Below are 57671 nucleotides of genomic sequence, written 5' to 3'. Positions count from 1 at the left end.
GGACGCCGAGCTTGGTGACTGCCGCGTCCAGTCGTTTACGCAGGCGGGGCGAGAGGTTCTCCACCAGCGTGGCCGTGACTTCCGGCGCGACGGGTGGCAACCGGTCGGCACTCATGCGGTCTTCTCCCCTATCCAGCGGGCCAGTTCGAGTGGGCTGAGGGCGGCAACGGGCATACCGGCGGCAACAAGCTGCCCGGCGACGCCCGTCGAGTAGCGGGGCCGGCCTGCGTCATCGAGGCTCGCGCACCCGAGAACGTGACAGCCGGTGGCCACCAGAGCCCGCACCTCGGACAGCAGTCCGCCGAGCGGAGCCCCCTCCTCGAAGTCGCTGATGACGACGACGAGAGTGCGGGTGGGCACCGCGATCAGGCTGCGGGCGTGCCGCAGCCCGGCGGCGATGTGCGTGCCCCCGCCCACGCTCACCTCCAGCAGGAGGGAGAGGGGATCGTGCACATGGCCGGTGAGGTCGACGACCTCCGTGGAGAAGGCCAGGAAATGGGTGCTCAGCGTCGGCACCCCGGCGAGTACGGAGGCGGTCAGCGCGGACCAGATCGTGGACGCCTCCATGGATCCGGACACGTCGGTGACCAGGATCAGGCGCCAGTCGGCCGACCGGCGGCCGCGACTGCGGAACACCGGCTTCTCCGGGATCACCTGGACCGTTCCGTCGGCCGACCGGCGGGCGGTGGCCAGGTTGGCGCGCAGTGTGCGCGGCAGGTCCAGCCGGCCGCCGGGGCGGCGGGTGGGCCGGGCCAGCATCGTGCCGGTGAGGGCGGGCCGCAGCCGGGTGGCGAGCTGCCGGGTCAGTTCGTCGACCAGGCGGCGGACCAGGGGCCGGAGCGCCGCGAGGCGGGCTTCGGGGAGACCGCCGGCGTACCGCAGGATCGTCCGGAGCAGTTCCACGGAGGGGGTGACGGTGGCCGGGTCCAGTTCGGCGAGAACGTCCTGACGGCCTGTCGCGGCTGCGACGGCGAGAACCTCCTCGCGGATGCCGGGGCCGAACAGCGCGGCGAGTTCCTCGGACCAGTCGCGGACACCGGGGAACGACGGTTCGCGGCCGCCGCGTGATCCGGAGCCGGGGCCGGGACCGGGGAGGCCGCTGCGGGATCCCTCGCCGTGTCCCGCGCCGTAGAGCTCGTCCAGAGCGGTCGCCAGGCGGGCGGCGCCGGCCGGTAGTTGGTCCGGGCGCCTGCCGAGCACGAGCCGCCACCGGTCGGCGGGCGCGAGGGTCCGCGCGGGGGTGGCTTCGGTCGAGGGTTCGGCCGATGCGGCGGGTGCGGTCTCGGTGGAAGGTCCGGCGGGGCGGTCGGACAGGGGTGGGAACCGGTGGTCCTGCTCGGGCGGGGGCACCGGCAGACCGAGGCCGGTCAGGAGCTCCCGGGCCGCGAGGTCGGCAGCCGTACGGCGGGCCAGTTCGGCAGGATCGTCCGCGTCGAGGGTGCCCACCCGCTCGCCCAGCCGCTCCTCGACGGTGTCCAGCAACCGTTCCCGGGCGGCAGGGCTCAGGGTGTCGAAGCCACCGCGCAGGGCCGGAAGCCGGGACAGGAACGCGGTGTCGTCCAGCTCGACGACCCGGTGCAGCAACGGGTCCAGGGCCCCGACGCCGACGGTCAGGAGTGGGCCCGCCACCGTCAGGACACCGGTGAGGCGGGCAGTGAGCGCGGCCCGCGAGGTGCTGTCCACGGCCCCGTCCACCCAGGAGGCGACGCGCCCCCCGAAGGCCCCGGCCTCTTCGTGCCCCGTGAGCACCCTGACGGCTCCGGCGGCGGCGGCGATCAACGGGGTGCCGTCAGCGGCCAGCCGCGCGAGGGCCGCGGTGAGCCGGATGCCGCCCATCCGGTTGGCCCGCTGGGCCAGTTCGAGCAGCGCCCGGGCGTCCTCGGGCTCCTCGGATCCGGTCAGGCCGTCGACCTGGCGGACCGCTGCCGAGGTCAGGAGTTCGGCCGCGCGTGCGGTGCGGGTGGCACGGGCGGAGACGGTGGAGTCCGGGGCCGAGGCAGCGTCGGGCGCGGCCAGGCCCGGAAGGTGGCCGGCGTCCAGGCGATCCAGCAGGTCGAGCCCGGAGAGGAGTTCGGGCAGGGTACCGCTCGCCGGGAGTACGGCCGCCAGTTCGGTCAGCCGTTCGTCGGCCAGGGCGGGAAGCCCGCAGCCTGCGGCCTCCGTGAGGCCGCGGACGACCTGGGCGGCCGTCGGGCCGCCCTCCGCGCGCTCAGCCGCGTGCCGTTGCCGCAGCACACCCTCGGCCGCCTGGGCCGGGGTGACGCCGCGCGCCCCCGCTGCGGTGAGCATCGCAGCCGTCGCCGGGGTCCACCGCACCTGCCAGCGCGTCGTGATGCCTTCCGCGCCCGCTGCGCCGGTCACCTCCTGCTCCTGCGCGTAAGGGATGCCGCACACCGCGAGCCTGCGCAGCAGCAGCTCGCGGCGCCGGTCCAGGGTGGAGCGCGCCGGGTCGAGCCGGAGGTCGCGCGGTGTCTTCTCGTGCGCGTCCTCGGGGCCGGGAAGGGAGACCGCGGCGGTCTCGGCCTCGACTGCGGGGGCCAGTCCGCTGCGCGGTGCGGCGGGCGCGGGCCGTCCGGTGCGGGCCCCGACGAGTACGCCTTCGAGGGCCCGGGCCACGGCGCGGCCCGTGCCGTAGGTCTCGCCGCGCCCCAGCACCGTCTGCACGGCTTCCAGGAGTTCACCGCGGCCGGGGGCGGGCAGGTCGCGCAGGCGGGCCAGGTCACCGGCCACCCGGACGATCTCCCGGCCGTCCGCCGGACCGTAGGGGTGGCCCTGTGCGCGCAGTGCCGCGCAGATACGGACCGCGGTGCGGATCAGCGCCTCGTGCAGCGCGGCCGGGTCCCCGGCGGCGTCGAGGACGGTGTGCTGCCACTCCGGATCCCGGATGCCGGCCGGGTAGCCGGACCGTGAATCGAGCAGCGGATACGTGTACGGGACCAGGGAGACCGTGCAATCCGCCGCACCGGCCGCCCCGTTCACGCGGCTGTCCGCGCGGCTGTCCAGGAGGCTGTCCGTGCTGGGGTCGGACGCGGCGACGGGCGTGTCCCGGCTGTCCGGTGCGGAACCTGCGACTGCGGACGGCAGCAGTGCCGGGGTGTGGAAAGCTCCGACCACCACGGCCGGCCGCCGCCCGCTCGCCAGGGCCTCGGCGACATGCCCGCGCATCCATGCCTCGCGCACCAGGTCCGTGCGGTCCACCTCGCTCCGCGCCTCGGCCTCATGGCGCAGCGCCCAGCCGGTGAGCAGGGCGGCACGGCGGAGTGCCTCGGGTGTCGAACCGGGCGCGAGGGCCTCCACCAGCCGGTCCCACAGGTCGTCGCCGTCCCGGCCGGTGAGCCGGGACCGGAGCGCGGCGGACAGCCCGGACCCCGCCCCCGGCACGGGCGCGGGCGCGGAATCGGCGCCCGGGGCGGGGGCAGGGGTCCCAGGGACGGGGGAAAGGGTCGCCGGGGCGGGCGAAGGAGTCCCCGGACGGCCGCCCGCCCACGCCCGGTCGGCCAGCGGCAGATCGCAGGCCACGGCCGGGACCCCGTTGCGCGCAGCCCAGCGCAGAGCGACCAGCTCGGGCGAGAAGTCCGCGAACGGGTAGAAGGCCGGACCCCGTTCGCCTGTCGAGCCGGACCCCGGCCCGTCGGCGGGCACGGCGGCCAGCGCCACCGGGGCCTCTGTCTCCTCGTGAGCGAGCCAGCCCAGCCAGGGCTGGAACTCGGCGGGCAGTTCGACGAGGAGGACGTCGGGGGCCGCCGCGTCCAGCAGCGCCGGGAGTGCTGCCGCCAGCGAGGGCGCGTGGTGGCGCACCCCGATGAGGAACGGCAACCCGGGTCCGGTCGCCGCAAGAGCGGCCACCGCGGCTTCCGGCGTGGCCGGGCCGGCCGCCGAGCCCTGCGCCGGAAGGACGGCCTGCCCACCGGCCGTGGGCGGCACCTCCGCGATGGACCGCGTCCCGACGGGGGGCGGCACCTCGGCGGAGGACCCCGCATCAGCAGTGGCCGACACCTCGGCGGTGGCACCCGTCCCCACAGTGAACGGCGTCCCGGCAGTGGACCGTGACCCAGCGGTGAACAGCGTCCCGGCAGTGGACGGCACCTCCCCGACGGCCCCCGCCTCAGCAGTGGCCGGCACCTCGGCGGTGGCACCCGTCCCCGCAGTGAACGGCGTCCCGGCAGTGGACCGCGTCTCCGCGGTGGTCGACTCGCTCATCGGTCAGTTCTCCAGCACCGCGCGCAGGTCCCACAGGGCGCGCCAGGTGGCCGATCCCTGCTCCGCGCGCCGGCGGACCGGACCGTCCCAGTACCCCAGCAGCCGTGCCGCGTCGGCGGGGTCGTCCTTCCGGACGACGCCGAGCAGATGGCCGGGCAGGAGGGAGAGCACGTCCCGGTCGCCAGGGAAGTAGGCGGCGGCAAGCCCCAGGGCGCCCGCGACGGAGACCGCCTCCGCCGTGCTCATCACCGTGGAGGGGCGCTCGACCTCCCAGCCCTCCGCGGACCGGCCTTCACGGAGGTCCCGGAACGCGGTGACCAGGGTTTCGAGGACCGCGTCGTCCACCTGGTACGCGGCGCCGACGCGTTCGACGGCCGCCCGCGACTGGCTCCTCACGAGCGCCGTCTCGGCGTCCACGTCCCCGATGGGGCCCACGGTCTCGAAGTTGAAGCGCCGCTTCAGCGCGGCGGACATCTCCGAGACGCCCTTGTCCCGGAGGTTGGCGGTGGCGATGAGCGTGAACCCGGGGGCCGCGTGCATCTGGGCGCTCTCGCCGCCCGCGAGTTCGGGGACCGAGATCCGCCGCTCGGAGAGCAGTGACACGAGGGCGTCCTGGACCTCCGGCAGGCAGCGGGTGACCTCCTCGACGCGGGCGACGGCCCCCCGGGTCATGGCGGTGAGCACCGGGGAGGGCACCAGGGCCTGTTCGGTGGGGCCCTGGGCGAGCAGCAGCGCGTAGTTCCAGCCGTACTTGAGCTGGTCCTCGGTGGTGCCCGCGGTGCCCTGCACGGTCAGCGCGCTGGTTCCGCAGACGGCAGCCGACAGCAGCTCGGAGAGCATGGACTTCGCGGTGCCGGGTTCGCCCACGAGGAGGAGGCCGCGCTCTCCCGCGAGAGTGACCACACACCGTTCGACCAGGGCGCGCTCGCCGACGAACTTCTGCTCGATCACCAGGCGGGGCGGCACCCCGGCCGGGGGCAGGGCACTCTTCGGGAGGCTCAGTGCCTCGCCCGCGCTGCCCATCACGAAGGTGACGACAGCCCGCGGGGTGAGCAGCCAGCCGGGCGGGCGGGGTCCGGAGTCATGGGCGGCCAGGAAGGCCAGCTCGGTGGCGTACCGGTCCTCGGGCGGCGTGACCTGGCGGTGCTGCTCCCGTCCGGACGAGGTCGCCCGGTCCGGGGCACCGCCCGCGGACGTGCCGTCCATGGTGGTCGTGGTGTCGTTCGTCATCGGCGGCGGCCCTTCCGGGGTGCGCGGGTGTCCAGTTCCTCGAAGCCGGGGGCGTCGCCGCCGCGGACCCGTCCCCAGGCGGCTGCGAACAGCGCGGGAACGGGGAGGTAGGGCAGGGTCCGGGTGGTCCCTGCCACGGGGTACAGGTCTTCCTTCCACGTCTCCAGCGGGAGTCCGGGGGTACCGCGTTCGAGCCAGCCGCAGGGGAGGAACAGGGTGCGGCCGGCGCGGGAGCGCTTCGCCTCCACGACGAGGTCGGTGGCCGCGAGTTCCGCCCGGGCCTTCTTGACCCGCGCCGGCTTCCATCCGGTCCAGCGGACGCAGTTGCGGTCCGTCGGATCGGGAAGGGCCAGCAGCATCAGGTAGAGAGCGGCGGCGTCCGCGCTGAGGCCGAGGACATCGACGGCCTCGGCCACCAGGTCCGGCACCGTGCGCGTCGGGTCCTGGGCCGGGTGGTCCGCGGAGCCGTCGGGGGCGCCCGCCGAGGCCAACGCGTCCGTCTCCTCGCCCAGCAGTGCGCGCAGGGCGAGCACATCACCGGTGCGGTAGGGACCTGCGGTTCCCTCGACGAGGCCGAACGCCGGGTCGTCGGGGCCTGCCAGGCCGGCCGGGCGCAGCAGCACCTTCTCGCTGGTGCCGTGGCCGGGGGCGAGGAGCAGCGCCGTGCCGGCCCGGACCAGACCGTCGGCGTCGGCACCGCCGGACTCGGGGAGCCCGTGGGCGGCGCGGACCACGGGGCCCATCGACTCCCCCGACTCGGTCCAGTCCAGACCGAGGTCAAGCACCAGGCGCGGGTCGGTGAGACGGTCGCGCAGGGCCGCGAGCCCGACGGGGAGGTGCGCCCGGAGCGGGTGCCCGTGCGGGAGTGTGTAGGCAAGGGTGCGCAACGCGGTCAGGGCCGAGGAGACCGCACCGCGTGCGCTCACCCGGCGCAGGCCGGGGCGGCCTGTGCCGTCCTCGACATCGGTTCCGTGGCCGAGCCAGGTGCGGGAGCCCGCGTTGAGGATCAGGTCGACAGCGCCCGCGGTGGTGCCCGACAGGTCGAGGTCCAGTTCCTCGGGTACACGGACGAGGGAGGCCAGGCGCTCCTGCCAGACCTCGGCGGCGGCCCGGACATCGGGGCCCGTCGACCAGAGCTCGGCCGGGTCCTCGGGCAGCAGTGCCCGGAGCAGGGCGTGCCGGTCGTCGTGGGGAAGTGCGTCGAGCCTCGCCTGAGCCGCCTCGAAGGTACGTGTCTTCACCCCGAGCAGCGTGAGCGCGTCGGCGCCGGGCTCCTCGACGGCTGCGGACAGCAGGGCGGTGGACTGGAGGGGACCGATTCCGGTGGCCGTGTGGAACGCTTCGGCGGCCTCCGGGCGCCAGGGCGCCGGGCCCTGCTCCCGTACCAGCGTGGTGAGCCGGGTGAGCCGGTCGCGGGCGATGCCGTGCCGGTGCACGTGCTCGTGGTCCAGGGTGAATCCGGGGACGGGGCCGAAGGCGCCGGTCGGATCGTGGTCCAGGGCGAGCCAGCGTGCCGCGTCGTTCAGGGAGTTCCGGCCCCGGCCGGCGAGGATCACGACGGTGCGGTCCCCCCTGCGGAGCACCTGGCCGAGGCGGTGCACGGCCTCGGGGCGTCCCGGCCCGGTCGCCCCTGCGGGGATCGGTTCGACGAGCTCCACCTCCCGGACCGTTCCCGCCGGGTCGGCCAGCGGGCCCGCGGCGAGGGTCTCCAGGAACACGAGGAGCCCGGTGCGGTGCTCGGGGGAGGTGGCCGCCGAGGCAGCCCGGTAGGCCAGTTCGGGCAGATTGTCGAGGAGGGAGGTCCAGGTCAAGGAGTCGCCGGGCACGGTGTACTCGTCCCGCTGCCAGCCGTCCACGGAGGTGAACGGGACCTTGGACATGAGGGGCGGGCCGAATGCGGGCTCGCCGCCGAGCACGTGGTTGACGGCGAGGATCTGCCGGACCACGGTCCACCGGCGCCCGGCTCCCCACCAGCCGCCGCGCATCCGCGCGGAGTTCCAGGCAGAGGCGGTCTGCAGCGTCGTGTCGTCGCCGTGCTCGGGCTCGTGATCGAAGAACATGCCCTGGGTGCGCGCGGTGTTGCGGGGCGTGGCCGGCTCCGCGGGCTTGGGCGGTTCCAGGTACTGGGCGGCTGCGACGGCCCGGTCCACCGCGCTCCGGACGAGCGCGGTGACGCCCGTGAGGAGCCGTGTGTCGGACACCTCGGGCAGCACCCGGGCGAGGGCCTCCTCGCTCATCTCCCGCGATGAGGGGCCGGTGTACTCCTTGACGGCGCGGAACGCCTCCAGGTGCTGGGCGACCGCGGCAGCTACCTCCTTGAACAGCTCTCCCGCCCGGGAGTCCGTCAGGTTCCGCAGGGCGTTCGAGCCCCGCTCGTCCCTCGGGCGCAGGGCGTGCCAGTAGGAGACGGGAGGCACGTAGGGGGTGCCCGCCGCGCCGTTCCCTCCGGAGTTGCCGGGGGTGACGGACCACAGGCTGCCACCGGTGCCGTCCGTGTCGGCCGGGTGTGCTTCGACGGAGCGGTAGTGCAGGGCCGCGACCGGCCGTGAACCGCCGGGCAGCGTGAGGGCGCCGAGCAGCAACGGTGTGTCGCCCCCGGGCAGCGGGTACGGCAGGCTGACCGTGTGGCCGTCGGGAGTGCCGGCGACGATCCGGTGCCCTTCGGCGGGGTCGGCCGTGCCGGGCTCGGTGACCGTGCGGCGGACCCAGCGGCCGAGGACCGTGCCGTCCGTGCCGAACGGGGTGGTCTCCAGGCCGGGCTGGAGCGGCAGCACCTGGCAGTGCTCGGTGAGCAGCCGGGTGCCGTCCCGCACCCCGGAACGGAGGAAGGCGGGGAGGGACGCGCGGCCGTGCGTACCGCTTGCCGGGTCGTACTCCAGCCACACCCGCTGTGTGCCCTGGTGGCCCTCCCGCCAGAGAACGGTTCCGTCGGAGACGACGGCACGCTGGGGCGGGAGGGAGGTGTCGCCCGCGTGGAGGGTCTTGCCACCGGTGGCGCGGCCGCCGCCGGGCAGCGGCAGGGAGACCTCGTCGGAGGGGCCGGAGCCGCCCCAGCGGGGAATCTGCTCGCCGCCGACGGTGAACACCTCGGCGGGGCGGTGGGACCAGTAGCCGCGCACCTTGCCGTCCTCCCACCAGATGACCATCAACTCACCGTCGACGTAACGGAAAGCGAGCTGGCGCCAGTGGTCGACGGTGGCGGGCAGCCGCAGGGTGTGCTGCAGCAGAACGCCTTCCGGGCCGACGACGACGGCCCGTTCGGACGTGCTCAGGATGAGCGCGGGCCAGGCATCGGTGACACCGACGTCGTTCGAGCGGTGGCGCTGCTGACTCGTGGCGGCCGCGGCCTCGGCGGCCAGTTCGGCGTAGGTCTCGTCGAGGGCGGGCCAGCCCAGCTCGTCGAGAACGCCCGTACGCAGAGTGGAGGCGAGCAGCGGTACGACGTCGTGGCTCCTGAGGAGTCGCACGGCTTCCGGGGCGACGTCCGCAACCACGGCGCGGAACGCCGAAAGTTGGTGGAGAGCGCGCTGCAGCCCGGGGAGTCCTCGTGCGGCCGCGTACTCCTCGGCGCGTTCGGTCAGCCACTCCCCCAGGATCACGGAGAGCACCGGGTGCGCCGCCAGCTTCGCCATGCCGGCGTCGCTCAGCCGCTGACCGTGTCCGGAGCCGAGGCCGCCGACGTTCCGGCTCAGGAGGGCGCGGAAGAAAGGCCGTTCGGCGACGGCGGTGAGGTCCCGCGCGCCGGGTACGACGTCGATGAGCCAGGGGCCGACCGGAAGGCCGGGGGCGTGCGCGGTGCCCGTGTCCTCCTCGGCCGGCTCGGCGACGGGGACGCCGGAGGCCAGGCAGAGGTCGAGAAGGTCCAGATCGGCGTTGCGCTGCCACCGGCCCTGGAACAGTTCGACGGGGTGCCCGTCGGCGCGCAGCCGGTCCGCCATCCGGGCGGCCAGGTCAAGGGTCTGCGGGCTGCGGCCCGCGGTGGCCCGGTGACGCCGTCGGTGCGCCTCCCAGCGGGCGAGCCAGTCCGCCGGGGAGACGGAGGCGACGGAGGGAACGGTCATGTCGGCGGGAGCGTCGTCCGACGGGTCCGGGAGTACGGTCAGCAGGTCCTCGGCTCCGGATTCGGCCAGCAGCGCGAGCCAGCCGCGTTCGCCGTCGGTGTCCCGGCCGCCCTCGCTGAAGGTCTCCGGGAAGAAGCCCAGGAGCCGGGCCCGCACGGTCGCGTCACGTCGCGCGAGGGCGACGAGCCCGGAGCGGTAGGCCGCCCAGAACGAGGCGGGGGCACGGACGACCCCCGGGGAGCCGATCAGATCGGCCACCAGCTCGCGTTCGGCGGCTTCGCGGTCCAGCCCGGCGGCCTTGACCAGGGCGCGGACATCCTGCGGCAGCGCCGCGTACGGCGGCATTCCGGCCGCGCAGCGCTCGACCAGCAGACGGCGGAACTGCGCCCAGGCGTCCGCCGGTGCGAGCCGGGCCACCAGGTCCCGCACGTACTGCCGCAGTGCCTTGACGGTCAGCGCGCCGGCGAAGGCGAACTCCAGGAAGACGGCCCGCTGCCGGTCCTCGTCGACGACCAGCCCGTGCACCCGCTCGGCCTCGCGGGCCTTGCCGAAGAAGGAGGCGGCGTAGGTGGTGTTCTCGGCCTGGAGGAAGAGGCGTGCCACCTGCTCGTAGTAGGTGGGGAGGAAGTGGGGCACGGCCCGGCCGAGCCGGGTGCCGAGTTCGTCGAAGCCCTCCTTGGCCGCTCCGGCGCGGGTCACGGCCTGTCGGCCCAGCCGCTCGATGTCCTTGACCAGGGCCAGGGCGTGGTGCCCGTTGGCCGGGTCGTTGACCAGTGCCCAGGCCGGGAAGCCCAGCGTCTCGCGGCGCACCTGGCCCACCACGGGGGCCTCGGCGGTCCGGGCCAGTCCGAGGAACTCCAGGGCCAGGTCCTCGGCTTCGCCGAGGGTGCCGGGCACGAGCCGGACCACCCGGCGGTCTCCGAGGGCGTGGTGCGTGTAGGTGCGAGCGGTCAGCGCGTCGACGTCGTCCCGGCCGGTGGTGCCGGCCGGAAGGATCGCGCCCGCGTCCAGCAGGGCTGCCGCGCGGGACTCGGCGGCAGAGGCGGGAGTGCGCTCGGCGCGGGCCTGGGCGGGGAGAAACGCCTCGCCCGCTGCCGTCGTGTCCGCTCCGGTGTCCGTCGTCGTGGTGCTCATGCCGCCCGCTCCTCGTCCGCCACGTCGCGGCCGGCGTAGAGCGCCGCCGCCATGCGCATGCCCTCGGACCACGCGACGGGGCCGACCTCGGCGGCCGTCAGCGCGCGCCCCGAAGGGTCGGTCCAGCCCAGGGGGCCGGTTTCGGTGTCGTACGCGTCGTATCCGTCGTGCTCACCGATCCAGATGCGCGCCTCGACGGTGGCGCCGTCCTCGACGACCGGACAGACCGCGTATCCGCCGCGCGACCGGTACCCGAGCTGGGTGACGCGGCCGTGCAGGAAGCGCAGTTCCTTGAAGACGCCGCCGGCGTAGGTGTCCACGGAGGTGGTGTCCGGACCGAGGCCCGGCGGGCGGCGCCACACCTCGCGGAACAGCTGCTCGACGTTCTGGCTCACTCCCAGTTCGACCGCGAACTCCCGCAGTTCGTCGAGATCGTCGAGGAGGACGGGGTGGGGGACGCTGACGACGTCCGGGGTGATGCGGACCGTATCGCCGTCCAGGTCGACGAGACCGAGACCGCGTTCGGGATCGACGTCGCGCAGGAACCCGGCGACACCACCGTCCGCGCCGGTGACCACCACGTCCCGCAGGGCTGCCTGCCACGCCGGGTCGGGCCAGACCCGGGCGAGCACGGCCGTGGGGACGGGCAGCGAACGCACCATCCACTGCTCGACGTCAGTCAGGCACTGGTGTTCGTGGCGCTCCAGCCACTCGGTCAACTGCCGGAGCCCGACGACCGCCGGGTCGTCCTTCACCTTGGCCGGAACGGACTTCAGCCGCCGGCCCTTCCCGTTGCGGCAGACCACCTTGCCCGCCTCCAGGGCGACTTCGTAGTCGCCCGCCGGAACCCACCCCATGCGCTGTTCTCCCCGATGTTCCGGACGGCCGCCGAGCCGGCGGCACGCTGATGAAACCCGCCCACGGCAACGCACCGTAACGAGTGGAAGAGACTCTAGGCGGCCCCACTGACAATGAGTTCCGGCCCCCTGTGCTCCGTCGTACGGGCCCGCGCCCCACAAGGGAGCGCCCGGCCGTGCCCCCTCTCGCCGAGGTCTGCGGGGCCGGGGAACACTCGCCGACGCAGTCGGCGAAAGACCGGCGCGCCCCGCCGGTTCCTCCTCTGCGGCGGGACCTTCACTCGTGCCGCCGCTGAGCGTGGTACTTCATCCGGCCCGGGCGACCCCAGCCGTCCGCCCCAGCCCGACCTGCCGACCCGAGCCGCCCGGCCGGCTCCACCCGTCGCATCGACGCCCTCTCGGGCAGTACGCCGGATTCCGTGATGCCGTAGCTTCTCGCGTGCGCGCTTCCGGATCGGTGGCGTGGTCGATGAAGGGAGTGACCGATGGCGTCCGACGGAGCCGCCCTCGACGGAGTGCTGACCCGGCTCGTCCCGGTGACCGAGGACGATCTGGACCTGCTGGCCCAATGGTTCGCCTCCCCGGACTTCGTCGAGCACTGGGACGGCGTACCGAAATCCCGTGACGAGGTGGCCGAGAAGTACATCGGGCGGCGCCGGCCGCGAGTGGAGTCTTTCCTCGTACTCGCGCAGGGCACACCGGTGGGGTACGCGCAGTACTGGCACGCCGGGGTGGACGAAGGCGGCATCGACATGGTGCTGGGGCCGGACGCGCGAGGCCGGGGCCTGGGGCCGGATGCCGCTCGCGCGCTCCTTGCGCACCTGGGCGGAAGTCTCGGCTGGCGGCGCGTCACCGTCGATCCCGTGCGGGAGAACCTGCGGGCGGTGCGCGCCTGGGAGAAGGCCGGCTTCCGGCCGGTGTCGAGCGAGGACGAACACCTCATCATGGAGTTCGGATTTCCCGAGGGCCGCCAGGGCTGACCGCAGATTCCGGGGGTACGGTCCCGCGCCCGCCCGCCTTCACACCGTCAGCCAGCCCCGCAGCGCCGCCTGCACCCCGGCCTGGAATCGGGTCTCCGCGTTCAGGGCCTGCATCAGGCGGGTGATGCGGCGGCGGACCGTGTGCACGTGGATGTCGAGGCGCCGGGCCATCGCCTCGTCCTTGAGGCCGGAGGCGAGCATGGTCAGCAGTTCCCGGTCCTCGTCCGTGATCCGGTCGTGCGTGACGGACCCGATGGGGACGGCCCGCTCCCAGACCGACTCGAACAGCGGCACCAGCGCGTTGCTGAGGAGTGCGTCGCTCACCACCAGGGCCGAGGCCGTCGGGTCCGCCGCGTCGGTCGGCGGCAGCAGGGTCACCCGCCGGTCCACCGTGATCAGTTTCGTCGGCAGGTCCGTTCCCACCCGTATCTGTACGCCGTCAACGGCCAGATCACCCAGGCCCCGGGCGCGCCCCGGAAAGCTCAGCCCCTCGCGGTCCACGGCGACGCGCACCCGCACCCCGCGACGGACGGGTTCGGCCACGTCGAGGGGCGCGGGCATCCCGTCGGGCTGACTCGCCGCGTAGGGGGGCCGGTCCAGGAGTGCCACCTCCTCGCTCGCCGACACCAGCAGCGAGGCCACGCGCGCGGCGATCGCCGCCCCGCCGCGGACCGTCTCGATTCCGGTGGCGCGGGGGGTGTTCACGGAGTTCAGCAGCTGGGCTGCGATCCGGTCGACGGAGCCGGTCAGCTCCTCCAGCTCCGCGGATCTGTGCAGAACCTCGGCCTGCCGCAGATGAATCAGGTTACGCAGCGCGGTGGACGGAGCTACGGCAGTGGGCAACCCGGCCGTGCCTCGGGCCGGGTGAGTGAAGTGGTGGTCGGCCAGACGGTCGAGCGCGTTCGTCACCCGGCGGACGGTCAGCCCCAGAGCCTGCGCGAGAGCGGTGCGGGAGGCGTGCTCGGATGCGTCGAGCAGCGCTTCGTACACCCGGAGTTCGTCCGCTCCGAGCCCGAGCGCCTGCCATTGCGTGTCCCACCCAGTCAGCCCCACTGGCTGGATTCTCGCCTGTCAATGCAGGCCACACAAGTGTGGACGTCCACAAGTGCACACCCGGAACGCATTGTTCACACCCCTGTTCCGGTACTTGCATGTCCGCATCCGATATCCGTTCATGCAGCAGTGGCACCGGAGGGGCACCGTGCGGAGTTCAGCACGCAAGAGATCAGCCAGAGCAGGACAGGGGTCCGGCAGCAAGCTCGTCGGCCAGGGCATAGCCGCAGTGCTGGCCGCCGCAGGTCTGTTGGTGAGCGCGATACCGGCCGCTCACGCGGACACTGCCACCGCGTCCGCCGCGTCCGAGGTGACGCCGGGCGCCGAGACCGAGACTCCGTCGCTCGTCACCGATCTGCACGAGTCGGTGACCGCCACCGGCAGCGCCGCCGACGCCGCGCGCAGCCACCTGAAGGCGAAGAAGAGCCGGTACCACATCGCCGACCCGGCGGGGGACCTGAAGGTCGTCGACACCCAGGTCGAGGGCGGGCGCGAGACCGTGCGCCTCCAGCAGAAGTACAAGGGTGTCACGGTCATGGGCGGCGAGTACGTCGTCCGGATGGAGAAGAAGTCCGGCAAGCGAGCCGTCACCGGCACCTCCGGCAAGTTCTTCACCGAGCTCAAGCTCGACTCGGTCGCCCCGAAGATCTCCGAGAAGACCGCCATCGAGCGGGCGGTCAGTGCCGTCTCCACCCAGCTGAGCGGCGGCCTGCTCCGTGCCCCCGCCAAGGGCGAGAAGCCGGGTGAGCACAAGCTCACCGGCACCGCCTCGGGCGTCACGATCCTCCCGCAGGGCGCCGGCGTCCTCACCCGGCAGATCACCGTCACCGGCATCAGCCCGGTCGACGGGCAGCCGGTGAAGCAGCAGGTCTACATCGACGCGCACTCCGGCTTCGCGGTCATGCAGTACAGCGACATCAAGACGTTCGGCGCGACGGGCACCACGACCCCGGCCGACGCCGGCGCGACGGGTGCGGCGCCCCAGGAAACCCTCCCCTCCGGCGACGAACTCGTCGTCAAGGGCACCGGCACTCGCTACAACGGCGAGAAGACGGAGGTGAACCTGTACAGGAACACCAAGGGCATCTACGAGATGATCGACTACAGCAAGCGGGCCGCGGACTCGCCGTTCGAGGGCCCCATGCTGCAGACCTACGACGCCCGCGGGCGCGAGGCCGCGGCCGCCTCCGGCCCCACCCACTGGCCCACCGGCATCAAGACCTTCCAGTCGGACACCACCGACCTCGGTGAGGACTTCACCAACTCCGGCGCGATCGACGCCCACTGGGCGGCCGGCAAGGTCTACGACTACTACAAGAACCACTTCGACCGGAACAGCCTCGACGACAAGGACGGGTTCATCTACTCCCTGGTCGGCGTCGTTTCCCAAGGCCAGCCGTACAACAACGCCTTCTGGGACGGTTCCAAGATGGTGTACGGCCAGGGCGGCGGTGACTACCGCACCTTCTCCGCGGACACCGACGTCGTCGGCCACGAGATGACGCACGGCGTCGTCGAGCACACCGCGAACCTGGTCTACGCGGGCCAGTCCGGCGCCATGAACGAGGCGCTCGCCGACTACTTCGGCAACGCGATCGACCTCGAGGCCAACCACGTCTCGATGGACGACCCGGACGCCGGTCTGCTCGGTGAGGACCTCTGCACCACGCTCAGCCCGCGCGACTGTGCCCTGCGCGACCTCAACGACGGTGCCACCACGTCGAAGAACTTCATCGGCGCCACCTACGGCGGCGACAACGGCGGGGTGCACCTCAACTCCACCATCTTCTCCGGCGCGCTGTGGGACATGCGTCAGGACCTCGGCGGCGAGCTCGCCGACCAGATCGTCTACCGCGCCCTGTCCGCGTACATGACCCCCCTCGACGGCTTCACCGAGGGCCGCGCCGCGGTCATCGCCGCCGCGAAGGAGCTGGGCGTCACCAAGGCCCAGCTGAACACCGTGAAGAAGTCGTTCGATGCACACGGCATCGTCCCGGGCTGGGAAAAGGCTCTCGGCGTCGACACCGACACGATCCTGAACAAGGTCAACATCGCCGGCACCGGCGTGGGCGCGGCCGGCGGCAAGTACGCCGTCTCCCGCTCCAACGAGGACGGCAGCGAGCCGTACTCGGTGTGGCTGGGCAACACGACCGGCAAGGGTCAGCCGCAGCTGATGAGCGCCAACAACGGCGACTACAACGTCTACGCGAACACCGACGGCAAGACGGTGGTGTGGGCCGACTACAGCAGCAGCGGCATCTACATCATGGCGCGCCCGGTCAAGGGCGGCCCCGCCAAGGTGGTCGACGGCATCGGCAGCGACATCAGCGGCCTCGTCGTGGACGGCGACTGGATCGCGTACACCGCCGTCAACCCGCAGTTCGGGGTCACGAACGTCCGGTACGCCAACATGAAGACCGGTGAGACCGGTCTGGTCGACGGCGGCCGTCCCTACAACGTCTCGGGCCTGCCCTCCATCAAGGACGGCAAGATCGCCTACGTCAAGCTGGCCCCTGACGCCAGCGGCAACTTCCAGCTCGGCGCCGAGGTATTCGACGCGGCGACCGGCACCAAGACGCAGATGCCCGTCCCCGACAGCGTCATGGGCGTCGGCCAGACCGCGATCACCGACGACGGTGTCTTCTGGATCGAGGACAACGACGCCACCGACTCCGGCAAGGCCGCGGTGCGCCGCGCGAACCTCGACGGCTCTAACCCGGTCACCGTCACCCCGGAGGCGGGCGAAGGCTCCCTCTACGCCTACACGCTGACGGCCTCGAACGACGCGGTCAGCATCACGGCCACCCCGCCGGCCACGTGGTGGGCCAACGACACGATGGCGAAGCTGTACCAGGTCGCACCCGACGGCAAGGGCGGTGCGCAGCGTATGTCCTGCAACCGCGGCGAGCAGGCGTTCGGTGTGGCCGACGAGGGCCAGCGCGTCCTGTGGCTGGACGGCACGACCGGCTACACGAACCTGGTGAAGCGCGACCGCCCGGCCGGCAGGTGCTGATCGGGACCTGAAACCAGCGGGAGAGGCGGCCGGGCTTTGGGGAGCCCGGCCGCCTCTCCTGATGTGCTCTGCCGGTAGCGTGCCGCCCCCGGCCGGCCGCCGCCCCGTCTGCGCCTGATCCGTTCGGAGTAGCTCTGCTGGCAGGGGAATGACGCTGCGGCAAGGCTGGCGGACAGGGCCGCCGACGGGCTGCCCCGTCTGCCGCGAGGGAGCGCACCATGACCGGGAACACGCAGTCCAAGCCTGCCCAGTCCTCGATCAGCCGGGCCAACGAGGAGATCCTGGCCCGATTCCCGTTCGATGACACCCAGGACATGGACGACGCCCGGCGCGGGTTCATGGGAACGGCGGAGAGCAGCGAGATCAGTACGGCCGACGGCACGTCCGTCTGGAACCTCGATGCTTACGGATTCCTGGCGCAGGACTGCCCGCCCACCGCCAATCCGAGCCTGTGGCGGCAGAGCCGGCTGGTCGCCGACCATGGACTGTTCGAGGTCGTGGAGGGCATCTACCAGATCCGCGGATTCGACCTGTCGAACATGACGGTCGTCGAGGGCGAGCGCGGCGTCCTGGTGATCGACCCGCTGATCTCCTCGGAGACCGCCGCCGCGGCCCTGGCGCTCTACCGCAGCCATCGTGGCGACCGTCCGGTCACCGCCGTGCTGTACACGCACAGTCATGTCGACCACTTCGGTGGAGTGAAGGGCGTGCTCACCGAGGAGGAGGTCGCCGGGGGCGTGCCCGTGATCGCGCCGGAGGGCTTCCTGGAGCACGCGGTCAGCGAGAACGTGTACGCGGGCACGGCGATGGCCCGGCGCGCCGCCTACATGTACGGGGCCGCCCTGCCCAAGGGCCCGCAGGGACAGATCGGTGCGGGACTGGGGCAGACGACCTCGACGGGATCGGTCGGCCTGATCCCTCCGACGCTCGACATCACCCGCACCGGGCAGACGGAGACCGTCGACGGCATCCGTATGGTCTTCCAGCTCACGCCCGGCACCGAGGCCCCCTCCGAGCTGAACATCCACTTCCCCGACCACTCGGCACTCTGCCTCGCCGAGAACGCGACCCACAACCTGCACAACCTGCTGACCCTCCGGGGTGCGGAGGTCCGCGACCCGCGGGTCTGGGCCATGTACCTGACCGAGGCGGTCACCCTGTTCGGCGACTCCACGGACGTCGCCTTCGCCTCCCACCACTGGCCCGTGTGGGGGCGGGAGAAGGCGCAGGCCTTCCTCACCGAACAGCGCGACCTGTACGCCTACCTGCACGACCAGACGCTGCGGATGATCAACCAGGGAATGACACCCCTGGAGATCGCCGAGGCGATGGACATGCCGCCGGCGCTGGAGCGGGCCTGGCACACCCACGGCTACTACGGCTCCGTCAGCCACAACACCAAGGCCATCTACCAGCGCTACATGGGCTGGTTCGACGGGAACCCGGCCCATCTGTGGGAGCACCCGCCCGTCGAGGCCTCGAAGCGGTATGTGGACTTCATGGGGGGCGCCGACGAGGTGGTGCGCCGGGCGCGTGACGCGTTCGCCGGAGGCGACTTCCGCTGGGTCGCGCAGGTCGTGAACCATGTCGTCTTCGCCGACCCGACCCATGCGGAGGCTCTCGCCCTGCAGGCGGACGCGCTGGAGCAGCTGGGGTACGGCAGCGAGAACGGCACCTGGCGCAACTTCTACCTGACAGGTGCTCTGGAACTCCGCCGGGGCCCGGTCGGGTCGCCGACCACCACAGCGTCTGCGGACTTCCTCCGCGTCCTCTCGCTGGACCAGCTCTTCGACGCCCTGTCCATCCGGGTCGACGGTCCCCGCAGCTGGGACACGGACATCAGCGTGCGCTGGAACGTGACGGGCGGGGAGCCCGTCACCCTGCGGCTGCGCAACGGCGTGCTCACCCACATCGCCGGGACCGGACCGGCCGTCTCCTCGCCCGACGTGGAGGTGGCTCTGGACGAGGCGGCGCTGCGTGGCGTCCTGCTGGGCAGCCTCCCCCCGTCGGAACTGGCGGGACGCGCGACCATCACCGGTGACGCGGCGAAGATCACCGAGCTCCTCGGCCACCTCAGCTCCCCGGACCCGGACTTCACGATCGTCACTCCCTGATCCGACCGGTCACCAGGGCGCGGACCGGCACGGCCGGTCCGCGCCCCGCACGGTCCATGAGCTGTTTTCGGCAAGGAGAACGCCTATGGCATCCGTCGACGCCGGCACCCTTCGCCGGATGAGCGACGCGCTCTTCATCGAGAAGGGTCTGCGCAGCGCCGGCTCGACCCGGTTCTGGGGACTGCTCGTCCTGGCGTCGGTCATCGCGAGCGCGGGCGTGGTCGGCGACTCGACGGCGACCGTCATCGGGGCGATGATCGTGGCTCCGCTCATGACACCGATCCTGGGCAGCGCGCTGGCGCTGGTCCTGGCCGACCGGTCTCAGGTGGTGCGGTGCGTGCTGCTGGTACTGGGGGGTGCGCTGGCCGTGGTGGCGGTCGGCATGCTGCTGGGCTGGATCGCCGCTCCGCCGGACTCGTTCGCCTCCAACAGCCAGGTCACGTCCAGGATCAGCCCACGTCTGATCGACCTGCTGGCCGCACTGGCCACCGGCACCGTGGGCGCCTTCGCGCTGGTGCGCGCGGACATCTCGGACACGCTGCCGGGTGTGGCGATCGCCATCTCCCTGGTGCCGCCACTGGCCGTGACCGGGCTCCTGCTCACGGTGGGCCGCTATCACGACGCGGGCGAGTCCACGCTGCTCTTCGCGACCAACGTGGCGGCCATCGTGGCGACCGGCACGGTCGTCTTCCTCGTCTTCGGTGTACGGGCCGTGGCGCAGGAGTCGGGCTTCGCCGTCGGCCGGTTCCGCGGCGGTTCACTGGCGGCGGTGGTGGGACTCATGATCCTTATCGCCGTTCCGCTGACCACCGGGACGATCACCGTCGCCAGGGACCGCTCCCTGGCCGCCGACGCCCGCCCGGTCGCCGAGAAGTGGGCCGCCACGGGGAAATGGCAGATCGCCTCGGTCGAGGGCCGCAACGGCGTCGTGGTCATCGGTGTCCTCGGGCTTCCGCCCCAGCCGGCGCCCACCGCGCTGCGCGCCGCCCTCGACCGCAACGGCATGCGGGACGCGGATCTCGAACTGCATCTGGTGGGCGGCCGCACCCACTGGTGCCCGGCGGACACCGACACCTGCACCGTGCGGGACTCGGCCATCGGCTGACGCCGGCCCGTTGCCGCCATCTGCCTCCCCGACGCCCCAGGCCTCCGGGACTCAGGGTGCTCGACTACAGTGGCGCCCCAATGAACACGCAGCAAACCCCCTTCAACACCGGCCGCCCCGCCACCCCTTTGCTGCGTCTGCATCTTTTCGGCCGTTTCCGGGTATCGCGTGACAATTGCCCTGAACTCACCGGGCGATGGCCGAGGCTGACCGCCCAGGCACTGGTCAAGCTCCTCGCGCTGACGCCGGGCCATCGACTGCACCGTGAGCAGATCATGGATCTGTGCTGGCCGGACACCGATCCGCACGCGGCAGCCGGAAATCTCCGCGTCGCGCTGCACGCCGCCAGACGTGCACTGGAGCCGGAGCTCGCCCCGCGCGCCGCGTCCTCGTACCTTGTCTCGGAAGGGGCGATGCTCTCTCTCGACCCTGCCACCGTGTGGGTCGACATAGACGATGCCGAGGAGGCGGCCCGGGCAGCACTGGCGTCCCGCGATCCCGACGCGTTGACGGACGCGCTGGGCCGGTTCACCGGCGAGCTGCTGCCGGAGGACCGCTACCTGTCGTGGACCGAACCACGGCGGGCCCGGCTCGCGTCCCTGAGGGACGAGATGCGCATGGGGCTGGCCTCGGCCCACCTGGAGGCAGGCGCCCTGCAGGAGGCGACGGCCCTGGCCGAGCACGTCCTGAAGGCGAGCCCGGCGGAGGAGGCGGCACACCGGATCCTCATCGACGCCTACATACGCCAGGGGCTGCGGCGGCGCGCGGTCGGGCAGTACCACCTGTGCCGTGAGGCGCTCGCGGCTGAACTGGGCATCCAGCCGAGTCCGGAGACGGAGCGACTGCACCGGGCCGCGCTGGCCACCACGCGCAGGCCGGGCCCTGCCTCCGTGGTCCTGCCGGCACCCCTGCAGGGCCCGGAAGTGGCGCCGTTGCGCGGCCGGGACGAGCTGTTGCGCGGCCTGCTCGCTGTCGGCGGTCCGCCGGTGCGGATCCTGACCGGTGAGGCCGGCGTGGGCAAGACCCGGCTGGTCGCCGAAGCCGCGCGGCTCGCCGCCGCGGCCGGATCCGCCGTGCTGTGGGGCGCCGGTCACGACGCCGAGGGGCACACACCCTATGGAGCCTTCGCCGAGGCGCTCGACGGCTGGCTGGCCGAGCAGGACGTGGCCGAACGGGCCCGGGTGGGCGCGGAGTACCCCGAGCTGGCGGCCTTCCTGCCGTCACTGGGACGGGTTCGGACCCTCGGAGACCGCAGCCCCGAGGACGAGCGGGACCGGCTGTTCCGCGCCACGGCGGGGCTTCTCGGCGAGCTGGCCGCCGTGCAACCGGTGTTGCTGGTGCTGGACGATCTGCACGCTGCGGACTCGGGTTCCTCTCAACTCCTCAGTCACCTCGCGCGGCACGCTTCCCGTCCCGGGTTCGCGCTGCGGGTCCTGGTGACCTACCGCGCCGAGGAACTCGCCGACTCCGGCTCTCGACGGGCGGATCTCGCAGCCCTGCTGCGGCAACCGCAGGTCGTTCAGGAGATCGTCCCCCGCCTGGACCGGACAGCGTGCCTCGAGGTCGTACGCGATGTGACGCCGGACGTGGGGGACGCGGCGCCCTTCGCAGCCGGAACGGACGGCACCGGCCAGCTCGGCCGAGTGTGGGACCTTTCGCTGGGCAACCCCCTGTTCGCCATCGAACTGGCCCGGGACATGGGCGCCGACGGCCCCGAAGGCATGGCGCCCGACGGGGTGCGGCAACTGGTGGCGGAGAAGCTCGCGCGTCTCGACGGGAACACGCGACGCGTGGTGGAGGCGCTGTCCGTCGGCGGCGCCGAGACGGCGCTGTCCGAACTGCTCGACGTGGCCGCCGACGGCATGCACCCGCCCCTGTCGGGAGCTGCGTCGATCACCGCCCTGGACGAAGCCATCGGTGCCGCCCTCATCGAGGAGCGGACCGTCGTCGTAGCGGGAAAGCACGAGACGGGCATCGCCTTCCGGCACCCGCTGGTCCGCCTCACCTGCTACGAGCGGCTGTCCGCTGTTCGCCGCCGACACCTGCACGGCGCCTTCGCGCAGGCGGTGCGCAGACGGCGGCCCGATGCCGTCGACACACTCGCCTCGCACTTCGCGCGCGCCGACGACCCCCGCGCGGCCGAGTACCTGCGCCTGGCGGCCGAACGGGCCGCGGCCCTGTATGCCAACGACACGGCCGACCGCTACTACCGGGACCTGATAGCCAGGCTCGATGTCGACGCCGGCCGTGCCCGGCTCGCGCACGCCCAGGTGCTGCGCAGCATGGGCCACTTCGAACAGGCAGTCGGCGCCCTGCGCCCGGCCCTGGCCGAGTTCGAACGGCTCCACGACGACGACAACCGCGTCCTCGCGGCGGCGCTGCTGGCGGAGATGCTGGTCAGAACGGGGTCCCCCGCGCCCGGCCTCGCCATCCTGCGGCAGCATCCCGTGACGGAGGAAACCACTCCCGAGCCGACGGCGGCTCACTTCCTGACGCTGTCCGTCGTTCTCAGCACCCAAGGTCATTACGACGACGGATGCGCCGCCGCGGGGCGGGCACTCGCGGCGGCGGACGTGGTGCCGGGACATGCCGGCCACGGCCTGAAGGCCCGTGCCTTCGTCCTGCAGGCGAGCAATCTTGGACTCGCGGGCCACTTCGACCTGGCCCGTGCCGCGGGCGACCGAGCGCTGGCACCGGCCGAGGCCTTCGGCGATCCGACACTGCTGGGCTCCGTCCTATCGATGCTGCGGGAGAACGCGCGCCGCGCCGGCCGACTACGCGAGGCCATCGACATCGGCGAGCGCGCCCTCGGCCTCGCCGAACGGTCCGGAGGTCCGGCGGCAGCCGCCTTCGAGCGGGCGAACCTCGCGGAACTCTGGCTGCTCCTGGAGGAGCCTGAGCAGGCTCGCCCGCTCGCCGAGGAGGCGGTGGCGGGCGCCGAACCGGCCGAGGCCTGGTGCCTTCCGTACGCGTTGACGGCACTGGCTCGCGCCCGGTGGGCGATCGACGAGACGTCAGGCGCCGAGATACTCCTGGACCGCGCCGAGTCGGTCGTCACCACGCTCGGGGACCAGCGGGCGAATCATGAAGTGCGCACGGCACGTGCGGAACTCGCGCTGCGCATGGACCGGCCGGAGAGCGTACTGCGGGTGCTCGACGGTTTCACCGATGAGGCACCGGTCCTGGCGGCCTGGGGCGAGCTCCTCTCCGGCCGGGCGGAGGCCGCGCGCCGACGCGCCCTCACCGAGGTGAAGCGGGCGGAACGTACCGGTGAACACCTTGCCGAGGTGGAGGCCCGGGTCGCACTCGGCGCCTCCTTGACCGTGCTGGCCGGGGAAGCCGAGGGGGCCGGGGAACTGGACCGGGCCGAGTCGATGGCCGAGATCCTTCCCTACCCGGCCGGGACGCGCCGAGCCGCCTGGGCGCGCGACCTGTTGCGCGACGCCGGCCGCGGCTGAAAGGCGCCCGCGGGAGGCACTGCTGACGGGCGGACTGTTGGTCCGTGGTTGCCCGGCCATGGCCGGGCAACCACTGTAATGCCCGAGTAACGGCGTCTGTCTACTGTCCGAGCTCCCCCGTTCCATTCCTGGAGGAGCTCCCCCGATGCATCTGTCCCCACCGCCGTGGCGTAGCCGCGCCGTCTGGGCGGCGGCCGCCTTCACGGTGACCGCGCTGCTGTCCGCACCGCTTCCCGCGGCTGCCGCAGCCGACGCCGCACCGTCCCCCAAGGTCGACTCCGCGCTCCTGAACGCCGTTGACGGCGGCGGCCAGGCCTCCTTCTTCGTCGTCCTCAAGGACCAGGCGGACCTGTCCGCAGCCAAGAAGAAGAACGCCCACGCCGCAAAGGCGAAGTCCGCGTACAGCGAGCTGCGCGCCCACGCGAGGACCAGTCAGAAGTCGCTGAACACCTTCCTCGACAAGAAGAAGGTCGGTCACCAGGACTACTGGATCGCCAACGCCGTCCAGGTCACCGGCGACCAGGCCCTGGTCGACCAGCTGGCGAAGCGGTCGGATGTCGCCCGCATCGTCAAGGAGCAGACCTACAAGCTCGACGAGACGGAGAGCAACGTCTCCGCGGCGCCAAAAGGCACGGTTGCTGACGACGGCACCCCGGAGTGGGGTGTGAAGGACATCAAGGCCGACCAGGTGTGGTCGCAGTACGAGGACCGCGGTGAGGGCATCGTCATCGCGAACGTCGACTCCGGCGTCCAGTACAACCACCCGGATCTCGTCGCGAACTACCGGGGCAACAACGGCGACGGGTCCTTCTCCCACGACTACAACTTCTACGATCCGTCGGGCAACTGCCCCTCGGACGGCACCCCCTGCGACAACAACGGCCACGGCACCCACACCATGGGCACCATGGTGGGCAAGGGCGGCGTCGGTGTCGCACCGAACGCCAAGTGGATCGCCGCAAAGGGCTGCGAGAGCAACGAGTGCTCCGACGAGTACCTCCTCAAGGCCGGTCAGTGGATCCTCGCCCCGACCGACCACACCGGGCAGAACCCCCGCCCGGAGCTGGCACCGAACATCGTGAACAACTCCTGGGGCGGCGGCGACACCGCCTTCTACCAGGACATCGTCGAGGCCTGGAACTCCGCCGGGATCTTCGAGGCGTTCGCCGCGGGCAACGACGGTGACGGAGCGACCTGCTCCACCGCCCACGCCCCCGGCTCGCAGGCCCCGTCCTACGGTGTCGGCGCCTACGACGTGAACGGCGAGATAGCCAACTTCTCCGGCTTCGGACCCTCGCTCGTGGACGGCTCGATGAAGCCGAACATCTCCGCGCCCGGCGTCGACGTCCGTTCCACCTGGCCGGGTTCGTCGTACATGGTCGAGTCCGGTACGTCGATGGCGACCCCGCACGTAGCCGGCGCCGTCGCCCTCCTGTGGTCGGCCGCCCCGTCCCTGATCGGGAAGATCGACGAGACCCGCGCGCTCCTCAACCAGGGCGCGTCGGACGTCGATGACACGCACTGCGGCGGCACCGCCGGCGTGAACAACGTGTGGGGCGAGGGCAAGCTCGACATCCTCTCCTCCATCGACAAGGCCCCGCACATCGCGGCCACCATCACCGGCACCGCCACGGACAAGGCCACCGGCACCGCGCTGGCCGGTGTCACCGTCAGCGCCACCACCGGTGGCACCACCCGCTCGGTGACCACCGCCGATGACGGCACCTACCGCCTGACGCTGGCCGCCGGAACCTACGACTTCTCCTACAGCGGTTACGGCTACTCCACCAACACCCTCAACGGTGTAACCGTCGCCGAGAGCCAGGCCCTGACCCAGGACATCGCTCTGGACGCCGTGCCGCTGCACGCCGTGTCCGGCACCGTTCTGGACGTCACGGGCAAGCCGCTGGCCCAGGCCACCGTCACCGTCGAGGGCACCCCCGTCCCTGCCGTCAAGACGGACACGGCCGGACACTTCACCCTCCCGAAGGTCTCCGAGGGCGCGTTCACGATCACGACCACACCGGCCGTCCCGGTGCTGTGCAACGGCGTGGACAACACCAAGCTGACCATCGACGCCGACGAGACGATGAACGTGCGCCTCCCGGCCCGTTCCGACGCCTCGGGCAACAGCTGCACCCCTGGCACGTACGCCTGGATCGCCGGTTCGACGAAGGTCGCCCTGTCCGGTGACGAGGACGCGAAGAACGTCACGCTGCCCTTCCCCGTGAAGTTCTACGGCGTTTCCTACAACAGCGCCGCCGTCACCACGAACGGCCTGATCAACTTCCTGGCCCCCCGCGTCGGTGACTACGTCAACACCGCCCTGCCCGCCGCCGCGAAGCCCGACGGCATCGTCGCCCCGCTCTGGGACGACCTGATGCTCGACAAGAAGTCCAGCGTGCAGACCGCCACCACCGGCAAGACCGGCAAGCGCACCTTCGCGGTCGTCTGGAACAACATGCTGTTCGCGGACGGCGGCACGAACCGCGCCACGTTCGAGGCCGTCTTCGACGAGGCCACCGGCGCGATCACGTTCCAGTACAAGACCGTCCCGGGCAACGGTGGCAAGGCCACCGTCGGCATCGAGAACCAGACCGGCACCGACGCCCTCCAGTACTCCTTCAACCAGACGGTGCTGACCAACGGTTCCGCCATCCGCATCGCGCAGGGAGCCAAGTAATGAGAACCCACACCTCAAGGCGCGCCCTGCGCCTCGCCTCCACCCTCGTGGCCGCCGGGCTCGCCCTCACCGCGGCCCCGCACGCCCTCGCCGCGACCGGCGACGACGGCTCCGCGATGAAGCTCACCAGCCAACAGGCTGACAAGCTCGCCTCGCACATGGGCGTCGACGTCTACGGCGACAACGTCAAGTCCATCAACACCGGTGACGACACGACCGGTAACAGCGACGGCGGCGCCGATGCCCCCGTCTCCGGGCTCGACGCGGCCGGAACCGATGCCTCCGCTCCGGTCACGTTCACCAACACCTCCGCCCTGGAGGGTGTGCGCGGTATCGGTGCGACGATTCCCGCGGGCTCGGACGGCAGCTACTTCACCGTTCACAGCCTCGGCAACGTCCAGCTTCACAAGGCCGACGGCACCACCGCCTGGGCCCGCAGCAACGCTTCGCTCTACACCGACTGGCAGGCCAAGCCGCTCCGCGTGTGGCAGGTCGAGCCCTATCCGGCGCACATCATCATGGGCTACAGCGCGGTCAGCCCGTTCACGCCCGCCTCGGACCAGGGCTTCGACACCGGTGACCTCACCGGCGACGGCACCCCCGACCTCGTCTTCTCCGCGAGCGTCGGCTCCTCGCCCTACCGGCCGATCACCTCGCCCGGCTCGTCGCTGCCCACGGGTACGTTCGTGACGGTCCTGGACGGTAAGACCGGCAAGATGCTCTGGTCGAAGCTGTACTCGTACGCCACCGGCGTCAAGATCGTCGACGGCACCCTCCTCGTCGGCAACACACCGACGTACAACATCAACGCCCCCGCGGGCGAGACGGCCACCCTTACCGGCACCCGCTTCTCCTACGCCGAAGGCGCGCTGACGCCCACCACCACGTGGACGTACGACACCAAGCACACCGACGCGACCTGGGGCGCGCTGGAATCCGCCGGCGACGGCAGGGCCTCGGTCTCCTGGGACCTGCAGAAGACCGCGACCACGCCGAGCAGCAGCCGCACCCTCGTGCTCGACGTGAGGGACGGGTCCGTCAGCTGGCAGACCGACAGCACGCTGTACAGCCGCCAGCTGCACCTGGACACCACCCGCAACCGGCTCGTCGCCCTGGAACAGGCCGACCCCACCGACGGCGTCCGCTACGAGATCGTCTCCTACGCTCTGGGCACCGGCGCCCGCGCCACGCTCGACAGCCGCTCCAACGCCGTTCCCACCGCCATGACCATCGGCGACCTCAAGGGCACCAAGAAGACCGAGTACGCGGTCGCGGAATCCAGCTTCGACCCCAACCTCTACGTCAACTCCTCCACCGTCCGCGTCCTGGACGGCACCACCCCGGACACCGCCCTGTGGTCACACACCACCAAGCGGAACGCCGACAACCCGGAGGACGGTGCCAGCACCTGGCGCCTGGACATCGTCGACGGCAGCCTGGCCGCATCCGCGCAGAACGACACCGGCATGGACACCGCCGAGAACGCCGGCGGTGGCGGTCTGGCCGACCTGACGGTGTTCAACGCCAAGGGCGCGGTGCGCTGGCAGCACCGGGACAACACCGCGTCCCCGATGTTCCAACAGGTCTTCGGTGACAAGAGCGGGCAGCACGTCCGGGTCATCGACCAGGAACAGAACGTCCGCACCTTCGACCTCGTCAAGGGCGCCGAGCAGAACCTGACGCCGCTCCAGGGCGACCTGTCGTTCGCCCAGGCGCTCGACGTCGACGGCGACAAGAAGCAGGACGTCGTCACCGGCGGCACCTCGCACGGCGTCTGGGCCTACGACGGCGGCTCGCTGCTGACCGGCAAGCCGAAGAAGCTGTGGCAGGCCACCGTCACCGGCCAGGTCCACGCCATCGAGACCGGCGACGTCACCGGCGACAGCAAGCCCGAGATCATCGTGGCCGCCGACACCGCCACCGTCGTCCTCGACGCACGCACCGGCAAGACCCTCACCACCATCGAAGGCGGCAACAGCGACGGCACCTTCGTCCGCTCCGTCACCGTCGCCGACGTCAACGGCAAGGGCAAGGACGAGATCCTCGTCCCGACCGACGCCCTGCGCGTCTACAACGGCAACGGCAAGAAGCTGTGGCAGTACGCGGCCCCCGCCGATGCCGGAGACGTCGTCTTCTCCGACACCACCACCGCCGACGGACGCGTCTACACCCAGTACACCAGCGTCGGCGCGATCAACCTCGACACCGCCTCGGCCGACGGCGTCGCGCTCAACGGCAAGAACGGCAACGTCCGCTGGACCGCCGCTCCCAAGGCCCCGGCCCAGGCCGTCGACGGGAAGATCCACGGCGCGCTCCTCGACCACGCCGTCTTCGCCTCGCCGAACATCCCGTACGCCGACGGCCACGCCGTCGTCTACACGTGGATCGTGAAGGCCCTGCCTGACTTCGACTCCACCAGCGCCGCCTCCGCGTACGTCGTCGCCGAGATCCGCGACGGACGCACCGGCGAACTGCTGCACCAGACGGTCACCGGCAGCCCCTGGTCGCACGGCAACTTCTTCACCGGTGACGACAGCGACGGGCTGCTCGCCACCAGCTTCGGCACCATCCGCGTGTTCGGTGCCGACGGGCAGGACGGCAAGGGCTCGGTCTCCGCGCCGCTGCGCACCACCCAGTTCATCACCGGCCCCGGCGGCCGGAAGCTGCTGGCCGGCGGCGTCGAGGGTGGCGTGGGGGCGTGGGACCCCGCGATCCTCACCAGTGAGGACTCCTTCAGCAGCGCCCTCGGCGCCGGCAACGCCTCGGGCGGCCGCAACTACCTCGCGGTCGACCTCGACGGCGACGGCGCTCAGGAAATGATCTCCCTCAACTTCAACACCACCGGCTATGACCGGATGTCGCAGGAGCTGGGCGGGCGCGTCCTCAGCCCGGACAACAACATCCACCAGATGACGACGTTCAAGCTGTCCTGACCCCACCCGGCTGATCGCCGGGATCGCACGCCGAGAACCCCCTGGGTCATGCCCAGGGGGTTCTCGGCGTGCGAGCCGGATGCACGTCACCCCCTACCCACACATCGCACCGCCGACTAGATTATTTCGGAACCCCTATCCATATTCTGGAACTCCTACGAGAAGAGGCGCCGTGGACACGGTCACCTTTCTGACCATCGGGCAGGCCCCCCGCCCGGACCTGTCCGAAGCCATCGAGGCGCACCTGCCGGGGACCGCACGTGTACGGCACGCCGGCGTGCTCGACGGTCTGACCCGCCCGGAGACCGAGCTCCGCTTCGGGGCGACGGAAGGACGCGCGACCCTTCTGAGCCGACTGGCCGACGGAAGTCCCGTGACCTTGGACGCGGACACCGTCGGCGCCGCGCTGCAGGCCCGTATCGATCAGGTGGAGGAGGCCGGCGCCGACGTCGTGGTCCTCCTGTGCACCGGCGAGTTCCCCGGCCTGCGGACCCGGCGGGCGCGGCTCGTCGAGCCGGACGCCCTCGTCACGGGATACGTCGGCACCGTCCTGCGGGGCAGCCGGGTCGGGTTCGTCGTACCGCTGCCCGAGCAGGTGCCCGAAGCGCGGGAGAAGTGGCGGGCCGTCGTTCCGAACCCCGCGTTCACCACGGCCTCGCCGTACGCCGACAACGAAGCGGCCCTGCTCGCGGCGGCCTGCACCCATCTCGAGGCCGGGGCGGACGTCCTGATGCTCGACTGCATGGGGTACGGGGCGCGGCACCGCCGCTCACTGCGCGCGGCCGGGCTCACCGTGCCGATCCTGACGCCGGGTGCGGTGGTCGGCGCCGCCCTCGGACCCCTGCTGGACTGAGGGAGCCTCAGCGGCCGGCGTCGGTCTCGACGTACCGCAGCCAGTACGGGTCACCGATGCGCTTGCCGACGCGCAGGGCGGCGTCCCGTACCGACCGGCCGAAGCGGGCCGCGTTCCCGTCGTGCAGCTCGGGCGCGGGCAGTGCGACGCCGATGCCGAAGATCTGTCCCGTGTCGCTGTCGAGTACGGCCGCGGAGACGCCGGCGACGTTCGGAACGTACTCGCCGCGCGAGGATTCCCAGCCGTCGGCGCGCACCCTGGCCAGGCAGGCGGTCAGTTCACCGGGGGTGCGCGGCGCCGAGCCCGTGCTCTGCTCGAGGCGCGCGTCGACGAGGCGCAGCACCTGCGCGTCGTCCAGGCGGGCGAGCAGCGCCCGCCCCATGGAGCTGGCGTAGGCGGGGGCCCGGGTGCCGGCCGGGGTGTACGCCTGAAGAGCTCCGGTCGTCCCGAGCCGCATGTGGAGCACGAGCGACTCGGGCCCGTCGAGTACGTCCACATATCCGGTGTAGCCGATGTCGGCGACCAGCCTGGCCAGCTCCTCCTCCAGGAGGGAGGCCGTGCTGCGCGAGGCACGGAAGTGGTACGAGGCCTCCATGACGAGGACGCCGGGGCGGTAGGCGCGACTCGTCGGGTCGCGGTCGAGGAAGCCGTAGTCGGCCATCATGCTGAGCGTCCGCGAGACGGAGCTCTTGGGCAGGTCGAGCGCCCCCGCGACATCCGTCACGGTCAGATCGCGCTGCAGACGCGCCATCAACCGCAGGACATCGCGCGCGTTGGCGAGTGTGCTCACCGTTCTCCCGCCTCCCCCGAGCTCCCCCGAGTCGTGTCGTCCGATCGTAGAGGGCGCCCGGGCGTGCTCCCGACCGCCCCTCGTCCATGACTCCGAACCGCCCACATTCCGAGAATCCCGGCTCAGCCCTTGACTGCGGAATGAGCCGTATGGATGATCCAAGGAGATCCAAATATTCATACCCTGTTCCATATTTTAGAACTTCCCCAGGCGACTGACAAGGCGCCCACCCGCACGGGAGCACCGAAGACCCATGAGCACTGACGTCTCTCCCCAGGCCGAGACCTCGCACCCCGCGAGTGAGGGCCCGCGCCATCCCCGCGCCCTCGCCCCCGGTAATCTGATCCTCACCGTGGTGCTCAGCGTGTTCGGGGCGATCGTGGGCGTACAACTGCTCGCCACACTCGGCGTCACCCCGAGCACCTCGCTGATCGGCGCCCTGGCCGCGATGACGCTGGCCCGCGTGCCGCTCGTCATGTTCCGCGGCTTCCGCTCGGTGCATGCCCAGAACCTCGCGCAGACCAGCATCTCCTCGGCCACGTTCGGCGCCGCGAACAGCCTGTTCCTGCCGATCGGGATCCCGTTCCTGTTCGGGATGGACGACATGATCATCCCGATGCTGATCGGGGTCGCCGCCGCGATGCTCGTCGATGCCTGGCTGCTCTACCGGATGTACGACACCCCGGCCTTCCCCGCGAAGAACCCCTGGCCGCCCGGGCTCGCCGCCGCCCAGGCCATCAAGGCGGGCGACGAGGGCGGCCGGCGTGCCAAGGTCCTCGGCCTCGGTCTGCTGACCGGTCTGGCCGGCGCCGCGTTCACGCTGCCGATGTCGGCGTTCGGCGTGGCCCTGATCGGTGGGTTCGGTGCCATGGCCGCCTTCGGCGTCGGCCTGCTGTTCAACCAGTACGCCGACCCGCTGTTCGGCCTCGACCTGAACGGGATGTATCTGCCTCACGGCATGATGATGGGCGCGGGCCTGGTCGCCCTGGTCCAGGTCGGCCGCACCATCGTCAAGGTCCGGCGCGCCCCGGCGGACGACGCCCGCGCGACCGGACCGGACGGCGCGCCGGAAGGCGCCCGCCGCCTGGGGCGCTCCATGCGGCTGGGCTTCGGTGCCTACCTCGTGATCTCGGTCCTGCTGGCGTTCGGTACCGGTGCCGCCACACACATGAGCCCGGGCATGCTGATCGGCTTCCTGCTGTACGCCTCCGTCGCCGCGTTCCTGCACGAACTGCTCGTCGGCATCGCGTCGATGCACTCCGGCTGGTTCCCCGCCTTCGCGATCGCCCTGATCACGCTGCTGCTCGGCATCCTCATCGGCTTCCCGCCCGAGGCGCTCGTCGTGCTGTCCGGCTTCACCGCCGCGACCGGTCCGGCCTTCGCCGACATGGGCTACGACCTGAAGGCGGGCTATCTGCTGCGCGGCGAGAACGCCGACCCGGCCTTCGAGCTGGAGGGCCGCCGTCAGCAGCTGATCGCCGCGATGATCGGCTTCGGCGTCGCCATCGTCGTCGTGCTGGTCTCGTACCGGATGTTCTTCGACAACGGACAGACCGCCCCGATCGACGCCGCGTACGTCGCCGCGATCAAGGCGGGCCCGTCAGCGGAGACCGCCCGGGACCTCGCCCTGTGGGCGATCCCCGGCGCGGTCGTGCAGCTGATCGGCGGCTCGAAGCGCCAGCTCGGCATCCTGCTGGCGACCGGGCTGCTTATCACCACACCGATGGCCGGCTGGATGGTCGCCGCCGGCATCGCCGTACGCGTCCTCGCTCCCCGCGTCCTCGGCCCGAAGGCCAAGGACGACCTGGAGGTCTTCGCCGGCGGCGCGATCGCCGGTGACGCCCTCTACTCGTTCGGCAACGGCGTGTTCAAGGCCGCCAAGTAGGCCAGTGGACCCAGCAGCCGGACGGCCCGTACGTCCTCTCGCACCCCTGTACAGAACCACTCTGGGAGAACCCCGTGAAGCGACAGTTGACCCATGACGACATCCGCGCGGCCGTGTACGGCGGTGCCGTACTCGGCGGAGGCGGCGGCGGATTCGTCGAGCGGGGTCTGCGCACCGCCGAACTGGCCCTCCAGATCGGCATACCGGAGCTGTGGTCGGCCGACGAGTTCGCGGCCGACGACCTGACCGCGACGGTGGCCCTGGTCGGCGCCCCCGCTGCGCCCGACCCGCAGGTGCTGCCCACGCACCTGCTGCGCGCCCTGGAACTGCTCCGCCGTGACCTGCCGCGCCCGCTCGTCGCGATTCACACGAACGAGAACGGCGCCGAGACCACCATCAACGGCTGGTTCCACTCCGCGATGACCGGCCTCCCCGTCATCGACCTGGCCTGCAACGGCCGCGCCCACCCCTCCAGCGTGATGGGCGCGATGGGCCTGCACCAGGAGGAGGGCTACCTCTCCTCCCAGGGCTACGCGGGCGGCAAGCCGTACGCCTACGTCGAGGGCTCGGTCTCCGGCCGTCTGGACGCCACGTCGAACGTGGTCCGGCGCGCCTCCGTGGAGGCGGGGGGCTGGGTGGGCGTGGCCCGCAACCCCGTCGAGGTCGGCTACGCGGTGCGCAACGGCGCGCCGGGCGCGATCGGCTCCGCCATCGAACTGGGCCGCCGCTTCCTGGCGGGTGGCGTGCTCGGCGCCGCCCAGCATCTCGGCGGCGAGATCGCCGTGACCGGCACGGTGCGCGAGTACCGCTGCGAGCAGCGAGAGGGTCTGGACGTCGGCGTCGCGGTCCTGGACGACGCGGCGCGCACCGCCCTGTACATCGTCAACGAGTACATGGCACTCGACGTCGACGGTGTCCGCCGGGCCTCGTTCCCCGATCTGATCACGACGTTCGACGAGGACGGACAGCCGCTCGCGTCGGCGCACGTCGAGGTCGGCAAGCAGGTCAGCGTCCTGGTCGCCCCGGCCGAGAACCTCCTGCTCTCCCGGACGATGTACATGCCCGATGTGTACGCGCCGGTGGAGGAGCTGCTCGGTATCGAGTTCGCCCCGGCCGCACGGGTCCTCGCCGATGCCTGAGCAGGCCCCCGCCGGTGTCGCCGAGGCCGGCTCCGTACGGGAGTTCTGTGACGCCCAGTGGGAGACGGAGGTGCTCCCCCTCGTCCGGCAGCACATCCGCGTCCCGGCGGTCAGCCCCGCGTACGACCCCGACTGGGAGGCCCACGGCCACCTCGACCGGGCCGTCGACGCGGCGGCCGCGTGGCTGCGGAACGTACCGCTGCCCGGCCTGCGGGTGGAGGTCCTGCGCGCGCCCGGACGCACGCCGCTGATCTTCTTCGAGGTACCGGGCGAGGGCGCGCCCGCGCAGGAGACCGTCCTGTTCTACGGGCACCTCGACAAGCAGCCCGAGGGCGACGGGTGGACCGAGGGCCGCACCGCTTGGCAACCGGTGGACGACGGCCCCCGTTTGTACGGCCGCGGGGGCGCCGACGACGGGTACGCGCTGCCCGCGTCGGTGACCGCGGTGCGGGCGCTGGCCGAGCAGGGCGCGGCCCGGCCGCGCTGCGTCGGCGTGTTCGAGGCCGGTGAGGAGTCGGGCAGCCCCGACCTCGACCACTGGTTCGCCCTGCTCACGCCGCGCATCGGCGAGGTGGGCCTGGTGGTCTGCCTGGACTCCGGTGCGGGCGACTACGAACGGTTGTGGCTGGTCACGTCGTTGCGCGGGGCCTGCGGCGGGACGCTCGACGTGCGGGTCCTCGGCGACGGCGCGCACTCCGGAGACGCGGGCGGTGTGGTGCCGTCGTCGTTCCGGGTGCTGCGGCGGTTGCTGGACCGCCTGGAGGACGGGGCGACGGGTTCGCTGCGCCCGGACGTTCTGCACTGCGAGGTGCCGGACGAGCGCCGCGCCCAGACACGTGAGGCGGCGGCGCTGCTGGGCGAGCAGGTCTGGGGCCGCTTCGACTGGTACGGGAACGCGTCCCCGGTGACGCGCGACCCCGAGGAGCTTCTCCTCAACCGGGCCTGGCGCCCCAGTCTGGAGGTCACCGGAGCCGACGGCATTCCTCCGGTGGCGTCGGCGGGCAACGTACTGCGTCCGCACACGCGCGTGAAGGTCTCGTTGCGGCTGCCGCCCACGGTGGACAGCGCGGCGGCCCTCGCGGAGGTCGGCCGGATCCTCGAGGCGGACCCGCCGTACGGCACGTCGGTCCGGTTCACGCCCGACCGGGTCGTCGCCGACGGCTGGCACGCACCCGCCGAACAGCCGTGGCTCCGGGCGGCACTGTCGGCGGCGAGCCGGGCCTGCTTCGACGGGGCGGACGTCGCCCGGATCGGTCAGGGCGGCACGATACCCCTGATGGGGAAGCTGACCCGGCAGTTCCCCGAGGCGCAGTTCCTGGCCTGCGGAGTGCTGGGCCCGGGCGCGAACGCCCACGGCCCGAACGAGTCCCTCCACGTCCCCTACGCGCGGCGCCTCACGTCGAGCCTGTCGCTGATCCTCAACGACTACGCCCTCCGGGCCCGGCACGAGGAACGCGCCTGCGCGGACTGAACGACGCGCGGCACCGGCCCCCGGCCGATGCGGCAGGGCCCGCCCCGGATTGCTTCCGGAGCGGGCCCGTTCGTGCCTGCGGACGTGCTGGGTCAGCTCGTCAGGTCAGGGCGCTGTGTCACCCGGATCGAGTTGACCAACGTCGCGCCGGTGACCGCCTTGAAGCCCACCTCCAGCCGGCCGTCGGTGACCTTGACCGTGAACGTCCTGGACAGCTCGGTCCGGGCGCCGCCCGACTCCAGGCGGACGTCCACGTCCGCGACCTTCTCCACGCCTTCGGCCGTGACGTCGAAGACACGCTGTCCCGGCTTCACGCCCGCCGGTTCGGCGAAGCCCAGCTCCACCTGGTAGACGCCGTTCGGCACGGCACCGAAGCGGTACTCGCTGACGCCTTCCCGGCCCGAGCGCAGCAGTTGCTGCTCCTGGGAACTGACGGCACCCGCGATGTCCTTACGGGTGTAGGTGAGGGCGGTGGTGTCGCCCACGTATCCGAACGCGCCCTCCGCGTAAGGCCGGTCCTGGGTCCAGGTGTCGCCGAGCGCGTCCACGGACGCGGTGTCCGCACCGACGTCCACACCCTTCTGGTAGGCGGGGACGACCAGCTTGACCGGCAACGAGAACGTCGGTGTCCGGGCGCTCTCCGATGTCACCACGAGGGTGCCGGAGTACACGGTGCCGGGCTTGGCCGCCGCCGTGTCGAACGTCAGCGTGACCTGCTGCTGAGCGCCCGCGCCGAGCGTGCCGGACGCCGGGGCGATCTTCAGCCAGGAGGCGCCGGACTTCTCCGCGACGGTGTACGCGGCGGACGAGCCGCCGTTGGTGAGGGTCAGGGTGCGCCGGCGCTGCTCGCCCGCCGGAACGACCAGTTGCCACCCGGAACCGTTGTCGGCCCGCACCGCGCCCGTGGTGAGGGCGGATTCGGTGCGCAGCGCGGCCAGGCTGCCCAGTTCGGCCGTGCGGGTCGCCGTGGCGTAGTGCGGCGCCGTGATCGTGACCTTGTGGTCGGCTGCCGCATCCACCGGGACCTGCGCCAGGTACGCGCCGTCGGCCCGGGTGGTCGCCGTGCCGACGCTCGTGCCGCCACGGGTGACGGTGACGGTGGCGCCGGCGACCGGCTTGCCGTCGTTGGCGTCGGTCACCGTGCCGGAGACGACCGCGTGGCCCTCGGGCCGGAAGCTGATCGCCATGCCGTCACGGACGGAGAGCTGGTCGAACGAGTACTGGAAGGCGTCGGTGCCGTCGTGGTTCTCCGCGCCGATGGTGGCGCCGGTGCCCTGCTCGAAGCCCTTCGCGCTCGGGTCGATGCCCTTGTAGTGGAAGGAGTAGGTACCGTCCTCGCCGATCACGGCGGCGAAGCCGATGCGCCGGCTCGTGTCGCGGGCGATGAGCATGTCGCGCCACTCGACGACGTACTCGCGGTGCGGGGCGGTGCCCCGCACCGACGTGTAGATGCCGGACGAGGCGTCCATGGCGAGCTGGTCCCAGAACGGCGAGAGCGCGCCGTTGGCCGGGGACTTGTTCGGCAGCGGGCTGTTGTCGAGCACGGAGAGGTAGCCGAAGATCACCTGTCCGTCGCGGGTGATCCATCCCTTGTCGTACGTGTGGCCGTACAGGGCGACGGGGAAGGGCGGGGTCACCGCGGAGTAGGCCCCCGACGGCGGCGGGAAATCGACCTTCGTCTCGCCGGTCGGGTACTCCGCGGACACCTGGCGGCAGGTGGTGCCGAAGGCGTCGGTGCGGGTGGCGAGGGCGATGTCCTTGGTGGCCGTGCCCGTGGCGACGTCGGTCACGATGCCGATGGTGGCCGCGCAGTGGTTCAGCGGGGTCAGGCTGATCCGGTAACCGCCGCCCACGGGCAGCGTCAGCTTGTAGCTGCCGTCGGCCGCGGTCGTGGCGCGGACCGGGGTGCCCTGCACCTTGATCGCGACGTCGGCCTCGGTGCCGGAGTCGCTGCGCACGGTACCGGTCAGGGTGCCGGTGGGTGCGGTGGCGAGGGCCGTGTCGTGGGTGGCGGAGCCGCCGTCGGTGACGGTGAGTCCGGCGGTGTCGGTGAGGTAGCCGAACTTGGTGACGGACACCGTGTACGCACCGGAGACCAGCCGCGGGAAAGCGTACGTGCCGTCCTTCTTCGTGGTCAGGGTGGCGTGCGTGGGACCGGCCACGGAGACCTCGACGTCGGCGGCCCGCTCGCCGCCGATGGTGACGGTGCCGGTGAGGGTGCCGACGTGGTCGCGCGGGGCCGCGTTGACGGCGGCGTACGCGTCGAGCCGGCCTTCGCCGTAGACGTTGTTGAAGGCCGCGGTGCCGCCGCAGGTGGTGTCGTCGACGTCGATCGCGGCCTTGTTCAGCACCGCTTCGGTGGCGGTGACGTCACCGCGCAGTGCCGGGGCGGCCGACCAGAGCAGGGCGACGGTGGCCGCGGTGTGCGGTGAGGCCATCGATGTGCCCGACTTGGCCGCGTAGCCGCCACCGGGGGTGGCGGAGCGGACGTTGACGCCGGGGGCGGCGATGTTCGGCTTGACGGTGCCGTCGACGCCGGGTCCGCGCGAGGAGAACGGGGCGATCTTGTTGTTGTTGTCGAAGGCGCCCGAGGCGTACGTGTTCGTGTAGGCGCCCGGGGAGCCGGCCGTGTCGCAGTAGGATCCCGCGTTGCCGTTGGAGAAGGCCGGGAAGATCCCGGCGTCCCGCCACGACTGCACCATCGCCTGGTACCAGGTGTCCAGGCTGTCGGAGCCCCATGAGTTGTTGATGACGTCGGGGGCGCGATCGGGGCGCGGGTTCTCCCCGTCGGCGTCGGTCGGCGCGAGCATCCACTGCCCGGCGGCGAGCAGCGCGTCGCGCGGACAGCCCTGCGTGGTACAGGCCTTGGCCGCCATCCAGCGGGCGCCGGGTGCGACGCCTATGGAGTTGCCGGCGCCGTCCTCACCGACCATGGTGCCCATCGTGTGGGTGCCGTGCCCCTGGTCGTCGCAGGGCTGTGCCGCAACGCAGGTGTGGGTCGCGTCGAACCAGTTGTAGGCGTGGTCGTACGTGCCGTCGGTCTTCAGGCCGCGGTAGGCGGCGGCGAGGGCGGGGTGCTGGTAGTCGACGCCGGTGTCGATGCTGCCGATGACCGCGCCCTCACCGCGTACCCCGTACTCGTTCCACACCTTGGGGGCGTTGATGCGGTCGATGTTCCACTCGATGCCGTCGACCTTGGCCTCGTTGGTGCCGTTGACCGCGGGCGGGAGCGGGACGGTGTCGTCGGCCTCGATCGACGCGACGTCGGAGCGGGCGGCGATCTTCGCGGCCAGGGCCTTGCTGCCGGTGACCTTGACCGTGTTGCTGATCCAGTACGACGTGTAGGACGCGTCGGTCTGCTTCAGCAGGGCCGTGAGTCCTTGCTGCGAGCTCTTGGCGTACGCGGTCTTCGCCTTCAGCACCGCACGGCCCTGGCCGGTCTTGGTGGGGGCCTTCCTCGCAGCCGAAGTGTCGGCCTGGGAGGCGAGCTGCACCCAGAACGAGACCTTGTCGTGCCGGGTGAAGTCCTTGAGCAGGGCGCTGTCCGCCTTGCTCTGCAGGGTGGTCGGCGGGACCGGTTCGGTGTCGGCCACGGCCGGCAGCGCGCCCAGGAACGGGGCGCCGAGGGCCGTGGCGAGCGCGGTGGTGAGGAGTCCTCGCCACCGGGGTGTTCTGTGTCGGTTCACGTCTGCTTTCCTCATGGGGATCAGCTGCTCAGGTCAGGACGCTGGGTGACGCGGATGGCGTTGACGAGGGTCTTCTCGGCGCCGGTGGCGACCAGCCGGACGTTCAGCTGGCCGTCGGAGACGGTGACCGTGAAGGACTTTGTGAGCGCCCGGTAACTGCCGCCGGTCACGGCGACGATGTCGAGGTCGGGCAGGCGGACGGAGCCCTCGGCGAGGATGTCGGTGAGGCGCTGTCCGGCCGTGACCTTGCCGAGCTCGGCGAAGTCCAGCTCGACCTGGTAGGTGCCGTTCGGCACCTGGTCGAAGCGGTATTCGAGGGCGCCTTCGCGGGCGGTGCGCAGCAGCTTGTCGTCGGTGGTGTCCTCGATGGCGTTGGTGGTGCTCACCTTCGTGGACTGGCCGACGAAGCCGTACGAGCCGGCCGTGTACTTCTGGTCCGGGGTCCAGGCGTCGGACGCGGAGTCGGTGTAGGCCTTGGCGCCGCCGGCGTCGATCGCCGTGCGGTAGGAGGGCACGGACACGGTCACCGGAATCCTGATCTCCGGGGCGCGGCCGGTGTCGGAGGCGACGACGACGGTGCCCTTGAGGGCGGTGCCGGGCGCCACGCCGTGCGTGTCGAAGGTCAGGACGACCTTCTGCTCGCCGCCCTTGGCCAGCTGCCCCTGTGCGGGTGCGGCGCTGAACCAGGAGGCGCCACTCGCCTCCGTGACCGTGTAGCCCGTTTCGGAGGCGGAGTTGGCGAGGGTGAGGGTGCGCTGACGGCTCTCCTCGGCGGGAACGACCACGGTCGTCGCGGTCGCCGGGGTGGCGGTGACCTTTGCTGTGGCCAACGCGGTGGAGAACTGCTCGGTGGAACCGGTCGCGAGTGCGACGGTGCGGCTGCCCGCCGTGTAGTGCGCGGCGGTGACGGTGACGTCGTAGTCGGTCTTGTCGCCGGTCACCGGCGTCTGTACCAGGTAGCTGCCGTCGGCCGCCGTGGTGCCGGTGGCGACGGGCTCGCCGTCACGCGAGACGGTGACGGTGGCCCCGGCGAGCGCCTTGGAGTCGTTGCCGTCGGTGACGGTGCCGGTCAGGGCCGCGCTGCGGGTGGGCCGGAACTCGACCGCGAGGCCGTCGCTCACGGACGCCTCGTTGTACGAGTACTCCAGCGCGTCGGTGCCGTCCGCGTTCTCGGCGCCGATGGTGGCGCCCGAACCCTTCGCGTAGTTGCCGCCGACGGGGTTGCGGTAGTGGAAGGAGTACGTGCCGTCCTCACCGATCACCACGGAGAAGTCGAGCCTCTGCGTGCGTGCGGCGGACGTCACCGCGTTGCGCCACTCCACGACGATCTCGCGGTGCGGGGCGGTGCCGCGGGCCGACCAGTAAATGTCGCCGTCGTCGTTGGCCAGCTGGAGGTTGTCCCAGAACGCGTAGAGCGAGCCGTTGGGGAGTCCCGGATAGGGGACGGTCCGGTTGGCGCTGAGGCTGCTGGACGTCTCGAAACTGAGGTAGCCCTCGATGTTGGCGCCGGCCTGCCGGTACGTCTTGCCGTACAGCGCCACCGGGAAGGGGAACTTGACCGTGGGCGAGCCGTCGTAGTCGCTGCTGGTGCTGAGCTTGGTGGCGCCGGAGGGGAACGCGGTGTCGTGCGTGGTCCGGCAGACGGTGCCGAACCGGTCGCCGCGGTTGGGCAGGGTGAGGTCCTTGCCGGCTTCGCCCGCGACGACCTGGACGCCGAACGATCCGATCGTGGCGCAGCGGGAGACCGGGGTGATCGTCAGCTGGTGGGCACCGGCCGGGAGCCGGAGCGCGTACGTACCGTCGGCCGCCGTCGTGGTGGTGGTGTCGGCGGGGGCACCCGCCACCACGATCTTCGCGCCGGCCTCGGGGCCGGACAGCGTGGTCACGGTGCCGGTGAGCGTGCCGATGGGCGCGAGGGCGAGGGCCAGGTCGCGGGTGGCGGTGGCGTCCTCGGTGACGGTGGCGGTGGATTCGGCGGGCGTGTAGCCGAACTTGGTGACCTTGACCCGGTAGTCGCCGACCATGAGCTTCGGCAGGCTGTACGTGCCGTCCGCGTGGGTGTCGGCGAGGGCGTTCATCGGGCCGTCGAGTTCCACGGTGGCGCCGGCCAGCGGTGCGCCGTCGGAGGTGACGGTGCCGGTGAGGCCGCCGAGCGGGCCGCGGGGGACGGATGCGACGGCCTCGTAGGCGTCGAGCCGGCCCTCACCGTAGACGTTGTTGTTCTCGGCGCTGCCGCCGCACGTGGTGTCGTCCACGTCGTGGGCGGTGCGGTCGAGGAGGCGTTCGGTGGCCGCGACGTCGCCCCGGATCGCCGGGGACGCCGCCCACATCAGGGCGACGGTGGCGGCGGTGTGGGGTGAGGCCATCGACGTACCGGACATGACGGCGTAGCCGCCGCCGGGGGCGGCCGAACGGACGTCGACGCCCGGGGCTGCGATGTCGGGCTTGACGGCACCGTCCTCGCCCGTGCCCCGGGACGAGAAGTACGCGATGTCGCCGACGCTGTCGAAGGCGCCGGTGGCGTAGCTGTTGGTGTAGGCGCCCGGGGAACCGGCGGTGGCGCAGTCGGGTCCGGCGTTGCCGTTGGAGAACGCCGGGAAGATCCCCGCGTCGGTCCACGCCTGGACCATATCCTTGTACCAGGTGTCGATGACGTCGGCACCCCAGGAGTTGTTGACGACGTCGGGGGCCAGGTCCGGGCGCGGGTTCTGGCCGTTGCGGTCGGTGGGCGCGAGGATCCACTGGCCGGCGGCCATCAGCGCGTCCTGCTCGCAGCCGAGCGGGGTGCACGCCTTGGCCGCGATCCACTGGGCGCCCGGCGCGACACCGATCTTGTTGCCGTCGCGGTCGTCCCCGACCATGGTGCCCATGGTGTGGGTGCCGTGCCCGTGGTCGTCACAGGGGGCGTCGCCCGAGCAGCTGGCGGTGGCGTCGAACCAGTTGTACTCGTGCTGGTACGTGCCGTCGGCCTTCAGGCCGCGGTACTTGTTCATCAGCGTCGAGTGCTGGTAGTCGACGCCGGTGTCGATGTTGGCGACGACGGTGCCGCTTCCGTTGATGCCCAACTCGTCCCAGACCTTGGGCGCGTTGATGCTGTCGAGGTTCCACTCGACGCCGTTGACCGTCGGTTCCTGCTCGGCGGGCAGTTCCTCGGGCAGCTGGAGCAGCTTGTCGGCCGCGATGGAGGCGACCTCCGGGCGGGCGGCGATCTTCTCGGCGAGCGACTTGTCGCCCGTGACCTTGAGGGTGTTGCTGATCCAGTACGAGGTGGAGTGCGCACCCGCCTTCTTCACCAGGGCCTCGATGCCGGCCTGGGTGGTGGTGGCGTGCCGCTTCCTGGCCGCGATGAGGGCCTTGTCCCGGCCCACCCGGGTCTTCGCCCCCTTCGCGGCCGAGGTGTCGGCCTTGGAGCCGAGCTGCACCCAGAACGTCGTGGTGTCCTTCTTGTCCAGCTGCCGGACCACCTCGGTGTCGGCCTTGCCCAGCAGCTGGGACGCGGGCGTCGGGGCCGGGTCCGCGGAGGCGGGCACCGCTGCGAGGAGCGGCACCCCCATGGCCAGGGTGAGCGCGGCGGCCATCAGGCCTTGCCGTCGCGCGAGTTGCTGTCTCACGTACGCACTCTCTTTCCAAAGGGTTCTCTTGCGGGGCCGGCACGGGTGCGGACCGGGCCCGGAGGCCCGTCCGCACCGCACCGGGGTTCGGGGTCAGCCCAGGTCGGGCCGGTGGGTGACGCGGATCGTGTTGACGAGCGGCTGGTCGGAGGGGCTCGCGAACCGCAGGTTGAGCTGTCCGTCGCCGACGTGGACGGTGAACGTCCGGGCCAGCGCGCGGTAGGTGCCGCCCGCCTCCAGGGCGATGTCGACGTCCGGGAGTTCCTGGACGCCTTCGGCGAGGACGTCGAACACCCGCTTGCCGGGCCGGGTGTTGCTCAGCTCGGCGAATCCGAGCTCCACCTGGTACGCGCCGTCCGGGAGACCGTCGAAGCGGTACTCGTACGCGCCCTTCGCGGCGCTGGAGTACAGCGCCTGGTCGTCGGTGCCGGCGATGGATTTTCGGGTGGTGACGGTTCCGGTGCGGCCGAGATATCCGTACGAGCCTTCGGTATAGGCCCGGTCCGGGGCCCAGGGGTCACCGGCAGAGTCGGCCACCGGTCCCTCGGCACCGGACCCGGTGTCGATCGCGGTGCGATAGGCGGGCACGGCGACGGTGACGAGGATGTCGATGGCCGGCGCACGGCCGCTCTCGGACGCCACCCGCAGGGTGCCGCGCAGGACGGAGCCGGGCGTGGCGCCCGAGGCGTCGAAGGTGACGGTCACCTTTTGTGGGGCGTCGGTGGCAAGCCGTCCGGCGGCCGGGGCGGCCTTCAGCCAGCCGGCACCGTCCTTCTCCGCGACGGTGAAGTCGGCGGCGAGTCCGGAGTTGGCGAGGGTGAAGGTGCGGGTGCGGTGTTCCCCCGCCGGGACGACGAGCTGCCAGCCGTCGTCGGGCGAGGCCGTCACCCGGCCGGTGCGCAGCGCGCTGTCGGCGCGCGAGACGTCGCCGCCACCGAGCGTCGCCGTGCGGGTGACGGCCTCGTAGTGGGGTGCGTCGACGCGGATCTCGTACGCGCCGGCGTCCTTGGCCGGGACCTGTACGAGGTACTGGCCGTCGGCGCCCGAGGTGCCGGTGCCCACCGTCGCCCCGTCGCGGCTGACGGTCACGCCGGCTCCGGCGAGGGCCTTGCCGTCGTTGGCGTCGGTGACCGTGCCGGCGAGGGACGCGGTCTTCCCGGGCCGGAAGGAGATGGTCATTCCGTCGCGCAGGGCGGTTTCGTTGCAGGAGTACTGGAAGGCGTCGGTGCCGTCGTGGTTCTCGGCTCCGACGGTGGCGCTGGAGCCGCGTTCGGCGGCGCCGTCCTCGATGTCCTTGTAGTGGAAGGTGTAGCCGCCGTCCTCGTTCATGACGGCGGCGAAGCTCACGCGCTGGGGCTTGTTGTCGCTCAGGAGCACGTTGCGCCACTCGACGACGAGTTCACGATGCGGCGCGGTGCCCCGGAACGCGGTGTAGACGTCGGAGGAGGAGTCCATCAGGAAGTTGTCCCAGAACGGGTAGAGAGCGCCGTTCGGGGTGCCGGTGAACGGCAGTTCCTCATTGATGTTGGTCGTGCTGCTGGGTCCGAAGGCGAGGACGCCCTCGACGGTGATGTTGGCCGCGGTGTACGTGTGGCCGTACAGGGCGACGGGGAACGGCAGATCGACAGGGGCGCTGCCCGCCGCCCCGCTGAGCGGCAGCTTGGTCTCACCGGTCGGGTACGGGACGCCCGCCACGACCTGGCAGGTGGTGCCGTAGCCGTCCGTGCGTACGGGCAGGTCGAGGTCCTTGCTGCTCGTGCCGTCCCCGACGGTGATCTGAAAGGCAACGGCCTTGGCGCACTTGTCGCCGGGTGTGACGGACACCTGGTACGTGCCGACGGGCAGGTGGAGGGTGTACGCGCCGTCGTCGCCCGTCGTCAGGGAGACGGGTGTGTCGGACACCGCGAGTCCGGCGCCCGCCTCGGGACCGCCCTTGACGCGTACGGTGCCGGTCACCGTGCCGGTGGGCGCGGCCCTCAGGTCGGCGTTCCGGGTCACCGTGCCGTTGGCGACGACGGTGACGGCGGCTGTGTCGGTGAGGTAGCCGTACCGCGAGATGGACACGGTGTAGTCGCCGGCCATCGTCTTGCTGAGCGCGTAGGTGCCGTCGTCGGCGGTGCGGACGCTCGCCTGCATGGGGCCGTCCAGGCGCACGGTCGCCATGGCGAGGGGCTTGCCGTCGGCGGTGACGGTGCCGGTCAGCGCGCCGAGCGGGCCGCGCGGGGTGGACATCACGGCCGCGTAGGCGTCCAGCTTGCCCTCGCCCCAGACGTTGTTGTTGGCCGCCGTCCCGCCGCAGCTCGGGTCGAAGGTGTCGACGGCGGTGCTGTCGAGCAGACGTTCCGTCTCGTCGACGTTGCCGCGGATGTCGGGCGAGGCGGACCACATCAGGGCGACGGTCGCGGCGGTGTGCGGAGCCGCCATCGACGTGCCGTTGAGGGACTGGTAACCACCGCCCGGCCAGGCGGAGCGGATGTCCACGCCCGGTGCGGCCAGGTCGGGTTTGATGCCGCTGCCCTCGCCGGCGCCGCGCGAGGAGAAGTCGGCGATGTCGCCGTTGCTGTCGAAGGCGCCGGAGGAGTAGGCGTTGTCGTAGCCGCCGGGCGAGCCGGTCGTCAGACAGTCCGGCCCGGCGTTGCCGTTGGAGAACGAGGCGAAGATGCCCGCGTCGCGCCAGGCCTGGACGGTGGCCTTGTACCAGAGGTCGAGTGCGGTGGTGCCCCAGGAGTTGTTGACGACGTCCGGGGCCAGGTCGGGTCGGGGGTCGGCGCCTGTCAGGTCGGTCGGGGCGAGGATCCACTGTCCGGCAGCGAGCAGCGCGTCGCGCGGGCAGGCGTTGTTCTCACAGGCCTTGGCGGCGATCCAGGTCGCTCCGGGGGCGACACCGACGGCGTTGCCGGTGCCGTCGTCGCCGGCCATGGTGCCCATGGTGTGGGTGCCGTGCCCATCGTTGTCGCACGGGCTGTCGCCGGTGCAGTCGTCCGAGGGGTCGAACCAGTTGTAGGCGTGGTCGTACGTGCCGTCGGCGCGGTGGCCCCGGTAGCTTCCGGCCAGGGCGGGGTGACGGTAGTCGACTCCGGAGTCGATGTTGGCGACGACGATGCCCTCGCCGTGCTTGCCGAGGTCGTTCCAGACCTTGGGGGCGCCGATCCGGTCGACGTTCCATTCCACGCCCTCGACGGTGTTCACCCGGCCGCCGGTGGTGGAGTGCGGGAGGACGAGCGGTTCGTCCTCCTCGATCGCGGTGACTTCGGGGCGCGCGGCGACCTTCCGGGCGAGGTCCTTGTCGCCGGTCACCTTGAGCGTGTTGGCAATCCAGTACGACGTGTAGGGCGCGCCGGCCTTCTTGAGCAGGGACACGACTGCGGCCTGACTCCGGCCGGCTTCGGCCTTCTTGGCCGCGATGACGGCGCGGCCCCGGTCGGCCTTCTTCTTCTCCTTGCGTGCGGCGGTGGTGTCGGCCTGCTCGCCGAGCTGGACCCAGAAGGTGACCCGGTCCTTGGCGTCGAGCTGAACGCGCACCGAACTGTCGGTCTTCTGTGCGTACGGGCTCGGCTCGGACGGGGCGGCGGCCGACGCGGGCAGCACCCCCATCAGTGGCAGGCTCATGACACCCGAGAGCAGGGCTGCGACGACGGCGCGCCGTCGTAGGGGGACTTGCCTCAACACGCACTCTCCTTCACAGGAAATCCGCACGAGGGCCGCGGCATGATCGCGCGGTGGTGACCACACAGCAGTATGGAAGCGGTACACCGCGTCACCGGGCTTGCAGGGCTGGCGAGTTGGCGACATGGCGCGCACTCGCCAACCGACCGTCCGGACGGGCACGGGAATGCCGCCGGGACGCCGGGTGCCCCCGGACGCGATGGCGTCCGGGGGCACCCGGCGGGGCGGGCCGCTCTCGTCAATTCACGGCGTACGCCCGGGTGATGGTCTGCTGCACCGAGTTGCCGTCGGCGTCCTCGGCGCCGATGCGCAGCGACACGAAGCCGGAGCCCTTGGGGTGGTGGGTGGAGACGGTGAACCGGCCGTCGGCACCGCCGACCACCCCCGCCCTGTGCCAGGTCGTTCCGTCGTCGTACGAGACGTCCGCCGTCAGCGTCCTGGCCCGCACGGGGCCTGTGGTGCCGGGCTCCTCGGTACGCACGGCGAAGCTGAACTTCTCGCCTGCGGGAGCACGGTTGAGCAGGTCCAGCGGCAGGTCGTAGTAGAGCTGCAGCAGTGGAAGCGGCGCGGTTCCGGAGGCCGGACGGGCCGAGGTGAACCGCCACTCCGAGTGTGTGTTCGTGGACAACTTCCAGTACTCGGCGGTGCGGGCACTGTCCATGACCAGGGTGTACTCGGTCGGCTCGGCGTACGGAGCGGGGAACGAGCCGGTGGCCGTGACGCGTTTCGCCAGCACCTCACCGTGCGCGGAGAGCTGGGTGGTGAACTTGTCGGTGACGTAGGAGTACACGCCGTCGTGCCCTGCCTGGGAGTCGGTCCAGGGAGTGATGGCCAGGTTCATCTGGGTGGCACCGCGTACCGGAACGTACTCGGGGTCGTTCTCGGGAACGGCCGGCCGGGCCACCTGCTTGAGCCAGTCCTCCTTGACGACCTGGCCGGGGCTGTAGTCGGTCATCGGGCCGCTGTAGTGGCTGCCCCATTCCTTGTCCAGATAGACGAGGTGACGCCACGTCACTCCGTTCGCCGACACCCATTCGGTGCGGTGGATCGGCGCGGGCAGGGGTCGCGGCGTGGTCCAGGAGGTGGCGATCACCTGGCCCGGCCGGTAGGCCCAGCGAAGGTCCTGGGCGGCGGGGTGCCCGGTCTGGGAGTGGTAGTCGGCCTCGACCCGGGCGGTGGTGGTCGTGTCGACCTTGAGCGTGGTGTCGTCGGGGATCTGTCCGTCCCACGGGAACAGCAGGTCGTACGCGTACCGGCTGTCGGCCTCCGCGGCGATCAGCAGGACCTGGTGTCCGGACGCGGCCTGCTGGGCCAGTGTCCGCCCAGGATCGGCGTCGAGCGTGAGAGCGGGCACCGGCAGGGTGGCCGTACCCGCCGAGGCGAGGTACCGGCCGGGCTCGGTGGTGTAGAGGATCACCGCCTTGGCTCCGGCCTTCGCCGCCGCCGTGACCTGGTCGGTGAGCGAGAGGTCCGCCGAGGCGCGGACCAGCGCGATCCTGCCGGACAGGTTCACTCCGGTGAGCTCGGCCGGCGAGGCGGTGCCGACCGGGACGACCCGGCGCAGCGAGACACCGTCCAGCTTCGGTGAGCCGACCACGTACTCCGGGCTGCGCACGGCTCCGTGTCCGACCGCGTCGATGCGGATCTCGGGGGTGTACATCACCCACTGGGTGAACAGGGTGAAGTTCTCGCGGGTGGTCTTCTCGGTCGGCAGCGCGTACACGTGGTCCACGTACTGGTCGAGCTGCGCGATCTGCGCCGCCGAGCGAGATCCGCTGGAGCGTTCGTACCCCACAATCAGGCCGCGGTGCTCGGCCGGGGTCGGTGTCTTGACCTTGATCTCCTTCGCGGCGGTGCCGTCGAGGGTGACCGTGCGGTCGCTGTCGACGACCATCTGCGGGTCACCGGCCAGCGTGAAGTCGATGACCTGCTTTCCCGCCTTGTCGAACCCGGCGAGGAAGCCCATCAGGCTGTACGTGCCCGGCTTCACGCGGAAGACCACGTCGCCCTTGGCGTTGAGGGGAAGCGTGGAGAGGGCGCCGGTGTCCAGGTTGTAGAGGCTCACGTCGCTGTTGCGGTAGGCGAGCTGCCCGGCGTGGTTGACGGCGTGCACGGTGAGGGCGACCACCCGGTCCTCCTTCACCAGACCGAACTCGGTGTGCACGGTGGCCGATCCGTCGCGCGCCTGGGCGGTCAGCGTCCCGCTGATCCGGCCGCTCGGTCCGGCCGCGGGATCTGCGGTGAGGCCGACCTCGGCGGTGCCGTGCGCCGGCACGGTGACGGTGTCGGCGGAAGGGGTCACCATGCCGGCGGGCAGCGGGGTGCCGAGGCCGTTGTCACCGCGTACGGACAGGTCGAGGATCTGCGCCATGTCACCGTCGTTGCGGTAGGTCACGGTGCGGGCGACCGGCTCGTTCGCCGCGCCGTACTTGAAGAAGCCGAAACCGACGGAACCGGTCGCGAAGAGCGTCCGGGCCGTTGTCCGGCCGATGTCCACCCGTCCCGCGCCCTGCTCGTATCCGGTGGCGCCCGCCACGGACTCGGAGGTGGACATCAGGGCGTCCTTCAGCCGCTGCGGCGACCAGTCGGGGTGCTGCTGGGCGAGGATCGCCGCCGCGCCCGACACGTGCGGGGTGGCCATGGAGGTGCCGCTGAGCGCCGTGTAGTGGTCGTCGACGATCTGGCCCTTTGAGGTACCGGCGGCGCGGGCCGCGACGATACCGACGCCGGGCGCGGCGATGTCGGGCTTGAGCGAGCCGTTGGTGAGCGGGCCCCGGCTGGAGAACGACGCGGTGGCGTCGTTGTGGTCGACGGCCGCGACGGCCAGGGCGGAGGGGGCGGCGGCGGGGTTGGAGACGGTGTTCGGCGCGGGTCCGTCGTTGCCGGCCGCGATGACGAACAGCGCGCCGGTCTCCGCAGTGAGGCGTTCGACGGCCAGACTGGACGGATCGTCCCCGTTGCCGGGGCCGCTGCCCAGGCTCATGCTGATCACCTTGGCACCGGTGTGCGCGGCCCACTCCATGGCGCCGATGACGGCGGACGTGCTCCCCTGGCCGTTCTTGTCGAGCACCTTGCCGACGACGAGCTGCGCGCCGGGGGCGACGCCCTTGTACTTCCCGCCGGAGGCTGCGCCGCTGCCGACGACGGTGTCGGCGACATGGGTGCCGTGGCCGTTGTTGTCGACCACCGACGCGGTGTCGCCCTCGGTGGTGAAGTTGCGGGACTCGACGACCTTGCCGCTCAGGTCGGGGTGGGTCGCGTCGATGCCGCTGTCGAGCACGGCGACCTTCACGCCCTTGCCGTCGTAGCCGGCCTGCCAGGCGGCCGGGGCACCGATCTGCGGGACACTCCGGTCGAGGGAGGCCGTCACCTTGGCATCGAGCCAGATCCGGGTCATCCCCCCGTCGAGCGCGGTCTTCGCGTCCTTGCTTCCGGGGCGCACCGCCTCGTCCCAGAACGTCCGGGCCCGCTTCTTGTGCGTACGGAGCGCGGCGGCGCCGAGGCTTGTCAGCGTGCGGGTGCGCGCGGCGCCGTCGGGTACGGCGGCACGGGCCGCGCGGGCGCCGGAACCGTAGGAGACGATCAGTGGCAGGTCGGCGGAGCGCGCGTCGTCGTACCCCTGCTCGACCAGGGCGCTGACGTTGAACAGCCGCGCGTCGACCTTGCCGGCGTCGACCAGCTCCTGCGCCTGTTCGGGGATGACGAACAGTCCGTCGGACGATTCGCTGATGAACGCGTTGTGGCGGACGGCGCCGCCCTCGGCGGGGACGAGCATCGCCGAGCGGCGGCCGTCCGGCCACTGGGTCAGACGCACCACGTCGCCGGTGACGAGCGTGACCTGATGCTCCGTGGGCTGCGCTGCTGGACCGGGGCTTTCGGGGACGTACGGGGTGGCCACGCCTGGCGTCTGGCCGAGGCCGCTCACGCTCAGGGCGAGGGCGGCGGCCGCCGCCAGCAGGGGGAACCGTCTGGATCCGGGCACGCGGGGCTCCTTGTCGACACGGGGGAAGTGCAGGGAGATCCCCGGAGCCTCGCGGATGCCCTCGCGCCACGACAAGGCGTACCGGTGGCGAGTGTGCGACAGCGTGCGTGCTGTCGGCGCTTCGCCATCCGGTGGACGCGACCGGCCGTCACATCCAGTTGTTGCGCATGGCGTACCAGCCGAGCTGGAGCCGGGACGTCACCGACGCCAGGTCCATCAGCGCCCGCAGTCTTCGCTGGACGGTGCGCGGCGAGGTGCCCAGTTGCTTGGCGGTGGCCGCGTCCGTGAGGCCGGAAAGCATCAGCTGGAGGATCTGCCGGTCGACCGGGGCGAGTTCGGCGACCTCGCGCAGGTACGGACGGGAGTGCCGCCAGGCGGTCGCGAACAGCTCGGTGACCAGCATGGTGAGCGGCTGCCGCAGCAGCACCGCGCGCTCCGGGCCGAGCTGGACCATGCCGACCTCGCCGTCGGCGATGGCCAGTTTCAGCAGGGGGCTGTCGATCACCCGGACCTGCTCACCGCGGCGCACCCGCTCCTCCAGGGCGGCCACCGCGGCCGGTTCGGCGAGGAAGTCGCGGTCGACCAGGAGCTGGTAGGTGACCCCGGGGACCGAGTCGAACCCGGGCGGCGCAGCGTCCGCCGGCGACGTCAAGGTCCTCGGGACCGGTGTGACGGTGTTCAGTCCGGTCAGGAACGCCTGGAACGTGTGCCGGGCGCCGGTCTCCAGCTCCAGGATCCTGCGCCCTTGGGCCACCGGGCCGTCGACGGTCTCCACGTACACCAGACCGTCGTCCGCGGGCCGGGCGCGGACGAGGCCGGCCACGGCCGACTCGGCGCGCCGCAGGTCCTCCCCCAACTGCCGGAAGACGGCCTGCAGCCTCTCCTCCGTGTCCGTCGGCGTGTCGTCGTGCGCGGGTTCACGGGCGGGCGGACGAGACGCGCGCTCCGGCACCTCAGTGGTCCTCGCGGGATTTCCGGGATCGCGCGGGGGCGTGGGCGTGGACATGGGCCTCAGTCTCGCCGACGGCCACGGCCGCCCGCCGGGGCCCGGAGCCGCTCGGCGGAAGGGTGGAAGGGCCCGTTCACCTTGGGTTTACTGGCCGTTGAGCGGGGCGCCACTGTCAGGGAAGCGGCGATGGCGAAAGTACGTCATGTCGTATCCTCGCCACGCCCGCGAACGTGAAAGCGGGCCGGCTCCCCGAAAGGCGCCGGCCCGCTCGAGGTCCCGTCTAGCCGAGGGACTTGTTGACCTCGAAGGCCCGGGTGACGGTCTGCTTCACCGAGCTGCCGTCGCTCGCGGCGACCGTGGCGCGCAGGGTCGCGTACGAGGCACGGAGGGGTGCGATCAGGTAGGCGTGTGCCGACGAACCGTTCCCGGTGGCCACCACCTTGACGGTGTGCCAGGTGACCCCGTCGTCCCAGCTGACCTCCAGCCGGGTGGGGCCGACGGTGGCCTCGGCGGCGCCCGGGGCGCGCTGGACGGCCAGGTCCACCCGCGTCAGAGCGAGGAACCGGGCTCCGCCGGACTCGTCGAGACCGTGCGGGGTGAAGCGGACGGCCATCAGCGGCAGGACGGTGCCGGCCCCTGCGTCGGTGTCCGAGTCGAAGGACCACTGCGCCTGCACCCGGGTGGACAGGGCGGCATAGGCCTGGTCACGGGTGAGGTCCGCGTCCAGGGTGTACCGGCCCGGACCCGCCGGGGCCGCGACGGACTTGGCGCTGCCGATGGCACTCCACTGGCTCACCTGCTGCCCGTCCTTGGCGAGCTTGAGCGTTCCCGTGGCGCCCCAGTCGGAGCCGCCGCGGGTGCCGTCGCCGTCGACGAACCACGGCGTTCCGGCCCAGACCACGGTGTCGTCGACGCGGTAGGCGGCCACGGCGGGCAGCGCCGGTCCGACCACCGCGGCCGCGAAGTCCAGGCGGCGCAGGGCGTGCGGGCCGAAGGTCTGTGCCGAGGTCGCGATCGACTGGCGGCCGGCGATCGTGGCCCGGTCGAGCCACTCACCGGCTGTGCGGTAGTCGCGCACGATCGAGGGGAAGCGGACCTGCTGGTCGATGAAGAGCGGCAGCAGGGCGTCGTCGTCCGGCGTGGCCCCGGTGGTACCGGCGGCAGGGGCGCCCTGGGCGTTGAGGTGGACGCGTACGTCGGTCAGGTCACGGCGGTGGACCGAGAAGGCGGGGCCGGCCGGCACACCGTCGCTCCAGGTCCGTGCCACGTGGTAGAAGAACGGGCTGGGTGCCTGCGTGGAGGCGTCCTTGGACGCGAACACGGCGAACGTACGGTACTTGGCGTCCGCCTCGGCGAACGGCGTCGCGTACAGGGTCTGTCCGGCACGCTCGCCGGTGGTGACCACGCTCAGCGTGTACATCCCGGTGCCGGCGGGCAGCGCGAGCGCGGCCTGTACGGCCGTGGCACGGGCGGCCGGGTCGTGGACGTCGACGGTGACCGGGACGGCGGTGCGGGCGTCGAGGTCGACCGCGGTGTCATCGATCGGGGTGACGGAGGTGGCGGCCATGGTGGTGGTGCGCTCCGTGCCGGTGCCGCTGGTGATCGTCATGCCGACCCAGTACTGGGCCTCCGGCACGGTCACCACTGCGGTGCCCGCGGTGAGGCGGACCGGGTAGCGGTCGCCGGTCCAGCGGTTGACCAGCAGGGCGGTGCCGGTCGCCGGCGTGCCGTCGCGCTGCTCGGCGTGGACCGTCACCTGGTGACTGGGCACGGGGCTGTTCACGGCGAGGATCGTGCGGGTGACGGGCGTGCCGTCCTGCGAGGCGGTGAGGACCGCGGACCACGGACCGTGCGGCAGCAGGGTGGCGCGGGTAGTGACACTCGCGGTCGCGGTGCCGTGCGCGGGGACGGTGACCTGGTCGCGGTCGACCGAGAACTGCCCGGCGTTGCCCGGCTGGGCGGTGGGCGAGAGCGGCTTCTCGATGGCCAGGTCGAGCGTCGTGGCGCTGTCACCGTTGTTGGTGAAGGTGACGGTGTGCTCGGTGTCCTTGCCGGCGCCGTCGGACCAGCCGGCCGTCGTCGTCAGGTTCGCCGGGGAGGCGAGGACCGTCTGCCGCACGGCGGTGCCCACGTCGACCCGGCCGGTGCCCTGCTGGTACGGCGCGCGCTTGGTGTTCGGCTCGGCGCTGTTCATGAGCGCCGTCTTGATCTGTTCGCCGTTCCAGTCGGGGTGCGCCTGGGCGACGAGCGCGGCGGAGCCCGCCACGTGCGGGGTCGCCATCGACGTACCGCTCTTGGAGGTGTGGCCGCCGCCCATCTTCGCGGCGACGATGCTGACGCCGGGTGCCGTGATGTCGGGCTTGACCGCGTTGTCACTGGGGCGCGGGCCTCGGCTGGAGAACGCGGCGAGTTCGTCGTCGGCGTCGACCGCGCCCACGGCGAGGGCGGCGTTCGCGATGGCGGGCGCGCCGACCGTGCCGGTGCCGTACTCGCCGTCATTGCCCGCGGCGACGACGAAGAGCGTGCCGCTGCTCGCCGACAGGTCGTTGATGGCCGCGATCGCGGGGTCCGTCTCGTCGGCCGGCCCGCCCAGGCTCATGTTGACGACCTTGGCGTGGACGGTGTTGACCGCCCAGTCGATGCCGGCCAGAACCGCCGAGGTCGGGCAGGAGCCGGTGTTGTCGCAGACCTTGCCCACGGCGAGCGACGCGTCGGGGGCCACGCCGCGGTAGGTGCTGTCGACTCCGGCGATGGTGGAGGCCACATGGGTTCCGTGGCCGTTGTCGTCCTCGGCGGTGTCGCCGCCGAGGAAGTTGGCCGAGACGCTCACCCGGCCCGCCAGGTCCGGGTGGTCGGAGTCGTAACCGCTGTCGAGGACGGCGACGGTGACGCCCTTGCCGGTGTATCCGTCGGACCATGCCTGTGGGGCGTTGATCTGCGGGACGCTCTTGTCCAGGGCGACGTGCATCCGGCCGTCGAGCCAGAGCTTGTGCGCGCCGCCGGCCAGCGAGCGGCCGGTGCCGGCGGTGAGGCGCTTCCAGGTGGCGGCGGCGTCCGTGCGGCCGTGCGGGTCGAGCGAGGTCAGGCCCAGGCGGGGGATCGTGTGGCCGGGACGGGCCGCGCTGCCGGCCGCCTTGCGGGCCTGCTTCGCCGCACCGGTTCCCTTGGCGTGCTGGACGATCATGCCCACGCCACCGTCGGCGGTGGTGCCCTTCGTGCCGTAGCCGGCCTCCAGCAGCGCCTTGACGTCGAAGAGGCGGGGGTCGAGCCGGCCGGCGGCGAGCAGCGGATCGGCGTCCGCGGGGATGACGCTGACGTCGTCCGCTCCCACGGAACTGGTGGTGAAGGAGACGCCCTCACGGCCGGGCGCCGGGCTGACCGTGGCCGAGCGGATGGCGGTGCCGGAGCGTTCGACCGTGACGGTGTCGCCGGTGGGCAGCGGCACCGTGAAGGTCGAGGGCACGGCCGGTCGGCCCGTGGTGTGCTGGCCGGGCGGGCCGGCCGCTTGCGCGGCGGTGACGGGTATGAGTGTCGCTGCCACCAGACCGGCGGCCGCGACGATGGATCTGACCTGCATGAAAGGAACTCCCAAGGTTCACTGAGCGTGGATTCGTCGCATCCTCGCAGCGCAGTGGGGCTTCAACGGAGCTCTTAGGGTGGCGACTTGACGACGCGTCGTAGACCCGCCACCGCTCCGGGGCACACGAAAGGGCCGGGCCGTCGTGTGACGGCCCGGCCCGGTGACGTACGGCCGGATCAGTCCTTGCGGTACGGCACGTTCCGCTCGACGAGGCGCAGCGGTGCGCCCCGGGCCAGATCGTAGGCGGCGTGGTCCTCTGAGTCCGAGGACGCCCCGGCCCTCGCCGGCGAGCTGCCGGGCGGTGTACTCCGCGACCTCGTCCGGGCCAATGGCGAGGGGGTGCCGCCGTCCTGAGCCGATGTCCGTACGCCGCGGGGCCGTCCCGGAACGGGCGGCCCCGCGGGCCTGTCCAGCGGATCTTCGCGGGACAGGCCCCAGGCGTGTCTCAGCGGACCTCGTAGGCGCGGACCATCGTCTGGCCGACCCGCGCACCCTGCCCGTCGGCGAGCGTGACGCGCAGATGGACGAAGGTGCCGGCGGGGACGTCGCCGGGCACGACCGCCTGCCAGGTCCCGTGCGACCGCTTCATCTGTGCCGGGTGCCAGTCGGTGACCGCCTCCGTGGTGGTCTGACTGCCGTAGGCGTACTCGACGCGGGCGTCCCTCAGGGCCACCGGACCGTCCGCACCGTCCACGACCGCCCCGAGGCCGATCGTCGTCGCCTCGCCCGCCGGGCGGGAGTTGCGCAGATCGGACGGCAGGTCGAGCACCGGGACGAGAAGGCGCTGGGCGCCCTGGTCGGCGGCGCCGGAGCGGAAGTTCCACTCCGTGCTGTAGGCCAGCCCGGTGCGGTCGATGCCGGTGGCGGGCCGCTGCCACGACTGGCGGAACGTCACGTCGGCCTGCTCCCGGGGCAGCTCGTAGATGCCCGAGACCTGGGCCTGCGGCTCGCCGTTCACGAGCAGCTGACGGGTGCCGGAGTCGAGCCGGGCGATGGTGGAGTCGTGACCCCCGGCGTCGCCGAACGGGGCGATGGTGAAGGTGAGCCGGTTGCTGTTACGGGTCATCAGCGCGGGGCTGTAGGTGTTGCGCACGGGGCCGTACGGCGACTTGTACCAGTTCGCCGTGGACGCGCCCTGCCGCACCGCGCGCGGTCCGTCGTACGCGGTGCCGCTGGTCGTGCCGAGGTCCCGGCGCATCAGCGTGGTCCAGGTCATCCCCTCGCTGCCGGACGGCGTGAAGTACTCGGTGCGCTGCTGCGGGGCGTGCAGCGGCAGCGTCGTGCCACCCGCCCACACGGCGGCCATGCCGGGCAGGCCCACCTTCACATCGGACCAGTACGTCGTGTCGCCCGAGGCCTGCTGCACGTGGTAACGGGCGTCGGTGACGGCGAGCTTGCTGTCACGGACCCGCTGGATGCCCGGGCGGATCGCGTCCTTCGAGGTGTACGCCAGGTTGTAGACGTACGGGCTGTTCGCGGTCGCGGTGCCGGCCCAGCTCACCTTCGCCGAACCCGTCTGCCCCGCCTCCGCCTTCAGTGCGAGGGAGTCGTCCCACGTGATGGTGGCCTGCGGAAGACCCCCCTCGGGGCCGGTGATCTGGAAGCGCCCCTTGCTGTCGGGGACCGCGGCCAGCACACCGGCGGCTCCGGCCTTCCTGGCAGCGGTGTCCCACAGGTAGGCGTTGCCGCCGCCCGTCCCGGCGTCGACCAGGGCGACCTTGCCCTTCAGGTCCTGGGCCGCGAAGTTGGCGTCCGTGCCCTTGCCGATCGCGACGACCTCGGCGGAGTCCCGGCCGTCGAACTCGGTGGCCTTCTGCACCGGCAGCGAGTCCAGGACACGTCCGCCACCCGTGGTGAACCGGGCCTGCGGCGCGGTCTGCCGTACGGAGGCGAGGAAGGTGGCCTTGTCGGCGTGCCGGACCGGCTGGGCGTAGATCTCCTTGACGTACGACGGAACGGCGGTCGCGTAACCGGCGAGCATCCGGCCGGTGTCGTCCAGACCGTAGGTCAGGCCGATCGCGAAGCCGTTGGGCCGGCTCGCCCGGTCGGTGTCCCACGCGACCCGCTCGGCGTCGCGGGCGTCCAGGGTGACGGTGGTGTCGCCGGAGACGGTGAGCTCCGGCCGGTAGAGCTGGGAGACCGAGGCCACGCTGCCGATGTCGCCCGGCTCGTCCCTGGTCATGATCATCCCGCTGAGGGAGTAGCTGCCGAGCGGCACCCGGATCGTGGTGCTGCCGGCGGTCGGGTAGCCGATCGTGTACCGCCGGGCGCTGTCGCGGTGGTCGTCGAACAGCTGGAATGTCGAGAGGGACGACGCCGGGTCGCCGTGCCGGTCGAAGCCCTTGACCGTCAGGTCGGCCGACGGCACCTCCAGGTGCACGCCGAACGGAACGGTGACGCGCACGCCGTGCGCGCCCGTGCCCACGAGGCGGCCGGTGAGGGTGCCGTAGTCGCCGGCGTCGAGCTTCGCGGCGGGGTCGATGCGCACCGGGACGTCGGCGGTGCCGTTCGCGGGGACGGTGACCCGGGTGCGGGCGGCCGAGGCGAAGCCGCGGACGCGGGAGCCGTCGTCGCCGCGGACGTCGCCGACGGCGACGGTGAGCGTGACGTCCTTGTCCGTGACGTTGGTCAGCGTGACCGCACGGTCGACCGCGTCGAGTCCCGCCTGCGGGTACGCGAAGTCGCCCAGCAGCGGATTGGGGTCGCCGACAACCGGCTGGGTGGTCGCCCGGGCCACGTCCATCGGCCCGGCGCCCTGGTCGAGGACGGGGGCGTCGGTGCCCTTCGCCGACGAGGTGAGCAGCGCCTTGAGGCGGGCGGGGGCCAGGCCGGGGTGCTGCTGAAGCAGGAGCGCGGCGCCGCCGGCGACGTGCGGGGTGGCCATGGAGGTACCGGACATCGACTGGTACGCCTGGGCGTCACGGCCGCCCGCGCGGGCCGCGACGACGTCGACGCCCTGGGAGGCGATGTCGGGCTTGGCGTTGATCCCGTCGGCGGAGGGTCCACGGCTGGAGAAGGACGCCGTCTCGTTCTTGCGGTCGACGGCGCCGACGGTGAGGGCTCCGGGTGCGCAGCCCGGCGTGGAGACGGTGCCGCGCAGCGAGGCGTTGCCCGCCGCGATGACGAACAGGGCCTTGCCGCTGAGCCGCTGGACGGCTTCGACGTCCGGCCCCGTGCAGCTGGTGGAGCCGTCGGCACCGAGGGACATGGAGACGATCTGGGCACCTTCGGCGACGGC

General features: G+C 72.0%; 25 protein-coding genes (2 of these 25 only partly in view). 11 read left to right on the top strand and 14 right to left on the bottom strand.

Annotation, left to right across the window (positions count from 1 at the left end):
* The 5 genes in view from ACGFZA_RS09285 to ACGFZA_RS09265 are tightly spaced (at most 3 nt apart) and all read right to left on the bottom strand, a layout consistent with a single transcriptional unit that may run on beyond the window.
* Window positions 1-115: the start of a hypothetical protein gene (locus ACGFZA_RS09285; protein ID WP_393678472.1), read on the bottom strand. 1823 nt of this gene lie to the left of the window's left edge; the window shows 115 of its 1938 coding nt (coding positions 1-115); it begins with the start codon at window positions 113-115; its stop codon lies beyond the left edge, outside the window.
* A complete protein-coding gene (locus tag ACGFZA_RS09280) occupies window positions 112-4200 on the bottom strand; it encodes a DUF5682 family protein (protein ID WP_393678470.1) in 4089 nt (1362 codons plus the stop codon). The genes ACGFZA_RS09285 and ACGFZA_RS09280 overlap by 4 nt, the downstream gene beginning before the upstream one ends.
* 3 nt (window positions 4201-4203) lie before the next feature.
* On the bottom strand, window positions 4204-5430 hold the full coding sequence (locus ACGFZA_RS09275; protein WP_393678468.1) for an AAA family ATPase: 1227 nt from the start codon (window positions 5428-5430) through the stop codon (window positions 4204-4206).
* Window positions 5427-10625, bottom strand: coding sequence for a hypothetical protein (locus ACGFZA_RS09270; protein WP_393678466.1), 5199 nt, complete (start codon window positions 10623-10625; stop codon window positions 5427-5429). The genes ACGFZA_RS09275 and ACGFZA_RS09270 overlap by 4 nt, the downstream gene beginning before the upstream one ends.
* On the bottom strand, window positions 10622-11482 hold the full coding sequence (locus ACGFZA_RS09265; protein WP_393678464.1) for a DUF4132 domain-containing protein: 861 nt from the start codon (window positions 11480-11482) through the stop codon (window positions 10622-10624). Before ACGFZA_RS09265 ends, ACGFZA_RS09270 begins: the two co-directional genes overlap by 4 nt.
* Before the next feature lie 485 nt (window positions 11483-11967).
* Here ACGFZA_RS09265 and ACGFZA_RS09260 point away from each other — a divergent pair, with 485 nt between their 5' ends.
* Window positions 11968-12462: a GNAT family N-acetyltransferase gene (locus ACGFZA_RS09260; RefSeq protein ID WP_393678462.1), complete on the top strand. Its 495-nt coding sequence runs from the start codon at window positions 11968-11970 to the stop codon at window positions 12460-12462.
* A gap of 39 nt (window positions 12463-12501) precedes the next feature.
* Here ACGFZA_RS09260 and ACGFZA_RS09255 read toward each other — a convergent pair whose 3' ends face one another.
* Window positions 12502-13515 (bottom strand): LuxR family transcriptional regulator, encoded by a 1014-nt coding sequence (locus ACGFZA_RS09255; RefSeq protein ID WP_393678460.1) that lies wholly within the window; start codon window positions 13513-13515, stop codon window positions 12502-12504.
* Between the two features lie 148 nt (window positions 13516-13663).
* Between ACGFZA_RS09255 and ACGFZA_RS09250 the strand changes: the two genes are divergently transcribed.
* From ACGFZA_RS09250 to ACGFZA_RS09220, 7 genes are all read left to right on the top strand, one after another.
* Window positions 13664-16528, top strand: a complete 2865-nt coding sequence (locus ACGFZA_RS09250) for a M4 family metallopeptidase (protein WP_393678458.1) — start codon at window positions 13664-13666, stop codon at window positions 16526-16528.
* A gap of 218 nt (window positions 16529-16746) precedes the next feature.
* Window positions 16747-18642: an alkyl/aryl-sulfatase gene (locus ACGFZA_RS09245; protein WP_393678456.1), complete on the top strand. Its 1896-nt coding sequence runs from the start codon at window positions 16747-16749 to the stop codon at window positions 18640-18642.
* 85 nt (window positions 18643-18727) lie between these two features.
* Window positions 18728-19747: a DUF389 domain-containing protein gene (locus tag ACGFZA_RS09240; protein WP_393678454.1), complete on the top strand. Its 1020-nt coding sequence runs from the start codon at window positions 18728-18730 to the stop codon at window positions 19745-19747.
* 80 nt (window positions 19748-19827) lie between these two features.
* The gene (locus ACGFZA_RS09235; protein ID WP_393678452.1) at window positions 19828-23205 is read left to right on the top strand and encodes an ATP-binding protein; all 3378 of its coding nucleotides are present in this window, start codon (window positions 19828-19830) and stop codon (window positions 23203-23205) included.
* A 145-nt stretch (window positions 23206-23350) separates the two neighbouring features.
* The gene (locus tag ACGFZA_RS09230; protein WP_393678450.1) at window positions 23351-25888 is read left to right on the top strand and encodes a S8 family serine peptidase; all 2538 of its coding nucleotides are present in this window, start codon (window positions 23351-23353) and stop codon (window positions 25886-25888) included.
* On the top strand, window positions 25888-28821 hold the full coding sequence (locus ACGFZA_RS09225; RefSeq protein ID WP_393678448.1) for an FG-GAP-like repeat-containing protein: 2934 nt from the start codon (window positions 25888-25890) through the stop codon (window positions 28819-28821). Before ACGFZA_RS09230 ends, ACGFZA_RS09225 begins: the two co-directional genes overlap by 1 nt.
* A gap of 172 nt (window positions 28822-28993) precedes the next feature.
* A complete protein-coding gene (locus tag ACGFZA_RS09220) occupies window positions 28994-29674 on the top strand; it encodes an AroM family protein (protein ID WP_393678446.1) in 681 nt (226 codons plus the stop codon).
* Window positions 29675-29681: 7 nt separating this feature from the next.
* Here the strand turns inward: ACGFZA_RS09220 and ACGFZA_RS09215 are convergent, their stop codons facing one another.
* A complete protein-coding gene (locus ACGFZA_RS09215; RefSeq protein WP_393678444.1) occupies window positions 29682-30464 on the bottom strand; it encodes an IclR family transcriptional regulator in 783 nt (260 codons plus the stop codon).
* 253 nt (window positions 30465-30717) lie between these two features.
* Here ACGFZA_RS09215 and ACGFZA_RS09210 point away from each other — a divergent pair, with 253 nt between their 5' ends.
* From ACGFZA_RS09210 to ACGFZA_RS09200, 3 genes are all read left to right on the top strand, one after another.
* Window positions 30718-32349, top strand: a complete 1632-nt coding sequence (locus ACGFZA_RS09210; protein WP_393678442.1) for an OPT/YSL family transporter — start codon at window positions 30718-30720, stop codon at window positions 32347-32349.
* Window positions 32350-32423: 74 nt separating this feature from the next.
* On the top strand, window positions 32424-33488 hold the full coding sequence (locus ACGFZA_RS09205; RefSeq protein ID WP_393678440.1) for a DUF917 family protein: 1065 nt from the start codon (window positions 32424-32426) through the stop codon (window positions 33486-33488).
* Window positions 33481-34959 carry a M20/M25/M40 family metallo-hydrolase gene (locus ACGFZA_RS09200; RefSeq protein ID WP_393678438.1) on the top strand — a complete coding sequence of 493 codons (1479 nt, stop codon included), beginning with the start codon at window positions 33481-33483 and terminating at the stop codon, window positions 34957-34959. The genes ACGFZA_RS09205 and ACGFZA_RS09200 overlap by 8 nt, the downstream gene beginning before the upstream one ends.
* A 92-nt stretch (window positions 34960-35051) precedes the next feature.
* Here ACGFZA_RS09200 and ACGFZA_RS09195 read toward each other — a convergent pair whose 3' ends face one another.
* The 7 genes from ACGFZA_RS09195 to ACGFZA_RS09165 all read right to left on the bottom strand — a co-directional run.
* A complete protein-coding gene (locus ACGFZA_RS09195) occupies window positions 35052-38645 on the bottom strand; it encodes a S8 family serine peptidase (RefSeq protein ID WP_393678436.1) in 3594 nt (1197 codons plus the stop codon).
* 20 nt (window positions 38646-38665) lie between these two features.
* Entirely contained in the window at window positions 38666-42256 is a 3591-nt protein-coding gene (locus tag ACGFZA_RS09190) for a S8 family serine peptidase (RefSeq protein WP_393678434.1), read from the bottom strand.
* A 93-nt stretch (window positions 42257-42349) separates the two neighbouring features.
* Complete coding sequence (locus ACGFZA_RS09185; RefSeq protein WP_393678432.1) at window positions 42350-45925, bottom strand: S8 family serine peptidase; 3576 nt, start codon at window positions 45923-45925, stop codon at window positions 42350-42352.
* A gap of 235 nt (window positions 45926-46160) precedes the next feature.
* Entirely contained in the window at window positions 46161-49904 is a 3744-nt protein-coding gene (locus tag ACGFZA_RS09180) for a S8 family peptidase (protein ID WP_393678430.1), read from the bottom strand.
* A gap of 148 nt (window positions 49905-50052) precedes the next feature.
* On the bottom strand, window positions 50053-50910 hold the full coding sequence (locus ACGFZA_RS09175) for a helix-turn-helix transcriptional regulator (RefSeq protein ID WP_393678428.1): 858 nt from the start codon (window positions 50908-50910) through the stop codon (window positions 50053-50055).
* A 223-nt stretch (window positions 50911-51133) separates the two neighbouring features.
* Window positions 51134-54430, bottom strand: coding sequence for a S8 family serine peptidase (locus ACGFZA_RS09170; protein ID WP_393678426.1), 3297 nt, complete (start codon window positions 54428-54430; stop codon window positions 51134-51136).
* Between the two features lie 448 nt (window positions 54431-54878).
* Window positions 54879-57671, bottom strand: partial view of a S8 family serine peptidase gene (locus ACGFZA_RS09165; protein ID WP_393678424.1) — the 3' portion only. 957 nt of this gene lie beyond the right edge of the window; 2793 of the gene's 3750 nt are visible here — the last part of the coding sequence; the start codon falls outside the window, past its right edge; its stop codon occupies window positions 54879-54881.

Origin of the sequence: Streptomyces sp. NPDC048211 (assembly GCF_043202315.1) — a bacterium.
Lineage (GTDB): Bacteria > Actinomycetota > Actinomycetes > Streptomycetales > Streptomycetaceae > Streptomyces.
The sequence above is the reverse complement of the archived record's forward strand: the minus strand, read 5'-3'. Positions and strand labels throughout refer to the sequence as shown.

What these genes read in the sequence shown, in the direction of transcription:
- ACGFZA_RS09280 (WP_393678470.1), bottom strand. Translation starts at nt 4,200, where the DNA reads ATGAGCGAGTCGACCACCGCGGAGACGCGGTCCACTGCCGGGACGCCG.
- ACGFZA_RS09275 (WP_393678468.1), bottom strand. Translation starts at nt 5,430, where the DNA reads ATGACGAACGACACCACGACCACCATGGACGGCACGTCCGCGGGCGGT.
- ACGFZA_RS09270 (WP_393678466.1), bottom strand. Translation starts at nt 10,625, where the DNA reads ATGAGCACCACGACGACGGACACCGGAGCGGACACGACGGCAGCGGGC.
- ACGFZA_RS09265 (WP_393678464.1), bottom strand. Translation starts at nt 11,482, where the DNA reads ATGGGGTGGGTTCCGGCGGGCGACTACGAAGTCGCCCTGGAGGCGGGC.
- ACGFZA_RS09260 (WP_393678462.1), top strand. Translation starts at nt 11,968, where the DNA reads ATGGCGTCCGACGGAGCCGCCCTCGACGGAGTGCTGACCCGGCTCGTC.
- ACGFZA_RS09245 (WP_393678456.1), top strand. Translation starts at nt 16,747, where the DNA reads ATGACCGGGAACACGCAGTCCAAGCCTGCCCAGTCCTCGATCAGCCGG.
- ACGFZA_RS09240 (WP_393678454.1), top strand. Translation starts at nt 18,728, where the DNA reads ATGGCATCCGTCGACGCCGGCACCCTTCGCCGGATGAGCGACGCGCTC.
- ACGFZA_RS09235 (WP_393678452.1), top strand. Translation starts at nt 19,828, where the DNA reads ATGAACACGCAGCAAACCCCCTTCAACACCGGCCGCCCCGCCACCCCT.
- ACGFZA_RS09230 (WP_393678450.1), top strand. Translation starts at nt 23,351, where the DNA reads ATGCATCTGTCCCCACCGCCGTGGCGTAGCCGCGCCGTCTGGGCGGCG.
- ACGFZA_RS09225 (WP_393678448.1), top strand. Translation starts at nt 25,888, where the DNA reads ATGAGAACCCACACCTCAAGGCGCGCCCTGCGCCTCGCCTCCACCCTC.
- ACGFZA_RS09210 (WP_393678442.1), top strand. Translation starts at nt 30,718, where the DNA reads ATGAGCACTGACGTCTCTCCCCAGGCCGAGACCTCGCACCCCGCGAGT.
- ACGFZA_RS09200 (WP_393678438.1), top strand. Translation starts at nt 33,481, where the DNA reads ATGCCTGAGCAGGCCCCCGCCGGTGTCGCCGAGGCCGGCTCCGTACGG.
- ACGFZA_RS09175 (WP_393678428.1), bottom strand. Translation starts at nt 50,910, where the DNA reads ATGTCCACGCCCACGCCCCCGCGCGATCCCGGAAATCCCGCGAGGACC.
- ACGFZA_RS09170 (WP_393678426.1), bottom strand. Translation starts at nt 54,430, where the DNA reads ATGCAGGTCAGATCCATCGTCGCGGCCGCCGGTCTGGTGGCAGCGACA.